Raw genomic sequence first — 56502 nt, 5'->3', positions numbered from 1 at the left:
GATGTACCTCGGGCGCGTGATGGAGTTCAGTACGAAAGAGGCGGTTTACGGCGCGCCGATGCACCCTTACACCCGCGCGCTGTTATCCGCGGTGCCGACGCCGGACCCCGCTGTCGAACGGACACGCGGCCAGGCGCTGTTGCGTGGCGAAATTCCGTCTCCGTTCGATCCGCCGTCCGGTTGCGTATTTCGCACTCGCTGTCCGCGGTCGACCGATGCGTGTGCCAGGGAAGTGCCCGCTGCGCGTGCGTGGCCGCCCCGGCCTGGCAAGGTCGCCTGCATTCGCGTGGACGAGGCCTAGCTTCGCATCGTTGCACGCCATTTGCGCCGATTTCGCTTGTCGGTGCCGTAAAGGAATATCCGCGTAGCAAGCCTGTTCTCCCTTATGAATTTCCTGGCGGCGACGTCCGCCTGATTCTGCGCGAGGAGCGATCAGTGGCCTACCCCGGATATCAGTACGTGCGCGACGACCCCCCGCGCGAGCGGCCCACGGCCGGCATTGCGCGCGTGAAGCCATTCGATGCACCCGCGTTCGAGAAGGCCGTGACGGCGTTGCTGACGGCAGCGGGCGTCGACATGGAAAGCGAGCACGTGCGTATGTCCGCGCAGACGGTGCGCGCGCTGTGGCAGCAGCGTTTGCTCGATGGCTACGATGTCGAGCCCGCCGACGCACTCGGCGCCGGTTTCGCCGATGCGCGCCGCGATGTCGTGATCATGCGCAGCATTGCCGTGCATGGCATGTGTCCGCATCATCTGCTGCCGTTTCGCGGCGTTGCGCATATCGCGTATCTGCCGGGCGGGCGCCTTTATGGCTTTGGCGGCCTGACGCGGCTCGTCGATGCTGTGTGTCATCGGCTCGTCTACCAGGAGTGGGCAACCGATGCGATCTCAAACGCGCTGGTCACGCATGGCCATGCGCGCGGCGCGGCCTGTGTCATCGAAGCTGAACAGCTGTGTCAATTAATCGGCGAAGTGCGGCGCGGAGAGGAGCGGGTCGTGACGCAGTCGTTTGCCGGCGAATTTGCTAGCGATAGCGCTGCGCGCGCTGAATTTCTGCGCACGATCGGCGCACGCGCGGCGTAGCGTGCCTGCCTGGTCGCGCGGCCTCGACGTGCTCAGCCCTTGAAAAACAGCTGAAAGGCCCCGCATGTGCGAACCCGTTTATCTGGAGCCATGCCATGGGAAGCCGTCCCCGTTTTATCGACGATCTGTCGGGCGCGCCCGAGGCCGGGCTTGAACCGGCCACCCATCAACCAGCCGGCCCCGAGCCGGCCTCAACGATTCTTTCCGCGTCGTCGGACGATGCGTTACTCGACGCCTACTCGCGCACTGTGATCGGCGCGCTCGACCGCGTGCGCCCGGCCGTGGTATTTATCGCCGTTGACCGGCGTCTGCCCGATGGACGCACGGCGCGCGCCGGCACCGGCTCGGGTTTTCTGTTTACGCCGGACGGTTATCTGCTCACGAACAGCCACGTCGTGCACGGCGCGGCGCGTATTCACGTGACGCTAGCCGATGGGTCGCAGTTCGACGCCGATCTCGTCGGCGACGATCCGCACACCGATCTCGCGGTGCTGCGTATCGGCTCCGCTGAACCGTTGCCGCACGTCGAACTCGGCGATTCCGGCAAGCTGCGCGTCGGTCAGATTGCGATTGCTGTCGGTAATCCGCTCGGGCTCGAGCAGACTGTCACGACCGGCGTGGTTTCCGCGCTCGGCCGCTCTTTGCGTGCGAATTCGGGCCGGATGATCTACGACGTCATTCAAACCGACGCCGCATTAAACCCCGGCAATTCAGGTGGTCCGCTGATCAATTCGGCGGGGCAGGTGATCGGCGTGAACACCGCGATCATTCCAGGCGCGCAGGCGATTTGCTTTTCGACCGCGATCGATACCGCGAAGTGGGTAATCATGCAGATCTTCGCGCACGGCCGCGTGCGACGCGCTTATATCGGCGTGGCCGGCACGACGGTCGCGCTGCCGCGCCGCATGCAGCGCTATTTCGGTTTGACGTCCGACAGCGCGGTGCATGTGATGGAAGTCGTCAAGGGCAGCCCCGCCGCGTTGGCGGGCCTTAGGACCGATGACAGGATTGTGTCGATCGATGCGTTGCCCGTGGATGGGGTCGACACGCTGCAGCGAGTACTCGACGCCTCGCGGATCGACCGCGCGGTAAGCATGACGGTATTGCGCGGCGCACAGCGGCTCGAGCTGACCGTGACGCCGGTCGAGCAAACGGGCTGACGCATTGCGGTGCGGATGGAGTGGCCATCACAGTACCGCTTCGCGGTCGAGCAGCGTATCGAGGCGGCCCGATGCGTCGAGCGCCTGCAAATCGTCGTAGCCGCCGACGTGATACGTGCCGATATAGATCTGCGGCACCGTGCGGTGCACGTCGCGTTGCCATAATGCAACCGTCGACCCGTGCGTGCCGGCCACGCTGATTTCGTGAAGGCGCACGCCTTTGCGTTTCAAAAGTGCTTTGGCGGCCGTGCAGTATTCGCAGTCTGGCCGCGTGTAAATCGTGATCGAGTTCATGGCGTTCATCATCCGGTCGAGCAAACGCGCGTTACCGCGAGTGAGTGGGTGCCGTCACGTGGGTGGCGGCTTGACTTCACTTTAGGCGCGCGCTGTATTCGCGTGAACCGCGTAACGGCTCATTTGCATGCTCGATCGGATCAATGCGCCCGGCGGCGTCGTATCGGCGCCGCGATCATGACCCCTCCATCACGACTCGGCGCTGTCCATCTCCGCTTCATCGTCCTGTTTCGCCTGCGCGTTGCCGCCCGATGTGCGCCAACGTGCTGGCGTAATGCCCGTGTGCCGCTTGAAGATACGCTGGAATGCGGCGTCCGATTGATAACCGACTGTCTCGCCGATTTCCGCCACGGGCCGGGTCGTCTGCATCAGCAGACGACCCGCGACCGTCATGCGGACTTCGGTCAGGACGTCGGTTGCCGAGCGGCCGATCGCTTCCTGAAACTGCCGCACGAAAGTCGCACGCGACATATTGCAGAGCGCGGCAAACTGATCGAGCGTCCATGGTTCGCCAGGTTTGTCAAACATCGCGATAATCGCCGGCTGCAGGCGCGGGCGGCCCGCGAGCGCGAGCAGTCCGTGCGGCGGCGCCGATGCTTCGGTGGCGAAACGCAGTGTGAGGCCGAATAGCGCGGCCGACAGATGGTTGACGAGCGTCTCGCTGCCCGGGCCCTGGTCCGTGGCTTCTTCGCGCATGAGCTCGATGAGCCTCGTCAGTCGCGTGCCGGCGGTCGGTGACGCGCCGTCAGGATTCGCATTGCCTTGCGCGCCTGCATGTTGCGGTGTGCTATGGACGATGAGCCGTCCAGGCAAGTGATCGCGCAGCAGACGGTCCGGCACTGCGCCGACCAGAAAACGTCCGCATAGCAGATCCGCGGTGACGTCCGGATCTCCGCTTTCGACGATCAGCAGCGATTCGTTTCGCCTTTCGATGGCCGGCTTCGGCGATTTGCCGCTACCGTCATGAATGCGATGCGCGCTGCCCGTGGGAAACAGCACGATATCGCCGGCGCTGATGCGCTCGGGCGGCCCGTTGCCGTCCTCGACGATCGCCGTACCCGAGAGCAGCACGTGATACGGAATCTCGCGCATGCCGGCGGTTTCTTCCTCGATGGCCCACGGTGCGCCGAAGTGGCAGCGTATTTCGAGGCGGCCGCTGACTGGCATCAGCGAAAGAAGACGGCTTAACAAATCCATAGGGGCCGCGTCTGTTCGGTTGTAGTGGTTCGGGAGTATGCACGCAATGCGGCGGACGCTGCGCCGGACGTGCTGTACGCGGGCGCCCGCTCAAAACGCGGCGTTGGGCGATGTGGTCCGATTCTACTGGAACGGATGACGGCGCGCAGCAAGGGGGCTGCGCGCAAGGCTGCGGACGAGGCGACTACTCGTCGCTATCCGACGGTTTGCCGCGGCGTGCAGCAGTGTGCCAATGTCGCCGCGCGTGGGATCGCGACGCGGGTACTGCCGTCCCGCTTGCTGCATTGGCTGTTTCATGCGCGATCGACGATGTTTCGGTGGCCCAACCGCCATTGACGATGGCTCGCTGCAGCAATGACTGAGCCTCCGTATTGCCTTCCTGGATTGCGAGCACGCCACTTGCGGCGTCAAGCACGCAACTCCAGTGCGATGAAGCCGCGCACGCGCGCGCACGAGCCAACGATGCATCGACGGTGGCGGCGGGCATCGCGGCGCTCCGCGTTGCGATCGGCATTGCGACGGCCGGTGCGCCGCTCGCCGCCGCGTCGTTGCTGCTGCCTGCATGCGGTTCGCGCATCTCCTGCGCGGCGGTTTGCTGCGCGGCATCGTCGCGATCCGCCTGTCTGGGGCCGGTATGCTGGAAACCGATGACAGCGCCAAGAATCGCGACGAAGCACACGATACTGAGTGCCGCGCTGCTGCCCGGTCCCCACGAAATCCAGCGTAAACCCGCTTTCTGCTGCGATGCCGGTGCGCTCGCGGCGGCGGCAGCCGTTGCCGCTTTGGGCCCGGCTTGCACGTTGCCTAGTGTCGGCGTGTCTGATGAAAGTCTGTCGGTACTCACGATGTTGCTCCGGCAGGCTAGCGCATCACGGCGGCAACGATGGCAGTTTGCCCCGGCTACGCCGGGACAACGCCGTTGCTTCTTCTTGTGGACGGATGCGCGTACGACCTGTAAACGAGAGGCGGAATTCCCTGTGCGACGACGGGGGCGCACAAACGACACCATCGGTGCACAGGGCGCGAATTACCACTTGATCTGCGTATCAAACGTTCCTGTTTCGACAATTTCGAACTTCATTTCACCATGATAGGTGCCTTCAATACGATAGCTTGCCGAAGGCACCGAGAACAGGCAGCGTGGCCCGCCCGCGACGAAATCCATCAGTACCCTGCCATGCCGTCGCAGACGAACCGCTACGTCCGAAAGCGGTGCGCCGTTCTGTTGCGCAACGAACGTGATACCAAGGTTGAATGGATGCCTTGGATCAGGCGAAGTAACGGTTTTTTCAAAGCCCGCCTGCCCGCACACGTAGTACAGCATTTCTTGTGCTTCGGAGTTCGAGCCCGATGCGCTACCCGCTTCCGGCGACGCCGCGGCGCTAGTGGATGCAGCCGGCATGGATGCAGCAGGCGTGGGCGCATCCTGCGCGACCGCAAAAGATGAGCTGCATAACGCAAAAGCAATGATGGCTAGCGAGTACACCCGTCTCGCCGCCGTTGAACCTTGGTCTTTACTTGTATTTATCACAACGCGCATGACGACCTCCTGGGATCGTGGAAAGGAAAGCATAACGAACAGGGACTACAGAATGCAATCGAAAAGCGCCGGAAAAACAGTTCTATCGATACTAAGTGATGCATATCATCTTTCTGAAACGGAAAGCTGCTCTTCCTGTTTCGTTGTAACGAAAGGTTTCTGCTTTGCGCGGATGAAACGATTTGCGCGCGCGCTTCGACATCGGAACGCAAACATGAATCAAAAATGAAACATCTTCGACACGTCTGAGAAAGCACGGGGAGCTTGCCGGCAGTGACGTGACCGGTGATGTTCAAGCGCGTCAAAGATAGTACGTTTGTGGGCCTTTGGCAGCGGAACGCTCGTCGTAGCGTGCGCTCCACCTCATAGGACGATGGTCAGTAACATGCTCGACATAGGCGAGTCTGTGCGCTACTTCCGAATCGTCCGTATCAACGCATTTTCATGCGGGACCATTCATCGCCAAGCCGGATCGCGTATCTCGGGGTTGTATCGCAAATGAAACGCAAGCATCGCGAAATGACTGCCAATCCCATTTCGTCTCGCGCATCGCGTGATGGTTACGCAATGGCACAGATGTCGCTTAACGTGCACGGTCTCAACTCCTTCAAGAAGCAGTCCTTTAGAACAATGTATTCAACGTTAAGGACATACTGTGAACGCTCAAAAAAAGCGTCTTTATGCAGTGCTTGCTCAGCCGAAGCGGTCTCATCCGGCAAACTGCATTTCGTTAGCGACGTGTGCGCCCGTTATGCTCTTGTTCCTGTCGTCGATGTGTTCCGCGGTGGAAGCGGAGAATGGAGGTGCACGCGAGCCTAACGACGTCGCGGAAGCGCAGGCCATTACGCACACGTCGACAATCGCGCAATCGGTTCAGCAAGCTCAGCAAGCACCTGAACAAATGTCCGAGCCGAAATCGCAACAACCGATGGAGCCAGCGTCCGCTCCCAGCACTTCGGTTCAACAGGAACCCGCTGCTCAAGCGCCTGCGCCGGCATCTCCGCCGGCGCCCGTAACGACGCCTCCTTCCGCCAATACAGGCGGGCCGCAATCGGCGAGCGCGTTGCGCACGGAAGTATTCGGACTTGCTACGGGAGGCGGTGCTATTCAAGCGCTTGAGGAAGCCAAAGCGCGGCCCGATATCTTCACGCCAGTAGATATTGCACAGCTTGAAGAACTTTCTATTCGTCAGCAGGTTCGAGGCGGCCGCGATAAGGCGCGCGCCATGACGAGCCCCGATCGATTCGATGGAATCGACACGGCGCTCAAGGCCGCGGACAACCTCGACGCCAGTCTGCCGAATACGCCTGAGTATCAGCAGATACGGTATGCACTCGCAGGTGATCGTACGGTAGCCTATGCAGGCCGAGGCGAGATGGAAAAAGCCATATCGTCATATGAGTCGATTCCGGCGAATCAACCTGTATCGGTCGAAACGCTTGCTTCGGCGGGCGAGGCGTATAGCTACCTGAACGAACCAGCCAAGGCGGAAGTCGCGTATCTCAAAGCCATTCAGCAGGAGACCGCGGCGAGCGCGGATCCGGCCACACGCGGCTATCAATACGGAACGCGCACACGCCCGATCGATTTGCGCGAGGGGCTGTTCTATGCGTACACAGATCAGAACAAATACGTCCAGGCCGGCAAGGTGCTCGACGATATCGCCGCTTCGTTGCCGCCGCCCGACCAGGTAAGACCTTGGGACCTTGCCAATGACGATTACCTGAGGCTCAATCGGTTGCGTGCGCAGTATCTGATTTATGTTGGTCAGACAGATGCAGGCCTCGCTGAACTGAATCGTCTCAAGCAGCAAGTGCCGTTTAGCGCGGAAGTGCGTAACGCCGAGGCCGACGCGGAACTCGGCAAGGGCCGCAACCGTCTTGCGAAGGATATGTACGTTGCCGCCCTCAACGATCATCCGGACAACATCGAGGCCTTGGCAGGCCTCGGCCGTACGTCGCTCAACACCGGCGACTATCGGAACGCAACGCAGATCAACGCTGCCTTCGACGACACGTTTCCTGAGAACGGCTCGGTCAGAAATTTCAAGCGCGATTACAACGCGTGGCGTGCACCGACGTTTTCGACAACGTTGAACGCCGAGCACGGTGCGGCTGCGATTGCCGATGAAGAATTCGGCGCAGATACGTACGTCTATTCACCGCCGATCTACGATTTCTGGCGTATCTTCGCTCACAACTACTATCTGTGGGCGCTAACGGACCTGGGCAGGCTGCAACGTATCCGCAATGGTGTCGGCGGCGATTTCCGTCAGGGACCGCTGACCGTGCAGGCCGAAGTGTCGCGCTCGACGGGCCCCGACGGCCGAACCGGGGGCAACGGAGAGGTCGAATATGCGTTCAACGACTTCTTCAAGGCCACGGCCAACTTCGATAGCGATTCGAACGAATTGCCGTCGAAGGCTTATGTCAGTCATATCTTTGGGCGCACGGGGCAGGTCGGATTCAGCTACACCGACGGCGACAGGCGTACCGCGGATATCGGCTATACGGTTGGCCGCTACAGCGACGAAAATTTTCACCAGGAGATAACGGCCGGTGGATCGCAACGCCTCTGGACGCTGCCGAATCAGCAGATCAATGGGACGCTGCGTATCGGCACGAGCAGCAACACGCTCACGAATACGCCGTACTTCAGCCCGTCGCGAGATTATTCGGGCGAGCTTGGAATCGTGCATCAATGGTCTGTGTGGAGAAGCGGGGAGCGTTCATTGCTGCAACGTTTTTACATCTCGGGAGGCGCTTATAACCAGAGGGGGTTCGGAACGAGCGGCTTTTGGGCCGCGCGCATCGAACATGCGTGGACGTTTAGCCACGACATCACCTTGACCTATGGCATCGGCGTTGGCCGCCATGCCTATGACGGAGAACAGGAACTATCAGAAACCGCATACGCATTGGTCACCGTACCGTTCTAATGTTTTTCTTGTGAGGGGTTCGACAATGCAGTCGCGCAGACGTTTTATCTGTGGTTGTCTCGGAGCGATAGCAGGCTGTTCAATATTTCCCAGGCTGGTACCAGCCAAACTGATTGACCTTCTTCCGCCCTCGGATCCGGCCGACGGCAAGACTTTTAGAGTGATCTGTTTTCATGATGTTCGCGACAACCTGCTGTCTTCGTTCAACTCGCAGAACATGATCGACCCGTTCGCGGTCGATACGGGAACATTGACGTCGATATTTTCGTGGCTTCAGAACAATGGCTACCATCCGATCACGGTAAAGGACGTCGAAGCGTCCCGTTCCGGCGGCAAGCCGTTGCCGACGCGTGCGGTGATGCTGACCTTCGACGACGGCTTCCGCAGCCATTACACGAAAGTGTTGCCGCTGCTGGAGCGTTTCGGCTTTCCCGCGGTGATGGGCATCGTGACATCGTGGACCGATACGCCGCCGAATACGAACATCCGCCTTTCCGCGAAGCTCGAAGTGCCACGAGACACGTTCATGTCATGGGACGAGGTCGAAAAGCTGTCGAAGTCGCCACTCGTTGAAATCGCTTCGCATACGCATGACCTGCATCACGGTGCGATCGCCAATCCGCAGGGCAACGAACTGCCCGCGGCGACGTCGCACCTGTATTTGCAGGATCAGAAGCGCTATGAAACCGATGAGGAATTCGAGGCGCGCGTGCAAAACGACCTGGCCGGATGCCTGCGTCGCCTGCACGATCATGCGGGCGTCTCGGTACGCTCGATGGTCTGGCCTTACGGCGCCGAGAATCAGTCGGTACGCAAGATTTCCGCGTCGCTCGGCATGCATACGCAATTCAGCCTCGAAGCAGGACCGAACACGCCCGACGTGCCCCTCGACCGTTTGCGCCGCATTCTGATGACGTATGACGTCGACGTCGGCGGGTTCGAGCGTTCGATGCGCGAGCCGGCAACCAATCGCGGTCAGATCAACCCTGTCGAACGTGTCGTGCGGGTGAATCTCGACGATATTTACGAGCCTGACGGCGGCGAGAACAAGTTGGGTCAGCTGATCGAACGGATCTACCGGATGCGGCCGAGCTCGATTTATCTGAAGGCCTATTCGGATCCGGACAACACCGGTGTCGCGCAAGCACTGTACTTCCCGAATCGCCATTTGCCGATGCGTGCCGATCTGTTCTCGCGCACCGCCTGGCAACTGATTACGCGCGCAAACGTGCAGGTGTACGCATGGATGCCGCTGATGGCGTTCCGTGTGCCGGCGCAACAGGCTGGCAAAATCGAACTCGTGACGGCCGCCGCCGGTGCACCCGCCGACCGGCGCGGCGCGAAGATCGAACGGATGAGCCCATTCGACCCGGCCGCTCGCGCCACGATTCGCGACATCTACGCGGACCTCGGCAAGTACACCGCGTTCACCGGTCTGCTGTTTGGCGCGGATGCGATGCTAGACGATTTCGAGGACGCAGGCCGCCACGCCGCACAGACGTTTCAACAATGGGGCCTGCCCGCCGATATCGCGACGATCCGCGCAAATCCGGACCTCATGAAACGCTGGACCCAGGCAAAGACGAAAGAACTCATCGACTTTTCCATGGAGCTCGAAAAGATCGTGCTCAACAGTCAGAACGGCGGCGACGTGCTGACCTCGCGCGATCTCTATGCGGACGTGCTGCTCGACCCGAACGGACAGGCGCGCTATTCGCAGAACTATGAAGCGTTCCTGCGCGCATACGACTTCGTCGCGTTGCTCGCAATGCCGGACGGCGAACGCTACGGCACCATCAACGGCCGGCTCGACGCGCTCACGAACGTCACTTTTGCAACACCGAACGCCCTGCGGCAGACCGTGTACCAGCTGCCCGTGATCGACCCGCAAACGGGCGCGGAGATTCCAACTCCGAAGCTGCTCGACGAAATGCGTTATTTGCGCCAGCGCGGCGTCGTGAACTTCGGCTATTACCCAGACCGTTTCGCGACGAATACGCCGCAGATGGAAACGATGATCGACGTCATGTCGCTGCGCGCGCGGCTCGATCCGACTTCGATCAATGCGCTCCTTCAGGCGCAACAGGCTAAAGGAGTGACCCGCTGATGACGCACGAAATGATCAGCCGTCTGCAGGATTTCATTTTTTTCTACCCGTTCTTCATGTCGTATTTCTGGATGATAGGAGGTTTGGTTCACTACCTGGCGCTGGAGAAAGGACGTGCGCGCTCGCATCGGGCGCTGGTCGCAGCCGGCATGCCGAAAGTGTCGGTGATTGTGCCGTGCTTCAACGAGGAGTCGAACGTCAGGCGCGTGATCTATCACCTCGCGAATCTCGGCTACGCGAACTACGACATCATCGCGGTGAACGACGGCAGCAACGATGGAACCGGCGCGATTCTCAACGAGCTCGCAAAGGAGATTCCACGCCTGACGGTGATTCATCATTCGAAAAACGAAGGGAAGGCGATCGGCCTGACGACGGCTGCGACGGTTAGCGATGCGCCATACCTGATGTGCATCGACGGCGATTCCTTGCTGGGCCGCGACGCAATCGAATGGATGCTCGAGCACTTCATCTCGGATCCGAACGTCGGCGCCGTAACCGGCAATCCGCGTATTCGTACGCGGACGTCTCTGCTCGGGCGCATGCAGGTCGGCGAGTTTTCGTCGATTGTCGGGTTGATCAAGCGCACGCAGCAGGTCTACGGCCGCATCTTTACGGTGTCCGGCGTGATCACGATGTTCCGCAAGAGCGCGCTTGCCGATGTCGGCTACTGGAGTTCGGACATGCTGACCGAGGACATCGACATCAGCTGGAAACTGCAGACGCGAGACTGGCGTGTCGCGTACGAGCCGCATGCATTGAGCTGGATTCTGATGCCGGAGACGCTTAGAGGTCTTTATCGTCAGCGCCTGCGCTGGGCCAAGGGCGGCATTCAGGTGCTGATCAAGTACGCGCCGCAAATCGCAAAGCCTTCGATGGTCATGATGTGGCCGCTCTTCCTCGAGTATCTGCTCGGTATCGCGTGGGCGTATTCGATGACGTTCGTCATGCTGCTCGGCATCGTCAACATGCTCGTGCCGTTGCCCGCCGACTGGCACATTTCGCTGCTGCCGCACTGGCATGGCATGTTGCTCGTCGCAACGTGCGTGCTGCAGTTGATCGTCGGCTGCATGATCGATCGCCGGTACGACGAAAAGCTTCTGTTCTATTTCATGGACACCGTGTGGTACCCGCTTGCTTTCTGGCTGATCAATATGATCACCACCGTCGTTGCTTTGCCTTCCATCGTCCTGCGCCGTCGCGGTAAGCGTGCGGTATGGACAAGCCCAGACCGAGGAATCCAGCATGAATAACGCCCCAGTCATCGACCTGTCGCTGCGCACGCCTCAACAGATCATCGCGGATAAAGGAGTCAAGCTAGGTCTGCTGCAGGTCATGTGGTTCCGCCTCATTCGTCCTGCAACGGTAGGTTCGTTGTGGGCTGCGATCGGCGTCTATACGTATCGTTATCTGATGCCGTTCAACGAGAACGAACTGCCGCTCGAGCAATTGCTGTCTTATATGGCCGCGATCGGGACGATCGCGGCGGCACTGGTGGTGTGGATGATCGTGTCGCGCGTCGCTCACCCGTTTGCATCGCGTTCCCGCATGCAGCGGCTGTTGCGGCGCACCGCGGGTCTGACCGTGGAGCCGGGGCCATTCGCGGCCGCTTCGCTCAAATGCCGCGGCGCAGTCGCGCGCGTCTTTATCGCTTCGCACGATGCTAACGGGTTTATCGCGGCGCTGCGCGCCATGTCGGAGCCTGAAGTGGAGGGGGACGACGAAGGACCGTCCGATGTACCGATCGGCGCGGACCCGTCCCAGTTGCGCTGGTACGACAGCGCGCACGATGGACCGCATATGCCGGTCAATATGCCGATCCGGGTGCGCTATGTGATGGGGAGTCGTCCGATGACCGATACAGAGCTTTGAGTACGCGATAGCACTCGCAAGAACGCTGCTCGAGTGCTGCGCGCTGCTGGATCAGCACGCCGTGACGATCGTGGCTTAGTACGCCGGCCATGCCCATTGCGTGCAGCGCGGAGCGCACCGAGCGCGCGGTCACGCCGAGTGCACGCGAAAGCGTCACGGCCGACGTCTCGATGCGTGGGGCGCTGCAGTTGTCCGCGAGCGTGAGCAGACGACATGCAACCTGCTGCTCGATCGAGTGCAGTCGGGTACAGGCGGCCATCTGCGACATTTCGGCGAACACCAGTTCCACATAGTGCAGCATGCGCGCTTCGACCCACGGCTCTTCTTTCAGGCACGCGAGCAGCGACGCCTCGCTGCAGCGAAACGCCGTGCCCGACGCCGTGACGATCGTGCGAAACGGCATCGACCCGGTGTGCGTGACGATGGGCCAGCCCGCAAAGCCGCTGCGGCCGATCGTGACGAGTTCGATCGAGCGGCCGTCGTCGAGGATGCATTCGTGCGCAAGGCGCGCCGTGAGCGGGAAATACACGTGATGAAAGACTTCGTTGCAGTCGCACACCACCTGGCCTGCGTGCAGGTCGATGCAGACGAAGTCGTCGACGCGTTCGAGCAGATGCAGGCGGCGCGACAGTTGCGTAAGCACGCTGTCGTAGTCGCCGAAGCGCATGCCGGACGTTGTCGACAGGCCGGACATGAGGGGTTCGGACGCATGCTTCATCTGGGCAGGGGCAAGCAGCTTGTCTCGATTCATGATGCTTTGCTCGTGAGGTAGTGAGCGCGCGCGGCCAGCACGCGGCGGCGGAACGAAATTGCATCGTACGTTTGGCCGCGCTGCGCATAGGCATGATTGTGCGCGCAGACAGCTCGATGCGAACCGAACGCGTTTTTTCGCCGATGTGCGAAGGAACGCATCCTTGAGGAGGATAACGTCGTGCCAAAAAGGAACCGTGTTGCGCCCTCGCTCGTGTATGCGTCGGCCGCACATGACCCGAGCCTGTGCGAGCGTCTGCGCGAAGCGGGATGGTCGGTCGGGCTTGTCGGCAGTGCGCACGAACTCGAGCGGACGCTGCGGCACGCGGCGGCGCCGAGTGTGGGGCTGCTCGAACTCGGCGACGAGCACGCGGGCGCGCAACCCGGCGCGCGTTCGGGGGCACAGTTCGGTTCCCTAAGCAGTATCGTCGAGCACTGCCTCTGCGCACCGCAGGTGCACTGGATCGCGGCCGTCACAACGAACCAGTTGCGGCGTGCCGCAACGCGTGAGTTGATCGGGTGCTACTGCCTCGATTACGTGTTTTTGCCATATGCGTTCGATGTCGTCGAGTCTGCATTGCGGCGCGCATTGCGCCTTTCGTCGCTCGTGCGGGGCGTTCCCCACACGCCTTTGCCATCGGGCGATCAAGCCATGATCGGGCGCAGCGAACCGATGCTGGCGATGCAACGTGAAATACAGAAAGTTGCCTACACGCAAGCCCCGCTCTTCATCGCCGGCGAATCGGGCAGCGGCAAGGAGCTGACTGCGCGCGCGGTACATGATGCGTCGTCCCGCGCGAATGGCCCGTTCATCGCGATCAACTGCTGCGCCATCCCGCCCACGCTCGTGCAAAGCGAACTGTTCGGCCACGAGCGCGGCGCGTTCACCGATGCCGAGCGGCGCAAGATCGGTCATATCGAGGCGGCCAACGGCGGCACGCTCTTCCTCGACGAGATCGGCGACCTGCCGCTCGAGTGTCAGGCGACGCTATTGCGCTTCGCTCAGGACGGCACGATTCAACGGCTCGGCAGCGATGTCTCGATCCCGCTCGACGTGCGCATCATCTCGGCCACGCATGTCGATCTCGAGTCCGCGGTTAGCAGCCAGTCCTTCCGCTTCGATCTCTATCACAGACTTTGCGTGTTACGTATCGATGTGCCGCCATTGCGCCAACGAAGCACCGATATACATTTGCTCGCGTTTCATTTACTGGGTCTGTACGCGGGCGAACGAAAGTCACGGATTCACGGCTTTACTCCATCCGCTTTGCGCGCGATGCTGCTGCACGATTGGCCGGGCAACGTGAGGGAACTCGCCAACCGGGTCAGGCGCGCGATCGTGATGGCGGAAGGCGCTTACATTCGCGCGGTCGATCTGGGCCTCGTGGAGCCTCCCGCGCGACGCGCGTCGACGCTTGCCGATGCGCGCGACGAAGCGGAACGAAACTGTTTGCTCGCCGCGCTGCTCGCCCACGGTAACCGGTCAAACGAGGTAGCAGAGGAACTCGACATATCACGCATCACGCTTTATCGACTCAGAATGCGGCATGGTCTACAGGACATTGCTGGCCTTATGCCGCCGGACCTTTTGGAGAGGCGCAAGTGAGACCTATCGAAAAGCATGTTTTTGTCGCACATGGTATGCGCGCGATGCTAAAAGCACTAACGGGCATTGGCTTTGTGACGGTGGCGTTGCATGTGGCTACGGCGGGAGGCGCTCAAGCGCGCGCGGCTGCCACCGCGGTTACGCCTGCTCCTGCTCCTGCTCCTGCTCGTGCTCCTGCTCCTGCGACTGCGACGCCCGACGCGAAGGCGACGGTGAAGCCGGTCGTTGCACCCGCATCGAATTCGTTTATCGCACCGGTCGGAGCGGTGATGGCGGTGCCCGCGCCCGGCGTGCGCGACGAGCGCAGCTTCATGCATGGTATCGGCCAGGCCGACGCGGGTGACGGCAAGACCTGGGTGTTCTTCAGCAGTTCGGGCTTGCCGCCGCGCGGCGCGAATCGCGAGGGCAACTGGCCGCACGACGTATATGTCGGGCAATGGGAGCCCGGCGATTCTCATTTGACTAATACACGCACTTTCATCAAGCGGCCGGAAGCGCAGGAGCCGGTCTCTGTTGCGCAGAACACGAAGGGCACGATTTTCATCACGTTCGAAGACGGCTGGAACGCGCCGCGCAACGTGAGCCAGCGCTATGGCGTCTATTCGAAAGATCTCAAGCCGATCAAGCCTTACCCTAAAGACGTCGAGTCGGGCGGACATTCGGGACATGTGGCCGCGGTTGGCGACCGGTTCGTCGTGTTCTATTCAGCCGACTGGGTGAACGGCGGCGGCGTCGACAATCTCGGCACCGGCGGCGGCGTCTACGCGAATGTCTACGACGGGCGCGGCCGCCTGTTGCGGCATGTCAACGTCGCGGCACATGTGCGCGAATGGTGGCCGGTGGTCGCGGGTTCGCCTACCCAGGCGCTGCTCGTCTGGCAGAAGTACATACCGGGCAGCACAATCGCGTCGCTGCAATACGCGGTGCTCGATCCACGCACCGGCAAGCTGACGCGCACAGAAGACAGCGTCGATCCGTTCCGCGTGCAGTACTACGTCTATGCGGCCGCCTACGTACCGGCGGTCGACCGGTTTGTGGTGCTCGCGACACTCGATAGCGGCCGCGCCGTGGCGTTTCTCGTCGACAGCAAAGGGCGCCGTACCGCCGAACTCGACTGTCTGCCCGCGCTCGTGCGTGAAAGCAGCGTGGCGGTGGAGGGCAGCGCGGTCTTCGTGCCTACGCAGGACGGCCGGTTGATGACGCTTGGAGTCGAAGACGATCGCATCACGCTGCGCGGCACGCAGCGCGCGCCGTTTGCATGGGGCAATACGGGTGTGACCGGCATTGCAAGCGGCGATTCGGTGCATTTCGTCTCGCTGTCCCCCGACGGCTTGCGCGAGGCGGGTTTCAGCACGCAGAAACAGATCGCGGCGGGACCGGCCGACCGATGTGTCGTGCGTGCCGCGCAATGACAGTTCGAATTCTTGTGGGTAAGGGAGTGAGCAATGCCATTCAGGCAGTCGCATCAGAGAGAACAGTTCCAGCGGAGGTGATTATGTGTGGAATCGTGGCAGGAGTGACCCAGCGCAATATCGTGCCGATGTTGCTGGACGGTTTGAAGCGCCTCGAATACCGCGGCTATGACTCGTGCGGCGTCGCGGTGCTTCAGCAAGGCGCGGCTCGGCGAGTACGCACGCTTTCGCGCGTACGGGCGCTCGAGACGGACATCACAGCCGAAGCGCTCGACGGCTCGACCGGCGTGGCGCATACGCGCTGGGCGACACACGGCGTGCCGGCGATCGACAATGCGCATCCGATTTTTTCGCGCGACCAGATCGCGGTCGTGCATAACGGCATCATCGAAAACTACGAGGAATTGCGCGAATCGTTGCGCGCGCAAGGGTATGAATTCAACAGCCAGACCGATACCGAGGTCATTGCTCACCTCGTGCATAGCCATTATTGCGGCGATCTGCTCGCAGCCGTCCACAATACGACCCGCCTGTTGCGCGGGGCATATGCGATTGCCGTGATCTGCCGCGACGAGCCGCGGCGCGTGATCGGTGCGCGGCAAGGCTCGCCGCTCGTCGTCGGATTAGGCGACGATAGCGCCTTTCTTGCGTCCGATACGTTCGCGCTCGCCAGTTGCGCGCGTCGTTTTATCTATCTGGAAGACGGCGACATTGCCGACATAGTGCACGGTGACGTACGCATCATCGATCCGGACGGGCATGAAGTGTCGCGCGAAGTCCGCGCAGTTGTTTCGAAGGAGGACGATGCGGAACTCGGCGGCTATCGCCACTACATGCAGAAGGAGATCTTCGAGCAGCCGCTCGCGGTCGCGCGAACGGCCGGACATGTCCATTCCCTCGATACCGAACCATTCGGTACTGTGGACCCCGAGATGTTGACGGGGGTCGAACGCGTGCTGATGCTCGGTTGCGGCACGAGCCACTATGCCGCGTTGACCGCACGCGGCTGGTTCGAGCGCCTCGCCGGCATCAGCGCGCATGCGGAGATATCGAGCGAGTTCCGCTATCGCGATCATGTGAAAGAGCGCGGCACGCTCGTCGTACCGATTTCGCAATCGGGGGAGACGGCCGATACGCTTGCCGCACTGCGTTATGCGCAGTCGATGGGCGAAGCGCTGACGCTGACCATCTGCAACGTCGCGGCGAGCGCGATGGTCCGGCAAAGCCGATGGGCGTTTGTAACGCAGGCGGGACCTGAAATCGGCGTGGCATCGACGAAGGCGTTCACGACCCAGCTTGCCGCGCTATTTCTGCTCGCGCTAACGATCGGCCGGCGCCGCGGACGCATCGGCGACGCCGAGGCGGTCGCCTGCTTGCGTCAGCTCGCGGGCCTGCCCGATGCGTTGCGCAGTGTGCTCGCGCGCGAGCCGCAGATCATGGCATGGGCTGAGGAACTGCATCGAAAGGAGAACGCACTCTTTCTCGGACGCGGACTCCATTTCCCGATTGCGCTAGAAGGTGCGCTAAAGCTCAAGGAAATTTCTTATATCCATGCTGAAGGCTACCCGGCCGGCGAACTCAAGCATGGGCCGCTTGCGCTCGTTACCGACGCAATGCCTGTAATCGTCACGGCGCCAAACGACATCCTGCTTGACAAGCTCAAATCGAATATCGAGGAAGTGCGTGCACGAGGTGGCCAGCTCTACGTGATCGCCGATGCCGATGCGCAATTCTCGAGTTCGCCTGGCGTACGCGTGATCCGGATGCCTGCGTATTACGGCCCGCTATCGCCGGTGCTACATGTGATTGCGTTCCAGTTGCTTGCTTATCACGTCGCTTGCCTGCGCGGCACCGATGTCGACAAGCCTCGCAATCTCGCGAAATCGGTCACCGTCGAATGACGGGTCAGTGGTGCTGGTAAACGTTCGAGGTTTGCGGCGCCCATGCGGCTGCGGTTTCGCTGTTCCACTGCATTGGCTGATCGAAGTCGCGTTGCACGCGCCGCGGTCCATTCGCGGCGCCGTGAAACGGGTCGATCGCCGGCGCTTTAGTTGCGTACCTGCGTACGCAGCCGCGCTGAGTGGTGCTCGTGCACACGTCGGCCGCGCGCAAAGTTGGCTCGCGGCGCGCGGCCAACTGCGCGGCGCGCACGCGTTGACGCGTCGGCGGAGCGGCTGTGGCAGGTGTATTCGCTGTGGGCGCCGGCTGCACGGAGGCTAGCGGTGCCACGTCCGACGAGGGTGGCGCTACCGCTAACGTCGTCGAGGCCGCGATCTCAGGATAGGCAGCGAGATCGCCGGGCAACCAGGTCATTCCTATTACACGAGGCGTGCGCACCTCTACGCGGCGCGTCCCTGAATTTCCCATTCCCGCAAGTGCTACGTACCCGCCGAACACGAGGGCAAATGCACTGAGCGCGACGCCCAGGCCCATCCACGCAGCCGCATTATTGTTCCGACCAATGAATTCCGAAGCGGGCTCTGAAAAGGAGTTGTCGCCAAATGTATGACTTGTACCACCGGGTATTGCGAAGCCGATTGGAATTGGTGTGACGATTATTTTTTCAGCGCGATCGTTTTTATTTGACCTGTGGCGTCGCGGTTCGCGGAGATCGAGGCTCGCGGAGTCAGCGACATCGGACCGTGCTCGATAAAGCAGGGTGCGATCGCGATGCCATAGCCGACGGGAAACAGAAGCGAGATAAGCACGGATGTGAACGGACATTTTCACCTCATGTGCCTGCGTTTTTGTCACGTTCACTCTAGCAGACAGACGGTTTTTTTCACGACAAACATGCGATGTTTTGCGCGGTGTCCCCCATAAGTAATAAATAGGGATGCTACGTAAATGTTTCTTTCCAGACTCTATGTGCCATGCGACGTGAGGTCGGAATTTCAGAATAGACAAGCGCATTTTTCATTCCTGAGCCTTTATTTTTACGATAACAGCGGGTATCCTCCAGGCTCATTTGTCTGTCATTAGGCTCGTTTCGCAGCCGTAGTGGTTGCTCGACGAAGCCTGCCAACGCGAAAGAAACGAACGTTCGACGTGCGATTTTTCCTCGGCACGAAGTCCTGAGTTTCTTTCATCCAGCTTCGCTACCTCAGCGAATTGGCTTTTTTTCCTCGGCCTCGACCCGAGGTGGCGGAGCTTTTGTCCTTGAAGAAGGAAGGCGGACAGATTTACCACGTCCGAGCCGCTTCGGTTAGAGCGGCCATTAATCATAGGAATCCTAAGTTTTGAGACTGCCAACCCTCTCCCATCGTCTCGCTGCTGCCGGTTTTGCTCTCACGGCCCTCGCAGGCCACGTTCAGGCAGCTTGTGTCAATAGCCCCGCCTCGCAATCGAATTCGACTTTCCCTGCCGCTCTCACGGGTAAGCTCGCATACCACAGCTATGTCAGCTACGGCGACGGCACGAGTCAGATCTACATCTACGACTTTGCGGCCCATACTTTGACGCAGGTGTCAAAGGCATCGTGGGGCATCAAGGACCCGATGAATGCCGTGTTCAGCCCGGACGGCAAATGGCTTGTGTTCATGGGTGAGACCAGCAACGCGTGGAACGTGTTCATGTGGCAGATCGGCTCGAACAGTGCACCGATCAACATGACGAACAGCACAGGCCAGACTCGTAACGAAGATCCGAAGTTCAGCAAGGACGGCAGCAAACTGTTTTTCAAGCAGAACGGCGACGTGATGGAAGCGACGTTGTCGTTTACGAGCGGCGGTCCGCAGTTCACGTCGGTGGTCAACATCACGAACACGGCGCCGGGTATCGAAAGCTCGATGCCGTTCCCGTCGCCCGATAACAGCGCGGTGTACTTTGCGACGGGTGTGGGCGCGGCCTCGGGCGTCTACAAGGAAACGATTGCGACGCATCAGAAGGTTGCATTCGATGCGCCGTTGGGTCTCGAGACCTACTACCCGATGGTGCGCGGCGATGGGACCGTGTTCTACGCGCGCTGGAACAGTGCGTCGGGCAAGGCCGATCAGATTTACACGAAAGTGAACCCGAGCGACGCGCCAAACCAGCTGTCGATCAACGACTGTGAGGGCAACAACTCGGATCCGGCCCCGGTCGACAACACGAACTATGTGTTTTTCTCGTCGACGACGCAAGGCGGCTACCAGCTGTACGTCGGCGACGTGAGCACCGGCAAGCGTTGGAACCTCGCTCAATTCGGCGTGAATTCGGACACGACGAAGGCCAAGCTCGGATCAAACTACTGGAGCGGCACGAGCACGTCGACGCCGGGCAAGACGCTGCTCTCGCAAGGTAAGCCGGCTACCGCGTCGTCGAGCTACAACTCGAGCCTGACCGCATCGAAGGCATTCGACGGTAATACGGCGAATACCTCGCGTTGGGATTCGATCGAGGGGAACGCCGCGGGCACACAGTGGATTACGGTCGATCTCGGCGGCGTGAAGACGATTACCAGCGTTGATATCTACTGGGATGCGGGTGCGAAGACGTATCAGATCCAGACATCGAACGACAACGCTAACTGGACGACGATCTACTCGACGTCGAGTGGCGTGGGTTCCGGGTACGTGTCGCTCGCGAACCTGAAGGGCAGCGGTCGCTTTGTGCGCATGTACGGCACGCAGCGCGCGACGACGTGGGGCTATTCGATCGACGAAATGCAGGTCTGGGGTTCGTAAGCTGCGCTGCTCCGCGCGCGTCCGGCTCGTGCACGCCTTAACCTGAAAAACGTGAGACGAACGCATTTTAAAAACGCACGTTCTCTTTTCATGGGCGTGCATACATCATTGCGCGCGCAACCGGTGTGCTGATCGCCGTCATGCCGAACGCGGCAACAGCATGGCGGCGTTTTTATTCCCAATTGAATGCGCCGTTCGCGATTTTTTCCGGATTGCAGGAGAACGTTTGTTGGTCTATCACGAAAGGACGTCCGGAACAGACAAAAAGCGTCGAACGGGACAACGCGGTGCACTGGCGCGCAAATAATTTCCGGACGCGGGAATAGTGATCGGGGTGGCGATGTTCATGCAGATGTCGACGCCGCTTATCCCACCTCTGATCACGAAAAGGAGTCTGAAAATGAAACTGCTCGCGATGCTGACGATGTCTGCTGCCGTCCTTGCTTCAACGACGATCTTCACCAGTGCTTTCGCGCAGGACAACATGCGCGCGGATGCCGATCCGACCAGCCAGCAACAGGTAGTGCGCACAGACAACGCGCAACACACGGTCAGCGGCGAGGGCCCGGGCATGGCGGGCATAAGCCAAAGTGGCCATCGGGCGATGACGCCGAACGATACGTCCAGCAATCAGAAGCCATGTGTCGGTCCGGTGAGTTACTGCAACATCTACTTCGGTAGCTGAGACGAAGCGCTCCATTCCGGTTTTCGAAGTCCTTTTGTCGAATCAGGGAATTCAGATCATGAAGACGCTTATCTATCTGACGTTGGCAGCCGGTGCGATTGCCATGCCTGCTTTGTCGTTCGCGCAATCGTCGGTGACCCGCGCGCAAGTGCAGCAGGAACTCGCGCAGCTCGAGCGCGCGGGTTACGATCCGTCGGCAGGTGAAAACGTGCACTACCCGGAGGATATCCTCGCTGCCGAGGCGAAGATCGCCCAGCAAGGCGGTATGCGCGCGCCACAGGTCGGTACGGTGAGCACAGGGACGACCGCAAGCCCGGGTGGCCAGGAGTGAAATGCGAAAAAAATGCCGTAAGCAGAGCGGGATCGGCGTCGTCCCCGCACCAGCGCGACTTCTGAATTGAGTGGTTCGTGTCCGTCGTCTTCTGCTTACCTGTCGATCGATTCGACAAATACCTTGGCCACTGCTTCGAGTCCCTGCCGGTCTTCCTCGTTGAAACGCGCGAGCACGGGGCTGTCGAGATCCAGTACGCCAAGCAGGTCACCGTTTCGTGCGACCAGCGGAATCACGATTTCCGATTGCGACGCCGCATCGCACGCAATGTGGTCCGCGAATGCGTGCACGTCCGCGACCACTTGCGTCTGCCGCGTCGCGGCGGCTGTGCCGCACACGCCGCGTCCGATTGCGATGCGCACGCAGGCCGGTTTGCCCTGAAACGGACCGACGATTAATTCCCCGTCGACGAGAAAGTAAAAGCCTGCCCAGTTCAGTTGCGGCATCGCGTGATAAAGCAATGCGGCGAAATTCGCGGCATTGGCGACCTGATTCGCTTCTCCGGCTAGCAGTGTACGCGCCTGTTGTTCGAGTTCGGCATAGAACGCCGGTTTCGGCAGGTTGGAGGAAATGGTTCCTTCGAACATGGGAATCGTCTCTTCTAAAATGATGTAACGAACAGAATCTCAGGATTTTAACGCCGCTCCACGGACGCAGGCGCCGGCGCCGGTACGCGTCACACGGGTTCGCCGAGCACGCGCAGTGCGTCGTCGATTTTCGCGTTCCATGGGTGGCCGAAATTGAGCCGTATGCAATTTTCGAATGTGCGCGCGACCGAAAACATCGGCCCGGGCGCGACGCCGATGCCGTGTTCGATTGCGAGCCGATGCAATTCCATCGCGTCGATCGGCTCGGGAAATTCGAGCCATACGAAGTAGCCGCCGTCGGGCCGCGTCCACTTTACGCCGGGCGGCATCCAGCGCCGGATCGCGGCATCCATGCTGGCGAGTTGTGCGAGCAGGGCCGAGCGCAGCTTGCGCAAATGCCGTTCATATCCGCCATGATGCAGATAATCGGCAAGGCGTGCCTGCACGGGAATGCTCGACGAAAGTGTGGTCATCAGTTTGCGCTTTTGTACTTTGTCGGCGAATCTGCCTGCCGCGACCCAGCCGATCCGGTAACCGGGTGCGAGTGTCTTCGAGAGCGAACTGTAGTGCATGGCCGTGCCGCGCTTGTCGAACCCACGCGCCGGCAACGGATAATCGGCCTGAAAATGTAATTCAGCGTACACGTCGTCTTCGATCAGCGGAACGTCATGGCGATCGATCAAGTCTACGAGCGCGCGCTTTTTCTCGACCGTCAAAGCGACGCCGGTTGGATTCTGGAAGTTCGTCATGAACCACCACGCAGCGCGTATCAGCCCCCGCTCTTCGATCAGATAGCACGCGCGAAAAACCGTCGACTGGCTGACGCCGTGCTGCGCGATAACCTGGCGCAACGAAGGCATGCGCGCGCCAACCTTGATGCTCCCCGAGCGAATCTCCGCCGCCATCGTACTGGCGAGTACTTTATATCCTGTCATCGCGATTGTCGTCGTGAGCGCGCGGATGCGCGCACGACATTATCGCGCGCCGCGTCGCATCGAGCAGAACACGATGACGGCGGCCGCGAGCGCGACCACCGCCGCGGCCGCAAACGCGTTGCCGAAGCCCGCGCCGTAGCCGGCGTGCGCGAGATGTGCGACGCTTTGCACGACTGATTGCGGATACAACTGCGTTGCGCGTTCGAAGTCGCCCGCGACGATACGGTCGACGAAACCGGGCGCGACCGGCACGTTCGCGTCGGCGAGATTGCGCAGCACCGCGTCGTGCACGCTAACGGCGAGCACGGCGCCGAGGCCCGAAAAGCCCAGCAGAATCCCGGAGAAGCGCGAGGTGGTGCTGATGCCCGATGCCATGCCTGCGCGGTCGCGCGGGACGGTGCCCATGATGGCCTTTTGCGTTTCGCCGTTCAGCAGCCCGCCGCCACTGCCGAGCAGCGCCATGCCCGCGAGCAGCACCGCGAAGCCTTCCGAGTGCGCGGCGATGCTCATCACCGCGTTGCCGATGCCTACCACGAAGAGGCCGAGCGTGAGGATCTGATACGACGCCAGAACTTTACCGAGCCGGCGGCCGACCATTGGCAGGAACAACATCGCGAGTGCGAACGGCAACATGCCGACACCCGCGTCGAGTGCGCTTTCGCCGCGCGCATTCTGCAGAAAGAGCGGCAACAGCGAAGCCATGACCTGCGCACAGGCCGCGTACGCGAACATCGCAACGATCGCACCGACGAACGGCCAGGCGCGAAACAGCGTCAGATCGAGCATCGGATGCGCGCGGCGGCGCTCGACAATCGCGAAAAGCGCAAACAGCCCCACGCCGGCGAGTCCGCGCAGCACGACCGCTTCGCTGGTCCAGCCGCGCTCGGGTCCGAGAATCAGTGCCCACGTGAAGCCGAACATCGCGGATGCGAACAGTCCGATGCCGGGAAAATCGAGCGTGCGCGGCGTCGGGTCGCGCGATTCCTCAACAATCCTCAACACCGCGATTGCAAGCGCGGCGCAGATGGGCACATTGATATCGAACGCCCAGCGCCAGCCCAGATATGCGTTGAGCGTGCCGCCGATCAGCGGCGAGACGACCATCGTCAGCCCCATGAGGCCGCCCCAGATAGCCCACGCCCGCGCGCGTTCGCTTTCGCCGTGGAATGCGTGGCCGATGATGGCAAGCGCCGGCGCAAGCTGAAATGCGGCTCCGACGCCTTGCAGCGCCCGCGCGACGTCAAGCGCCTGCGCCGTCGGCGCCATGCCGCATGCGAGCGACGAGAGCGCGAACAGCGTGATGCCGATGACGAACACGCGCTTGCGACCGAAACGGTCGGCGATCGAGCCAGCCGGCAACAGCAGCGACGCGAAGCACAACACGTAGGCGCTGATCACCCATTCGATATCGGCGAATGACGCGTTGAGGTCGCGTGCGACGGTCGGCAGCACAATGCCGACCACGTTCGTATCGAGCACGGTTATCGCGCAGCCCAACGAAGCGGTCAGCAGCAAAGCGGTGTTGCGCGACATCGTTTGCGCGGCGGAAATCGAGCTCATCGAAGGCCTTTTGCTTTTTCAGTGCGGCCGCGAGGCATGCGGCGCACAAGTCGAACAAGCCGCGCGCGTAGCGGCCAGATCGTCATTCAACCAGCCCTCGCTATTGAGCGCATTATCGGTGTTTGCAAATATAATTAGCTGGTACCTAATAGGACACGTCGAATGAAGCCATGGAGCTAAGACATCTTCGCTATTTCATTGCGGTCGCGGAGCAACTGCATTTCGGTCAGGCCGCCGAGATGCTCGGCATCGCGCCGCCCACGCTCACGGTGCAAATCCAGCAGATCGAGCGCACGCTCGACGCACAGCTTTTCGCGCGCACGAAGCGCTCGGTTGCGTTGACGCAGGCAGGCGAGGCGTTCCTTGTCGAAGCGCGCGCGGCGCTCGAGCAGTTCGAGCGTGCGGTCAACATCGGACGTCGAGCAGGGCGGGGTGAGCTTGGACGCGTCAATCTCGGTTTCGTCGGCTCGGCGGCGTTTAGCGGCGTGATGCAGCAACAGGTACGCTCGTTTCGTGAGGCGCGTCCGCATGTGTTCATCGACACGCATGAGTTTCCGATGGACGAATTGCCGGCGCTGCTCGAAGACGGTCGGGTGGACATCGCGTTCGTGCGCATGCCGGTCGAGCTGTCCACGTCGCTACGCGCGCATGTCTTGCTGCGCGACCGGTTTTGCGCGGCGCTGCCGGCTGAGCATCCGCTTGCGCGAGCGGATGCGCCGATCCGCTCGCGCATGCTTGCCGACGAACATTTCGTCGTGCCGGAGCAGCGCGAGGGCACGTTCGAGGTTGGGCGGCGAGGCCGGTTCAGCCCGCAAATCGTCAGCGCGCCCGGCGGGCTCGTTTCGGTGCTGGCCGACGTTTCCCTCGGCGTGGGCGTCGCGATCGTGCCGAACGTGCTGACGAAAGCGGTCGAGGTCCCGAATGTCGCTTACAGGGAGATTGCCGGCGGCCCCATCCCATCGGAAGTGGCCGCGGTGTTTCGCCGGTTCGAACGCGCACCTGCTGTGAAAAGCCTCATCGATCAGATCGCGCGGACGCCGGCACAAGCTGCATGATCCCGGGTCGCGCGCAACGGCCCGGCGCGATTGCGTAGGCGCGCGGTTTGTGTCCGCATTTTCGTCTGCTGCTATGTCAGCTGGTATCCGCGGTCGGCTGTCAGTTCCGGCGGCAATTCCTCACCGCATTGTTCGAGCAGCGACCGTTCGAAGCTGCGTGTCAGCGCGTTGAGCGGCAGACTGTTCGGCAACTTGCCAAACGGTTCGGCAACCTCACTTGCGATCGCTTCGAGCGCGATGAGCGTGTACGAAACGAAAACCGCGATGATCGGCGTGGCGATGCCGATCGAATCGACAAGACCGAACGGCAGCAGAAGACAGTATGCGTAGACCGTGCGATGTAGCAGCACACCGTATGGATAAGGGATCGGCGTCGAGGCGATACGTTCGCAGCCGGTCACGGCGGCGGCCAAACGATTGACTTGTGTGTCCAGCATCAGCAACTGCTGGCAGGAAATCGCGCCGCTCGCGCGCCGTTCGGCAAGCGCTTCGCGCAAGTCCGTGATCAGCGCGACGGGCCGGTAATGACGGTTCAGCAGCGCCGCGCTGCGTTCGGCCGACAAATAGCGCGTCATATCTTCGAACGGGTCCGTGCCGCGCAGCTGATGTTTCATCGCATAGGTGAACGCGATCAGCTTATGAATAAACGCGCGCCGTTCGAAATGAGCGTCGGCCGGAACGTATGCGGACACTTGGGACGCCAGTACACGGCCCGCAATGAGCACGTCGCCCCATAGCTGCCGTGCTTCCCAATAGCGGCTATACGACGCGTTGTTCCGGAACGCGAGGAAAATGGTCAGCGCGACGCCGACGAGCGTAAACGGCGTCGTGTTGAGCGGCACTTTCTGGCCGAACACGCTGCCGTCGGTAGCTACCGCGACCGTGTCGACGAGCGCGACGAAGATGAGTTGCGGAATGATCGATTGCAATACAGACCCGTTCCATACGAACAGCATCCGAAACCAGTTTTCCTGCGGTCTGACAATCACAATGCGAGTTGCGAGAGTGGCGCGCCGGCTCAAAACCGGCGCATGGATAGTCGGGCGCGCAACCCAATGTTGCGCGTGGTCGTTCCGGTCAAGCGCGTTGCCGGATGCTACGCCGCGTGTCGATGCAGTAGCACCGGAATCGACTTCGACGTCGGCGTATTGCTCACGTCGCCTACGCTATGCAGCGGCACGAGCGGATTCGTTTCCGGGTAGTACGCACCGATGCAGCCGCGCGGAATGTCGTATTCGACGAGCCGGAAGCCATCCGCGCGCCGCTCGATACCGTCTTCCCAGACGGTTTCCATATCGACCCATTCGCCATCCGCGAAGCCCAGCATTTTCAGGTCGTCCGCGTTTATAAACACCACGCGACGTTGGCCGTACACGCCGCGATAGCGGTCGTCGAGCGCGTAGATGGTGGTGTTGTACTGGTCGTGCGAGCGCGTCGTCATCAGCGTCATCACGCGTTCGCCATGCAGCGCGCGGGCGCGCTTGATCGGCGTGTCGCGCTCGACCGGATGAACGATGAACTGCGCCTTGCCCGATGGCGTGAGCCAGATCCGCTCGCTGGACGCGACAGGCAGGCGAAAACCGCCGGGGTGCTTGATCCGCTCGTTGTAGCCGTCGAAGCCCTCGATACTCTTTTCGACTGCGTCGCGAATGCGCGCGTAATCTTCGGCGTACCAGAGCCACGGCACTTTCTTGCTGCCGAGCGTCGCGTGCGCAATGCCGGCGACAATCGCGATTTCCGATTGCAGGTTCTTCGACGCCGGAATATTCATTCCGTACGACACGTGCACCATCGACATCGAATCTTCGACCGTGACGCCTTGCGAATAGCCGCCCTGCACATCGATTTCGGTGCGGCCAAGCGTCGGCAGAATCAGCGCATCCTTGCCATGCACGAGGTGGCTGCGGTTCAGCTTCGTCGTGATGTGCACGGTCAGATCGCACATACGCAGTGCTTCGAACGTGCGCGGCGTGTCCGGCGTTGCGATCGAGAAATTGCCGCCGAGGCCGATCAGCACTTTGACCTTGCCTTCGAGCATTTCGGCGATCGTTTCGACGACGTCGAGGCCGTGCTCGCGCGGCGGCTCGAAGTCGAACGCTTTGCCGAGCCTGTCGAGGAACGCCTGCGTCGGCTTGTCCTCGATGCCGACGGTGCGGTTGCCCTGCACGTTCGAATGGCCACGCACCGGGCAAAGTCCCGCGCCTTCGCGGCCGATATTGCCGCGCATCATCATCAGGTTCGACAGCATGTGAATCGTCGCGACCGAGTTCTTATGCTGCGTGAGTCCCATGCCCCAGCAGGAAATCACGCGGCGGCCCTTTGCGTAGATTTGCGTGAGCGATTCGATTTCGTCGAACGGCAGCCCGGCTTCCTCGACGAGCAGGTCCCACGATTCGGCACGCAGATCGTCGGCGAACGCGGCGAAATTGCTGGTGTGCGCATCGATGAATGCGACGTCGAGCACGCGCTCGGCGCCGGCCGCTTGCGCCGCATCGTCCATTTCGACGAGCCGTTTCGCAACGCCTTTCAACAGCGCGAAGTCGCCGCCGAGCTTGGGGCGGATAAACGTCGACGCGATCTTCGTACTGCCGCCGGTCAGCATTTCGATCGGGTGTTGCGGGCTCGCGAAGCGTTCGAGGCCGCGCTCGCGCAGCGGGTTGATCGATACGATCGTCGCGCCGCGCCTGGCGCACTCGCGCAGTTCGCCGAGCATGCGCGGGTGATTCGTTGCCGGGTTCTGACCGAACACGAGAATCGTGTCTGCGTGCTCGAAGTCGTCGAGCACGACGGTGCCTTTGCCGACGCCGACCGTGCCCGGCAGGCCGCGGCTCGTCGCTTCGTGGCACATGTTCGAGCAGTCGGGGAAATTGTTCGTGCCGTACATGCGCACGAACAGCTGATACAGAAACGCAGCTTCGTTGCTCGCGCGGCCCGACGTATAGAACGCGGCCTGATGCGGGCTGTCGAGTCGATTCAGATGGCGCGCGATCAACTGATACGCGTCGTCCCAGCCGATTGGTTTGTATTTGTCGCTGACGGAGTCGTAGATCATCGGATCGGTGAGGCGGCCGTGCTGCTCGAGCTCGTAGTCGCTTTGTTCCATCAGATCGGCGACCGTGTGCGCTTCGAAAAACGCAGGCGTGACGCGCTTGCCTGTCGCTTCCGCGGCAACCGCTTTAACGCCGTTCTCACAGAACTCGAAAGTCGATGCCTTCTCGCGATCGGGCCATGCGCATCCCGGGCAATCGAATCCGTCCGGCTGGTTCTGGCGGAACAGGGTCCGGTAGTTGGTGCCGGATACCTTTTCCTTGATCAGATTCAGGGCGACGTACTTCAGCGCACCCCATCCCGCTGCTGCGTGTTTATAAGGCTCGATACGTCCTTGCTGCTTCGGTTCTTTGACTTCTTCCACGACGTTCACTCCACGATGCATTCGACTGCGACCGCTGCTGCGTCGATGTGCGCCTTGTATTCACGCGGCCTTCGACGTAATGCGGTCCATGCGATGCATGGTAGGGCTGCGCAAGCGCCGCGGGCAGACACACAACGCGCGACCGCGGAAGAGTACAGTTGGATTTATGCTGCACGCGAAAAGCGCACAGTGTTTGTGCAGACCAACGCGCGAGCGATGGCAAAATGCGGCTCGTTGTCCCGCGCCGCGCGGTAAGCGCGGCGGGCGGGGCGCGTCCGCGACCGGGGAGAAAGGGCGTTGAAACTGTATGAGAAGCTTGCCGACGACATCGAGGCTCTCGTTACGCAGGGCGTTTACCGACCCGGCGAGAAGATTCCTTCGGTGCGCCGTACGAGCCAGCATCATCGATTGAGTATCACCACCGTGCTGCGCGCGTATGCGCTGCTCGAGAGCCGCGGGGTGATCGAAAGCCGTCCGCAATCCGGTTACATCGTGCGGCCGCAGGGGCCGGCCGTTGCGGCCGAGCTTGCGCCTTCGAAGCCTTTGGCCATTTCCGCGTCGGTCGACGTGAGCCGGCTCGTGCTGTCGACGCTGCGCTCGATCCGCAGCGACGAAGCAGTGCCGCTCGGCTCCCCGTATCCGGATCCGTCGGCGTTTCCGTATCAGCGGATCAACCAGTACGCGAACGCGATCGCGCGGCGCCCCGGCTTGTGGCATGGCTCCGAAGAACTGCCGCCAGGCGCGCGGCCGCTGATCGGGCAGATCGCGAAACGCTATCTGGAGAACGGACTTACGATCGACCCCAACGAGATCGTGATTACCGTCGGCGCGACCGAGGCAATCAATCTGTGCCTGCAGGCGGTGGCGAAGCCCGGCGACGTGATCGCGGTCGAATCGCCGACCTTTTACGCGATGCTGCACGCGATCGAACGCATGGGCATGCGTGCGATCGAGGTCGCTACGCATCCGCGCGAAGGCATCGATCTCGGCGCGCTCGCGGAGATTCTGAAATCGCAGAAGATCGGCGCGTGCATGGTGATGCCGAATTTCCAGAATCCGCTCGGTTTTCAGATGCCCGACGACAAGAAACGCGAACTCGTCGGACTGCTCGCACGCTACGACGTGCCGGCGATCGAAAACGACGTCTATCACGAGCTGTATTACGGGCACGCGCACCCGACGGCGCTCAAGTCCTTCGACGAAAAAGGCCTCGTGCTGCATTGCGCGTCGTTTTCGAAGAGCCTGTCGGCGATGTACCGGATCGGCTGGGCGATCACCGGGCGCTATCGGGAGCAGGTCGAAAAGCTCAAGTTCCTCAATACGCTGACGACGCCGTCGATTCCGCAGCTCGCCATTGCCGAGTATCTGAAGAACGACGGCTACGACCATCATCTGCGCAAGCTGCGTAAAGCGTATGCGCAGCAGGCGAATCTCATGAAGGCAATGGTCAAGCGCTTCTTTCCGGAAGGCACGAAGATGTCGGAGCCGGTCGGCGGCTATGTGCTGTGGGTCGAGTTGCCGGCCGAGGTCGATTCGATGCAGCTTTATCAGCTCGCGCTCGCGAACGGAATCACGGTCGGACCCGGATATATGTTTTCGACGACGCCGAGCTATCGGAACTTTATCCGGCTCAATTACAGCTATCCGTGGAATGAGCACGTCGAAAAGGCGGTGATTACGCTGGGCAAGCTTGTTGTGTCGTGTATGCGGTCGGCGGCTTAGGCGTCGCGATTCCACCAGGCAAGGGAGAGCAACGATGAATGGGACTGGAGACGACTCGCCACACGAGCCGCGAGAAACCGACGGCGCACCCGATATGAACGATCACCAGGTACAGCTCGTCGTGGTGCTCGGCGAATTGTGGGGCGCGCGCAACGAGTCGCCGGGCAAGCCGTGGTCGCTCGCGAAGCTCAGCAAGCGTGCACAGTTGCCGATGAGTACGTTGCGGCGTTTGTTGACCGAGTTGACGGCGGCGGAGCTTGTCGACGTTGAAATGCGGCCTGATGGGACGGGGTCGGTTGCGTTGACGGAGCAAGGTGCACAGGTATGTGCCGATCTGTTTAGCGACTCGTGATGCTTGGACGTGCCGCTTGCCGCTTGCATCGCGCGCATTTCGCACGCTTGATCGCCTGCCCGCCGACGAGGGACATCCGCACCGTCGGATAACGCTTCTTCGCGCGTGCGCGCTTAGATGTCCTTTGCGGGTAGTACCACATGGCCGGTCTCCAGCAGCGACTTGAGATTCGACAGGATGCGCGGCCAGCCGCCCGATACCGCGCGAATAAAGTTCGAATCGTCTTTTTCGATCGAATGGGTGATCGTCAGTTTTGCTGCCTCGCCCGCCGTTTCGATTTCCATCACGCACAGCGAATAGCCTTCGGCCTTCAATTCCGGCCTGAATTCGTTGCGCCAGCGGATCGCGAGCCGTTTCGGCGGCGTGCTTTCGACGATCTCTCCCATATCGGCAACCCGCCCGTCAGGGAACACCATTCGCCACGATGAACCGGTTTGCCAGTCGGATTCGCAATGCATGCCGAACCAGTACTGCCGCATGAAATCGACGCTGGTCAGCGCCGACCAGAGCTTGTCCGCCGACGTGCGGATATACGTGACATAGACGAACGTGCTGCTTTCCATGTTAGGCCTCCAGAGTTCGCGTTGCACCGCGGTTGATGTGCGAGGCTGCGGCGCGCATGGTTGTGCCGCAGCGTGTCAGCCGGCGGGTTCGCCTTCGCCCGGCTGCTCGAGTTCCTGCTTCAGTTCCGATAGCGCCGCGAGACGCGGTCGCTCGAACTTGCCGATCCAGCGCTCGGCGATCTCGTTGATCGGCACAGGGTTCAGAAAGTGCAGCTTTTCGCGGCCCTGGCGGCGGGTCGATACGAGGTTCGCGTGTTCGAGCTGCGCGAGGTGCTTCGCGACGGCCTGGCGCGTCATGGCGAGCCCTTCGCAGAGCTGCACCAGCGTCTGGCCGTTGCGTTGATGAAGCCGGTCGAGCAGCAGGCGGCGGCTCGCGTCAGCAAGGGCACGAAAAACGGCGTCGTCGTCCATGTCGATAATATGCAACTGTTTGGTTGCGTGTCAAGGACGATTATAGTCCGTGAAACGGTGCTCAAACGCGCGCGGTTCATTGATTTCCGGTTTGCGGCATTGGGTCTTCGCAGACCGAGCGCCTGGTTGGGCCGATGATAGGCCTGAATGCACCGGTTACGGCTATCTGCGGCTTGCCAGTTTCTTGCACGAAACCGGCCTGTGCGAATGCGCGACGTACCGGGCGAAACGCCGGTGCAGCGAGGCAACGGCGCTAGTGCGCAACCAGCGTACGAGTTCCGTGCCGACCTACCGGTAGTGTTCGCCGAGGCATGTTTTGCAGGCAGATGCGAGTGCCATAATCGCGTGACGCCGCCATGCGGGCATTTGCAGGTGACCACCATGTCTTTCGAAGCGATCTTGCGCGGTACGCCTGTGTGGGTCTGGGTTCTGCTGGTGTTTCTGCTGTCGCGCGGCATCAAGGCGTTCAAAGGCGGGACGGCGCCGCTCGGCAAGCTCGCGATCGTGCCGGTGGTATTCGCGGTCTGGGGCATCGCGCATCTGGCCACCGAGCGCGCAGCCGGCTGGCAGGCCGCGGTCGCGTGGATCCTCGGTGCGGTGGCCGGACTGCTCGTCGGCGCGTTTGTCGCGCGCAAGACGAGCTTCACGGTCGACCGCGTGCAGAAGACGGTTACTCTGCCGGGCTCCGCAGTGCCGCTCATTCTGATTCTCGTGACGTTTGCGTCGAAATTCTGGCTCGGCGTCGAACTCGCCATATCGGCACCGGTGCCGGTCGATTCGGGCTACGTGGTGCTCGACGGACTGATCTCGGGAATCGTTGCGGGGATTTTCGCCGGTCGGTTTCTTTGTTTATTGCATGCGGTTTCGCGCGCGTGAGGCGGTGCCGGCTAACGACAGCCTATAGGCGTTTCATTTTCAGATCTCTGCCTGTGCGTCTGCGCTGATGCGAGGCTGCCGTTTCCCTCACGCCCAGTGCGCCGGAATCCATACACGCCCGACCCAGTGGCCCGGGACCCACACCGCGGGCCGCGGTTTCGGCGCCACATACACAACCGGCGCCGGCGCAACGTAGACAACAGCCTTCGGCGGGGGCGGCGGCACGTAGATGGCCGGCGCCGGGGCAACCACCACAGCCGGCGGCGGGGGCGGCGTCACCACCACGGCTGGCGGCGGGGGCGGTACGTAGACCGCCGGCGGTGGAACATACAGAGCAGGCGGCGGCGCAACGACCACCGGCGCGGCACCGATTGCGACCGTCGTGACCGAGCCGCTCGTGGTAACCGTCGTACCATGCGTGCCCGTAACGGTGCCCGTCGTGACCACAGCGCCCGTCGATACGCGCGTAGCGCTGCCCGAATGATAGACCGTGCCGCCGTCGTTACCGGTTACCGTGCCCGAGCGGTAGCACGAATTGCCCGCGCAATTCGTCGATGCCGAGTGGCTGACCGTGTTGCCGTTCGATCCGGTCACCGTGCCCGACGACGAATACTGTCCCGGCGCGGTGCGCGTCACGCTGCCCGAGGTCGTCGCGGTGTTGCCGTTGGAGCCGGTCATCGAGCCCGTATGCGAACATGTGCCGCCCGCGCAGTTCGTGGTGCCCGAATGGTTGACCGTGTTGCCCCACGGGCCGACAGCGGTGCCCGAGTTCGAGAATTGGCCCGGCGCGTTGCGCGTGACCGTGCCGCTGTTCGTACCGAGGCCGCCCCACGGACCGACCACGCCACCCGCGTGCGAGCAGCTGCCGCCGCCACAAGACGTATAGCGGCCGCCGCTGTACGCACCGTGCGATGTGTAGGCCGTGCCGCCGTGAGCCCAGCCGGCCCATGCCGACGCGCTGCCGAGCGCCAGGACGGCCGCCGCGGCTGTCACGGCCAGGTGGCGCACCATCTTGCGCAAGCGCGAAGCCGGTGCGGGGGAAACCGGCATCACGCTGCCGGCGGGAGCGACGTACGTTTCGATGTTCACGGCAGGTCCTTCAGGGTTCGGTTCGGGCCACTTCGTGCTGCGCTGCGTGGCGACGGAACGAACTATAGGAGGACCCGTTTGCGAAGTCTGTTAGAAAACTATGTCGAGCCATTTCACGGCGGCAAAGCCATGGCTGGCGCTGCTTAGGCGAGATCGTCCGATCAATTGCACTCGTCGGACGCGCCGCATGCTGCGTGGTCGTCCGCATTCGGGCGGCGCGCTTTCAGGCGTGTATCGACGCGCGAATCAATGCGCAAACCGGATGTCGAGCGAACGCAGATAGGTCTGCAGACCGGCATCCTGGATCGGAATCACATAGCCGTTTTCACCGGATTCGTTGAAGTGCGCATGCCAGTATCCGGGCGGCGTGACGAACGCCATGCCGGGTTCCCAGTCGACGCGCTCCGGTTTCACGATCTCGCCGCGTTCGTCGAGTTCGGTGCCGACGAGCGTGTAGCAGCCCGGTTTGCAATCGGAGATGAAGTCGAGCGCAATCGATTGGTGGCGATGCGGCTTTTGCATCGTATCTGGCGCGATGACGCCGAACATCGCCCACAGGGAATGCGTGACCGTGCGCGTTTGCGGAAAGCGCGCATTGCCGAGCAGAATGCTTACGCGATTGCGTTGGCTCGCGCCCGGCGCGTTGGACACTTTGCGCAGTTCTTCTTCGGCGCGCTCGGCAGGGTACAACGTCGGCGTGAAGCGCGCGCTGCTTGCACTCGCACCGAGATAGGTGAGCAAAGGTGCGTCGTTCACGGAATAAAGACGCGTGGTCGATTCCGCCTCGATCTGCACCTGCGCGCCGCCCGGCATCGTGAAGAAATCGCCTTTCGCAAACGCGAAGCGCGTATTGCCTTGCGATGCGATGCCCGAACCGTCGATCGCATAGAACAGCAGCGAGGTCGCGTTGGGCGCGAACGCGACACGCTCACCGGCGACGATGCGCACGAAATGCGCGGCCAGCCCTGGTCCGGTCGCGGGGCCCGGGCAACCGAGTTCCGCGGAAAGATCGAGCGGCACGGTGCGCGTCGGTCCGCTGTCATGCAGCGATGCATGAAACGTTCGATACGGCACGCGCGAAATCAGCTTCGCCCCGATCGGGTTGGCCGAAGACGTGTACTCGAAATATTGCGCGTCTGCGGTGATCGCGTTGCTGACTGCGTCGTTCAATCTCAATGTCGAATCGTCGGTCTTGTCCAGCATGATTTTCTCCGTAAAGTGATGGCGGGTCGCCTTGCACACATGCGATGCTGCTGCGTGCCAAAACCATGACGTCACTTTAGGACGGGTACGCTCGCGGCAGAACGGCCCCATCGGCGAATCTGCTTTGCAGAAATGGGATAGCCAACTGCAACGCGCGCCGTTATGTTCCAATGCATGGTTCCAGCCACTCATGGACCGATATGGACTATTTCGCGGCGGTGCGCGCCTTCCTTCATGCGGCGGAACTCGGCAGCTTCAGCAAGGCGGCCGCTCAGATGGAGATCAAGACTTCGACAGTGTCGCGCCATATCAACGAACTCGAGGCAGATCTCGGCATTGCGCTTTTCAACCGCTCGACGCGCGGGCTCGTGTTGACCGAAGGCGGGCAGGTGTTTCGCACGCATGCGTTGACCGCGGTAGAAAGCCTCGACGAAGCGAGACAGTTGGCGTCGTCGTTGAACGCGTCGCCGAAGAGCGTGCTGCGCGTGACGATGCCCGCGTCATTTGGCCGGCGGCATGTCGTTCCGCATTTGCCCGAATTCCTCACGCGGTATCCGCATATCGATGTCGATGCGGTCGTAACCGATGAACCATTGAATATCATCGAAGCGCGTATCGATCTCGCGATTCGCATCGGCGCATTGCCCGATTCTCAACTCGTTGCGCGGCGGCTGGCCGAGCATCGGCGCATTGTTTGCGCGAGCCCCGCTTATACGAAGCAGCATGGCATGCCGGCCTCGCCTGATGACCTCGCCGCGCACATCGCATTGCGCTTTGCGCTAGCGCTCGACGACAAATGGATACTCGTGAGGCGCGGCGATGCAACGGCCCCAGCGCGTGCCTCGACGCAACGGTCTACACTGCAAGACTCACGCAAGACCACGCGGCAAAAGCCGCGCGAGCATGCACGGCAGCACGAAGCGATGGTGCAGCTGCAAGGCCGCGTCCGCGCGAACGATACCGACGCGCTGCTCGAACTTGCGATCGCCGGTTGCGGCATCGCGCTGCTGCCGGCGTGGAGCGTGGGCGACGCATTGCGGCAAGGACAGCTGGTGCAGCTATTGCCGGACTGGGAGGCACAGACCACACGCACGGCGCCGGCAGTCTGGGCCGTCTATCCGCCCAAGAAGACGGTCTCGTCGAAAGTGCGCGCGTTTCTCGACTTCTATGCGGCGCTGTTCGCTGACGATACATACTGGCAAGTCTGATTGCCCAAGGCTGGCATACGTTGCACACGCGCCGCCCATGTGCCTACTTGCCGATATGCTGGATAACCTCGAAGCCTTCGAACTCCGGGTGTCCCAGATAGAGAGGCCGGTTATTTCCCGCGCTGCGGTGCGCGGCGCGAAACGCTTCGGATTGCGTCCATGCTTCGAACGCTTGCTGACTTGCCCACACCGTGTGGCTCGCGTACAGCACGTGGTCTTCCTTTTGCGGACCCCTCAGCAAGTGGAATTCGACAAAGCCGGGCACTTGCTGCAAGTGCGTATCGCGGCTTTTCCAGACCTGCTCGAATTCGTCCTCGGATCCGGGGACGACCTTGAAGCGATTCATCGCGATATACATGGGTATCGATCCTCTGGAGGGCATCGAACTTCGAAGCCAAAGTCCAATTATAGAGCGGCTATTGTGCGTCTTCAGTGAAGGGCATAGGCTGTCCCCTGTCGCACCGCGCGGCGCCCGGTGCCGTGCCTGAGCACGATTCGCAATCGGGCGGGAGCGATCCTTGCTGCGCGACAGATTCATCGTGCAACGGTTTCAGCACACGAGGAAAAGAAAATGACGATCGAATTTACTGGCCGCCGCCATGTCGTGGCGGCATCGCGCGTCGCATTCGAAGCGAAGGTCAGCGGTAAGGAAGTCTGGTGCAGCGTTTCAATGGATGCGTTGAACGATCATTTCGGCAATACGGGGACGTCCTCCCACGAGTTGATTCAGTCTTTCGAAGCGAATCGGCCGCGCATCGAAGCGGCCGCGCAACGCGTGCTCGAGCGCAACGGCGGCCAGTCGGTCGAACTGGAAACGCGCGATCTCGATTAGCGGGCGCCGCGCGCGCCGCGCCGACCGCTCCTGCGCCCTTTCGAGAACAAACGCGCCCGGGGTAAGTCCGATCACAGATGCATGCAGAGGCGGCAGGCCGCGGCGCGTTCCGTGTGTGGTCCGCGCTGCGGCGCTGTTGCGCGCTTTGAGGCAGACCTGGCCGCTTCGACAGTAGAATCGTCCTGACGAGCAGAACTGACGGGGAGCAGTTCTCGCCGAATGCCCGCTGCCGCGGCAGGATGGGCAAGACGTTGTGCGCAGGAATTTCATCGTAACCGGCAGCAGAGGACGGTTGCTGCACTTGGCGTGCCCTTCGGTCGCGAGGAGTTTGCATGAAAGTACTTGCGGTTCACCCCAGTGGCTTGATGTACACCCGCGTGTTCCTGCGCCTGGAACCCTTGGGCCTTGAAACCGTAGCGGCTGTAATCCGCGAAGCGGGCCACGACGTTCGCCTGATCGATCTGCAGGTCGAGACGCATCGTGATCTGCATCGCTGGATACGCGACTGGCGGCCGGATGTAGTTTGTTTCTCCGGCAACTATCTCGCCAATATTCCCGAGATTATCGACCTCTCCAAAGCGATCAAGCAGACGTTGCCGGGCTGCTTCGTGTTTGTCGGCGGCCATAGCGTGTCATTTACGGCAAACGATTTGCTGCGCCATGCCGACGGCGCGATCGATTGCATCCTGAAGGGCGAGGGCGAAGCGTCGGTCGTGTTGCTGCTCGAGACGGTGCAGCAACGCGGCAACCTGCTCAGTGTGCCCGGCGTCGTGACGCGCGAAGGTTCGGGACCGCCGCCGGGCTTCGTCGAGTCGCTCGATCATATTCGCCCTGCACGCGACCTGCTCAGGCATCGGCGCAAATACTTTATCGGCGTGCTCGACCCTTGTGCGTCGATCGAATTCGCACGCGGATGCCCGTGGGATTGCACGTTCTGCAGCGCGTGGACGTTTTATGGGCGAACCTATCGTTCGCGCAGCCCCGAAGTGATTGCCGACGAACTCGAATCGATTCGCGAGCCTGGCGTTTTTATCGTCGACGATGTCGCATTCGTGCATGCGGATCACGGCATGGAGATCGCGCGTGCGATCGAGCGCCGCAATATCCGCAAGCAGTACTACCTCGAAACGCGCGGCGATGTCCTGCTGCGTAACAAGCATGTGTTCGAGTATTGGCGCAAGCTTGGATTGCAATACATGTTCATCGGCATGGAAGCGATCGATTCGGCCGGGCTCGAAGCGTTCCGCAAGCGGATCGATATCGACAAGAACTTCGAAGCGCTCGAGTTTGCACGCTCGCTCGGCATCACGGTTGCAATCAATCTGATCGCGGATCCCGATTGGGATCACGACCGCTTCGAAGCAGTGCGTCAGTGGTGCCTCGAAATTCCGGAGATCGTGAACATCAGTGTCAACACGCCTTATCCGGGCACCGAAATCTGGCTGCGCGAGCGGCGGCGTCTCACGAGCCTCGACTATCGTCTGTACGACATCCAGCATGCGGTGCTGCCGACGCGTTTGCCATTGCCTGAGTTCTACAGGGAGTTGGTCAACACGCAACAGGTGCTCAACCGCAAACACCTGGGCTGGGCCGCGCTGCGCGGTGCCGTATCCGAGGCAGCCGGACTGCTGATGCGCGGGCAGACGAATTTCGTGCGCATGCTGTGGCGTTTCAATTCCGTGTTCGATCCGCGTCTGCAACTGGCCGATCATGCGCGCGAGGTGCGCTATGAGATGACGCCGCCGCCCGACGCCGCAGGTGCCGAAGCGCCCGCGAGTGCGAAGACGCTTTATATCCACGGTCCTGTCGGCCGCAAGGGCCGCAAGATCGACGACGCGACCGAGCGCTTCGTCGATCAGACACGTATGGGTACGGGCTGAAGCGCGGCTTCGCGGTGCCGTAGATTGCGCTATTACAGTGTCGGGAAGGGCCGCCATGCAGACGCGTGGCGGCCCTTCGTCGATCTGCGCCTCGTATCGGATCGACTGACGCCTAGTGCTTGTCGCCTGCCGTGAGCATCGGGTTTGCGTCCTCAGGCGGCGCGCCGTCCGCAGTGTCCGTTTCATTCAATGAGTAACCGTGCTTCTGTGCCGTGGACAACGTCAGCGTGCTGATGCCGCGCTGCGATACCGGCGCGCCGACGCCCGGCTCGTAGTAAGGCGAAGGTCCGTAGCCGCTCGCGAACGCGGGCGCGGCGAGCGCGCACAGTGCGCATGCGCCGGCGAGCGAGCGGGCGATCGAGATGAGAGGGTTGCGAGTCATGATAGTGCTCCTGAAGAATCGAACGGTCGAAGGTCGGAGTGCTGCGCTGCCTGATATCGATCAACCCTCCGAAACGTGAAAAAACGTACGTGTTGATCGTTCAACTTCAAAACACGGATGACCGTTTCCGCGTGCATCGTTTGTGTCCGATGCATGCTGTTGCAGCTGTACGTGGGAGTAGTATCTTGACAAATGCCTTACCGATGAATGATCTGGCGTCCAGAGTTTTTGCGCGAAACGCCGGAACCCGGAGTCAACGCGTTTTCCAGGTTCGCTGAATATGGATGCGGTGTCCGATGTGCTGCGTTTCGTGCGTCTGTCCGGCGCGCTCTATCTGAACGGTGAATTCACCGCGCCATGGTGCGTGAGCGGTGAACCGGACGCCGCACTGTGCGCCAGTTTTCTGCCGCGCGCGGAACGTGTGGTGTCCTATCATCTGATCACCGAAGGGCACTGCTGGGCACAACTGCCCGGCGACGCGAGTTCGGCGCTGCGTGTCGAAGCAGGCGAACTGCTCGTGGTGCCGCAAGGCGAGGCGCACCTGATGGGCAGCGCGCTCGATCTCGCGCCAGTGGCCGCGGCGCCGTTGCTGACAAGCCAGCTACAGAGTTCTCCGGGTGAAGTCTTGCGGCTCGCACACGGCGGTGGCGGTGAGCGAACGCATCTTCTATGCGGCTTTCTCGCGTGTGACGAAACGCTGAATAACCCCGTGTTGTCCGCGCTGCCACGGATCTTCAAGATCGACATGCGCAACGATCCGCGTTCGGCGTGGCTCGAAGCGTCGCTCGAATTCGCCGCAGCCGAGGCCGCGCAATGGCGTGCGGGCAGCGCGACCGTACTCGCACGGCTTTCGGAGCTGCTGTTTGTGGAGGCCGTGCGCCGCTGCATCGACGCGCTCCCCGACGATCGGAAAGGCTGGCTGGCAGGCGTGCGCGATCGCTTTGTCGGCCGTGCACTCGCAAGCCTGCATGCGCAACCGGCCTATGGATGGACCGTCGACGAGCTGGCGCGCAAGGTCGGCTTGTCGCGTTCCGCATTGGCGCAACGCTTTTCCGATCTGCTCGGGCAACCGCCGATGCAATATCTGGCGAGCTGGCGTCTCAGAATGGCCGCACATGAACTCGCGTCCGGCAGCAAGACGCTCGCCGCGGTTGCGGAGCTGGTCGGCTACGAGTCCGAAGCGGCGTTCAACCGTGCGTTCAAGCGCGAGTTCGGCATGCCACCCGCGGGTTGGCGCAAGAGCCGCATGAAAATGGATGGCTTCGACCACACCTTGTAACGGCCACGGCACGCATACGCGTTTTTTCATGCATCTCGCGCAAAAAAAATGCGCTGCCCGCATCAATCGGCGAGCAGCGCAAAGGGGACCACGGCACGGTCCCTGGGAGACTGTACGATTCAAGCCGAGCCGCTGTTGCCGACTCAACCCGCGTTGATTCGCCGCATCCGTTCCTCTCGATCTATTCGATCACAGAGGTCGCAATGCGTGTTGCGATGTAATGGCCGGTAATGCGATGCAGCTATGCATTGCCGCATCGCTCCGGCACCTGTATCGGCATGTTCGGTCTACCTGTGATGCTTGCATGGGTTATCCACCCATGAGTAAACCTCGACGACCGGGCGTTTATTCCATGGACACGTCTTCATCGATCGTCGACGATGTATCGCGATGCGTGACGCGTATCCTTGAGCCGGGATTAACCGATACATGATCGACTTCATACTTACATATGATTTACGCTAAAAGCCCCTGCAGATAGATTGAATTCGCAGTTTCGAGTGGGCGCGACATCGTGCGCGCCTTGTCAATTTGCGTGAAGGACGTCCAGCTTGCATAACGCTTCCATCGTTTCGATCGTCGAGGACGACGAGTCGGTCAGGCTTGCAACCGCCAGCCTGATTCGCTCGTTGGGTTGGTGCGTGAAACTCTACGCATCGGCCGAGGCGTTTCTTGGCTCGCCCGAATTCGAACAGACCGCTTGCCTGGTCTGCGATATCCAGATGCCGGGGATGACTGGGCTCGAGTTGCAAGCCGAGCTCGTCGCGAACGGAAACCGCGTCCCTATCATTTTCGTCACCGCGTTTCCGTCCGACGCAGCAAGGCGCCGCGCAAGCGAGAACGGCGCGTACTTCTTTCTTCACAAGCCCGTCGACGCCGCGGAGTTTACGCGCTGCCTGCAATCGATTCTTGGCTCCGAACAGACTCAATGAGCGTCGCCACCGATGCATATCGCTCCGCGCCCGTGCGGATTTGAAATTGCGCCCCGAAAGTTAGCTTCAGGTTTCTTCTTTTTTGGCTAAGTTTGAAGCGACGGGTGCGCTTGCCTCGACTCGTCGATTTGCTTTGGCAAGGAGGGAGTAATGAGAAAGCTTCTGTTGCTCACGACGTCAGTAGCCGCGCTCGCGCTGACCGGCGTTTTCACGAGCGCATCTGCCCAGTCGACCAACGCGCAGCCGTCCAGCGCGCAACCTTCGAGCGCTGGAATGGCATCGTCTCCGGGCACGTCCGGCGAGGGCCCCGGCATGCCGGGAGGGACAGCGAGCGGCAAATACAGGTCCGGCTCGCCGTGGCATGGCGCCGGCGCACACAACAATAATTGCGTCGGGCCGATCAGCTTTTGCAATGTCTACTTCGGCGGAGGTTGAGGCGACCGTGTCGGAGGCCGCGTTTGCCGCGCGCGTACAACGTACGCGCGCCTGCGCGGTGCTGCGGCGCGCAAAGTAACGTCATTGCGGGGTTTGCTGACGCTGATACTCGTCGTGCTTCATCTCGAGGTAATCGACTTTGTTCACCTCATGCAACTGGCGCGGATACTGTTCCGTCGCATCGAACCAGCGGTTCAGCCGGTCGTCGAGACGCTGGTCGGCCGGCAAGGAAAGCGATGCCAGATAGGCGTCGATCGCAAGGTAGTAGCGCATCGTATTGCGCTCGACGAGACCGCGCACGCCGCCGATATAGTCGCCGCTATCGGCCGATTTCGAAAAGCCCACCTTGTCGCTGCCGATCGTTGCCAGATAGGTTTTCATCGCGAATCGACCCGCGGTGCCGTAGCCGTACGAATAGGTCAGGTGAATGAACGTATGCGTGGCGTCGATCGCCATTGCCTCGAGCACGATGTGATAGTCCTTCGTGCTCATCGGGCCCTGGTCCGCGCTTAGATCGACCCTGAAGTAGTCGGAGCGTGTGACGTCAGGGCGATAGTCGAACGTCACGCGAAATGTCGACGACAGTTTCTCTTCCACTTTCTTGCCGAGATTTACGTCGAGCGTGCTGCCTTTGGCACCCGTGGTCGCATGGCAATACTTGATGTTCAGATGCAGGATCAGCACGTCGCACCAGTTCGCCGGTCCCTTCTCCGGATTGTTCAATGCGCCGTTGACGGTGGCGAACGGATAGTCGAGAACTGCATAGATGTCGCCTTTCAGCGAATCGTGCGCTTCGGTCGAATCGAGATATAGCGGGCGATGGAACGCATTGCTGGCAAGCTGAGCCGAGAGGCTCTGGTATTTGTCGCGCAGCGCGGCCTCGTTGCCGGCGCCGAACGACGGCGCGAATGGAACGAGGCACGCAAGCATGAGCGCAGCCAGCGCGGTAAGCGCTCGCAGCATGTCGAGCGCGCGAGAGAACGCAACGCGTGCAATAGTCCGTTGGGCAAATGAGTCCATTTGCTCGAGCCTCCCCCAAAGGTTGTTCGTGATGTCGTTACGCGGCCTGCCGCGGCATGCGGCTATGTGCAATGCACCAGAGCAAAGCATACGCCACCCACTGCCGTCATATGGAGGACATCGGTAGATGCGAGGCGGGAACTATCGAAACCTTGTCTGAATGTCGCCGCTTTGTTCTGGTGCATGCAACCCGAAATGATCAGGACTCGGAATATTCACATATAGCCGGGCGTTCTGATGTTGTTGCCGCGTTGCACGCTGCGTTCCTGTGAACGGCATTCGTTGCGCGCGGGCGTGCCGGGCTCGGATCGGGCTCGGACAGATCAGAAAGGAGGCAGAATGCAACACTTGGCGCAGCACGTCCATGCGAGCGTGCGACTTCCGAAAATCACCTATCACTTCGCAGTCGAGCCGGGCAAGGTGTTCTACTGGGATTGCTCGCCGGGCTCCGAAATCCGCACGCTCGGCGAACGCGTGTGGCTAACCCGCGCCGACTGCGATTACGACTACTGGCTAGAACCCGGGGGCGTACTCCGCTTGCCCAGACATGAACGCATCAGCATGAGCACCGACGCCGATTGCGCCGCGGAAATTTCGGTGACGTGCGACTATTTCGAGTCGCCGCATGCGATGCGCTGCTGGTTCGATCGGGTCGTGTCCGTATTTCGCGGCAGCCGACCCGGGCCGATATTGCGTCATATGTGATTGCGCCGCTGTAACAGCTGTCGCTGCCGCGGCACGATTGCGCGGCTTCGCGGCTTTCTGCCATCCGTGGCGGACGGGCACCGCATCAATGTCAAAGATGTTTATAGAAATAGGTCGTCGAGCAGAATTCGCCGTCTGGCATCAGCGCGTACTTTGGCACGTCGCCGACACGCTGCCAGCCCGACTGTTCGTATAACCGCGACGCGGGCGATCCGGTGACGGTGTCGAGCACCAGCACGGTTTTGCCTTCTTCGCGCGCGACGGTGTCGACCGCTGCCATCAGGCGTCGCGCAATACCTTGTCTGCGCACCGCGCGGGAGACGAGCATCTTCGCGACGTCCGCGCGATGCGGCTGATTGTCGGGCTGCGCGAGGACCATCTGGACGGTGCCGACGATGTGTCCGGCATCGTCTTCGGCGACAAGCAACGCACGCTCGCCGCGCACGACGCCCGCCGCGACATCGCGCCAGAACTCAAGCGCCCGCTCGCGCGGCAGCGGCAGCATGAAGCTGACCGACGCGCCGCCTTCCACGCAATCGACGAGTATGCCGGCCAGCGCTTCCACGAGGCGGGCCGCTTCGCTGGCGCCGACGCGGCGCACCGTGATCTGTCCGTTTCTGTCGCTCATGCTGTTGTCCGTTGCTGTTGTTGTCGGTGGATAGCGGGTGGTGTCAGTGTATCGTCTTCGCACGCGCTAGCCGGCACGCATCGACCGTGCGTTTCGGATAGGTCTTGTGCGAATTGAAAGAGGACGGCGGCGATGCAAGCCCATCATGCCGTACCTGGTCGGCTCGCGCTGCGATCTGTCACGCAGACGTAGCAACGCATTGATAGCATTGACCGTTTCGATGCCGCCCAAGGTTGCCGGTGCAACGGCCGGAGTTGGGTGGCCGGGGTGCCGGCCACGGGCGATACGCCGTTGGCAGAACTTGCAGTGCGATTGGCATGGATCGATGCATCGATTCGGTTGAATGAAGGCCGTGTGCGAACGACACTTATTGCGTAGTCCAGACAAGGTGCGCCGCCCGCTTCAGAAGGCGATCGGCAGCCAGTGACCTTCAATTTTGGAGAACGCTATGAGCAAGATCATCGCCGGCATCAAGATCCCCGACAGCAAACTGGCGCGGGAAGCAACCGAACTGGTGCGCGACACCGAATCGGACCTGCTGTTTCACCACTCGACGCGCGTCTTTCTGTTCGGTGCGCTGACCGGGGAACGCAGGCAGCTCAAATACGACCCCGAGTTGCTTTATATCGGCGGCATGTTCCACGACATGGGTCTCACGCAGCGATACGGCAATTCGCAGAACCGTTTCGAAGTCGACAGCGCGAATGCGGCCGCCGATTTCCTGCGTCAGCACGGCATCGCCGAAACGGATGTCGAGCTGGTCTGGGATGCAATTGCGCTGCACACGACGCCTGGCATCCCGCCGTTCAAGAAGCCGGTTGTGCAACTGGTGACGGCCGGCGTCGAAATGGACGTGCTCGGTTTTGCCTATAACGAGTTCACCGAGGAGCAACGCCGCCAGGTAGTGGCTGCGCATCCGCGTGCGGCGAACTTCAAGGAACAGATTATCGATGCGTTCAACGAAGGCATGAAGCATCGCCCGGATTCGACATTCGGCACCGTCAACGACGATGTGCTTGCATTGAAGGATCCGAAATTCAAGCGTTTGAATTTTTGCAGCATCATTCTGGGTAATGCATGGGTTGACGATGCGCATGGCTGTGCGCATTGCGACGATCCATCGCATCAGCACGGTTGAGAAAAGCGCCGGTCAATCGCGCCGGCGCTCGAACTGTTGTTGGACCAATTGGCTTTGATCGACCATTTGAAAGGAAACCCCATGAGCAAGCTCACCACGGCATTCGGCGCTCCCGTCGTCGACAATCAGAACACGCAAACTGCGGGCCCGCGCGGCCCGGCGTTGCTGCAGGACGTCTGGCTGATCGAGAAGCTCGCGCACTTCGCGCGCGAAGTGATTCCGGAGCGACGCATGCATGCGAAGGGGGCGGGCGCTCATGGCACCTTCACGGTGACGCACGACATTACGAAGTACACGCGCGCGAAAATCTTCTCGCAGATCGGCAAGAAGACGCCGATGTTCGCGCGCTTCTCTACCGTGGCCGGCGAACGCGGTGCGGCCGACGCCGAACGCGATATTCGCGGCTTCGCGCTGAAGTTCTATACGGAAGAAGGCAACTGGGACATGGTCGGCAACAACACGCCGGTGTTCTTCTTCCGCGATCCGCTGAAGTTCCCCGATCTGAATCACGCCATCAAGCGCGACCCGCGTACCGGCCTGCGCAGCGCGCAGAACCAGTGGGACTTCTGGACGCAGCTGCCCGAGGCGTTGCACCAGGTGACGATCGTCATGAGCGATCGCGGCATTCCGAAGAGCTTCCGTCATATGCACGGCTTCGGCAGCCATACGTACAGCTTTATCAATGCGCAGAACGAGCGATTCTGGGTGAAGTTCCACTTCCGCACGCAGCAGGGCATCGAGAATCTCACCGATGAAGAAGCGGCGGCAGTCTGTGCAACCGATCGCGAGAGCAACCAGCGCGACCTGTACGAAAGCATCGAACGCGGCGATTTCCCGCGCTGGACGCTTTATGTGCAGATCATGCCGGAAAAGGAGGCGGGCTCGTATCGCTACCACCCGTTCGACCTGACCAAGGTCTGGTCGAAGAAGGACTACCCGCTGATCGAAGTCGGCGTGGTGGAACTGAACCGCAATCCGGACAACTTCTTCGCGGAAACGGAGCAGGCCGGCTTCGCGCCGTCGAGTGTCGTGCCCGGCATCAGCTTCTCGCCGGACAAGATGCTGCAAGGGCGTCTGTTCTCGTACGCCGATGCGCAGCGCTATCGCCTCGGCTCGAACTACTTCCAGATTCCGGTCAACGCGCCGCAAAGCCCGGTGCACAGCTATCACCGCGACGGCCAGATGCGCGTGGACGGCAACCTCGGCGGCACGGCTTCCTATGAGCCGAATACGGTCAACGAATGGCAGGAACAGCCGGACTTCCGCGAGCCGCCGCTGTCGATCGAAGGCGCGGCCGATCATTGGAATCACCGCGTCGACGACGACTACTTCTCTCAGCCCGGCGATCTGTTCCGTCTGATGTCGGCGGCGCAACAGCAGGTGCTGTTCGACAATACGGCGCGTGCATTGCAAGGCACGACGAAAGCGGTGCAGGACCTGCATGTCGGGCATTGCACGAAGGCTGACCCGGCTTATGGCGCGGGCGTGGCGAAGGCGCTGGCGGCGATCGCGCAGAGCAAAAACGTACGTTGAGCCACGCCGCGGCTTACTTCATCCAGTAGGGGGTGTTGAACCCGCTATCGCGATCGCGCGTTAGCGGGGTTTTTTTATTGCACGTCGTTCGCATGGCCGCGCTGCACGGCCGCAGTCGAAGCAGGACGGCCGGAATCAGCCATGCGGATTCGCTTCTTTTTGCGGCGCGGCGAGCGGCCGCTTGCTGGCGCCCGGCCAGAAACCGATGTAACGGAACCGCTCGCGCTTGTGCTCTTCTTCGAAGTGGCCGAGCGACGGCTTGATCAGGTCGCTGCGCGACACGATGCCGATCAGACGCATCGATTTACGATCGGCGACCACCGGCAACCGCTCGAGCCCGTGCACGGCGAGCCGCGTCGCGATCAGGCGGCAGGTTTCGTGCGGCATCGCGACAGCCGGCGTGTCCTGCATCAGGTCGCCGACGCGCATGTCGAGCGCGTCCGGCAACCTGTCGGCCGCTGCCGGGCCGCCCGTTCCGTCTATGACGGCGGCGGCCGCCGCCATGCTCGTCTGCGCCGATTCGCGAATGCGTTCGAGCGTTGCGCGGTCGAGTATGCCGAGCACCGCTTCGTTGCGAATCACCGGGTACGCGCGCCGTTTCTGGTTCGCGCCGAAGTACGTGGCGAGTGCATCGCGCACGGTGACGTTCGCGTCGATCGCTTCGACGGTGCGCGACATTACTTCGTCGACATAGTGACGCTCGAGCGGATCGACGCCGTACTCGCGGTAAATGTGATAACCGCGCCGCGCGATCTTTTCGGTCATGATCGAGCGTTTCATGACGACGGTGGCGAAGCCGTGCGCGACGAGCGTGGCGGCGAGCAGCGGCAGCAGCGCATTCGCGTCGTGCGTAAGGCCGAACGCAAAAACGATGGCCGTGAGCGGCGCGCCGAGCGTCGCACCGAGCGTGGCCGCCATGCAGACGAGCGGCCAGAGCGCCGGTTCGCCGCCGGGCAGCACGTGACCGAGCACCGTGCCAAGGCCCGCGCCAAGCATCAGAAGCGGGGCGAGCACGCCGCCCGATGTGCCCGAGCCAAGCGCAACGACCCAGATCGCCGCCTTCGCGACGAGCAGCGCGATGGCGATCTGCAGCGCAATATGCTGATGAAGCAGATCGCCGATCACGTCGTAGCCGACGCCCAGCGCGCGCGGCTCGACAAAGCCGCCGATACCGACCACGAGCCCGCCTAGTGCCGGCCACCACATCCAGTGCAGCGGCAGACGCCCGAACAGGTCTTCGACCTTGTAGAGCGCCGAAGAAAGTCCCGACGCCAGCGCGCCCGACAGCAGCCCCGCAATCGCGCAGGACACGAGCGACAGCGCGCCTGGCTCCGCGGTTTGCAGCGGGAAAAGCGGCGCCGTGCCGAAGAATACGGCGCGGCCGAAGCCGGCCACCGCGCATGCGAGCGCGACCGGCAGGAAGCTGCGCGGGCGCCATTCGAACAGCAGCAGTTCGACGGCGAGCAGCACGGCCGCGACCGGCGTGCCGAACACTGCGGTCATGCCGGCGGCCGCGCCTGCGACGAGCAGCGTCTTACGTTCGGCCGAGGAGACCTTGAAGCATTGCGCGAGCAGCGAGCCCAACGCGCCGCCCGTCATGATGATCGGGCCTTCCGCGCCGAACGGTCCGCCGCTGCCGATCACGATGCCCGACGACAGCGGCTTCAGAATGGCGACCTTCGGCGACATGCGGCTCTTGCCGAACAGGATCGCCTCGATGGCCTCGGGAATGCCGTGACCGCGAATTTTCTCCGAGCCGTAGCGTGCCATCAGTCCGACGATCAGGCTACCGACGACCGGGATCAACACGACCCATGCGCCGAGCGTGTTTAGCGCCGGCGAATGGTCCGCGAACGAAAAGCGGCCGTAGAAGAACAGGTTTGTGAACAGATGGATCAGGCTTAGCAGCACGAAGGCGGCGAGCGTGGCGAGCGCGCCGATCACGACGGCAAGCGCGGAGATGCCGGGAAGACGGGCGTTGCGGGAAAAATCGCGCTTGTGGGCGTCGTGATTCATGATGTTTATAGATCGATTTGCGGAATGGTGAAGGCGCCCTTGAGCGATTTCAGTTCGGCGCGATGCAGTTCGGCGAGGCGCGAAAGCACACGCTCGCCCGCCTTCAGAAGGTGAACTTCCACTTGCCGGCGATCGGTTTCGCTGACGCGCCGCTCGACGAGCCCCAACGCTTCACAGCGCGACACCAGTGCGACCGCGCCGTGATGCTGCGCTTGCAGCCGCTCGGCGAGTTCGCCGATCGTCGCCCATTCGCGGTCCGGATAGCCTTTGATATGCAGCAGCAACAGATATTGCAGCGGCGTGATGCCTTCGCCTTGTGCGGCCTGCTCGGAGAATCGTTCGAAACGCCGCATCTGATAGCGGAATTCCGATAGCTGCTCGAAGTCGGCCTTGACCAACTCGCGTGTGAGGGTCTTCATATGAAGGGTCGCGGGAAGAAATGCGGTGGGGAAACGCCAAATATATCACGCGATGATATAAATCACGCTAACCGGTATGCCGGTGCACGCGTCCGGCGGTAGAGGCCGGAAATCAGATCGGCCTGCGTGATGATGCCGGCAAGCCGGCGATGCGCATCGAGCACCGGAATGTGATGGTGCCCGTGCGTGGCGAAGATCGGCACCAGTTCGACGATCGGCGTGTCGACGGTAACCGTATGCACCTGCGTGGTCATCAGCGACTGGACGATCGAGCGCCGCGCGGGCCGTGCGACGCCGAGGCTCGGGCGCGGGGTGAACCAGCGCCGCGACCACTTCTCGATGAAGCCCGGCCGCGCTTCGGCGGTGCCGCTCGCGAGGTTCGCGCGCGTGACGATGCCGATCACGCGCCGGTCTTCGGTAATCACCGGCAAGGCTTTGATGCCGTGCAGGTTCAGCAGATAAGACGCGGTGCCCGCTGTTGCCCCGGGCGCTACGGCGATGACCGGATTCGACATGATGTCGCGGCAGGTTAGCTCGCCGAAATTGCGTGCATACGCCTGCATCTCCGTTTCACGCAGCAGCGTTTCGAGGTCGTCGGGGTTCACGTCGAGCAGTTCGCTGCGACGGCGCAGCACGGCTTCGAGATCGGCGCGCAACGACGGCTGATGCGCGGACGCATCGGCCGTGGCGTCGCGCGAGACGAGCGCGACGTGCGGATAGCGATGCCCCGTAATCGCGTGGTAGATCAGCGCCGATCCGAGCAGGAATAGCGATTGCACGAATACCGGTTCAAGAATGAAGCGGAAACCGAGTGCGTGAATCGCGGGTCCGCCAAGCACCGCGGTCAATGCGACCGCGCCCGATGGCGGGTGGATGCAGCGCAACACGAACATCGCGGCGATCGCGCCGGCTGCCGCCAGTGCGGCGGCGATGAACGGATCCGGCACGAGCATCCCGCAGATGACCCCCACGGTTGCCGAGACGAGATTGCCGCCGATCAGCGACCACGGTTGCGCGAGCGGACTCGCCGGCACCGCGAACAGCAGCACGGCCGATGCGCCCATCGGCGCGATCAGCATTGGCATCGCGGCTTCCGGACCGAACGACACCTGCATCAGCGTCGCGGTGAGCGCGAGGCCAATAAAGGCTCCCGCGGACGAGCGGATCCGCTCCGGCCACTTGAGGAGGATAGGGCCGGGCACAAAGCTGGCCAGCCAGCGAATCACGTTGGTTCGGGACACGATGAGCGGGTACGGAGCAATGAATGGCGAGGGCGCTGGCGTCTCCCTCTTGTATTTACCGGCACCGACGATCGGGAAGACAGTCCCGGTGGCATTGCGGCGACGGCTATGGCAGTTTTACCAGCAGACGTAACAATATTTGAATGTGATATAAACGGACCAATTCCCTGGAAAAACCGGGTGATTGGAAAAGATACCTGTCAAGGCTGTGCAAGTGCGGAGCAAGCATGCCGTGCTCGCTGAAACGGCTCACACCGTGACATAAAATGAATGGAAGAGATACCGGATACGAGTCCGGAGAGCCGGGGCAGGAGCGCCTTCGCGGGAAGGCGCAAGCTCAGGGAAGGAGGCATCGTGATGATCACTTTTCGGTCCCGCGTCACGCCCGATGTGGTGATGCTCCGGGACCTCGCTCAATATCTGCTCGGCCTTGTCGGGAAACGGCTCGACACACGGGGTGTCATCCTGCGCGACGAGTTGCCGGGCGCGATCAACCGTCTCGAAGCGGCGATTTCGGACGACGACAAGGCGCAGGCCGCGCTCGAAGCGCTGCACTATACGCGCGATCGCAATGAGGACGCGGGCGGCGGACTCGCGAAGCGCGCCTGGCCGTTTCTCGACATGATGCGCGAGGCTTATCGGCAGAACGCCGATATCATCTGGGGGCTGTAGCGCCGACGCGGATACGCCGGCGCCCGAAGCGTCGGGCGGTATCGAGCGATATCAGGCACTTCGATTAAGCGCAGGATCCGAGCGCAGCTGTTCGATCGCGAGATCGAGAAACGCGCGCACCTTCTGCGTGGCGTGCCGGCCTTCGCGATGCACGACATGAATCGGCAGCGGCGGCGGCTCATATTGCTCGAGCAGCACTTGCAGCGTGCCGGCGCGCAGATGGCTCGCGATCTGATACGACAGTGGCCGCACGATGCCGAAGCCCTTGACGGCCGCGGCGATGGCCGCATCGTTCGTCGTGCTCGTCAAGCGCGGCTGAACCCGCAGCGTCTGGAGGCGGCGCTCGACCGTGAAGCGCCACTCCGACGACGCGTTCGATGCCGCGTTCGTTGAAATGATGGTGTGCGAGTTCAGATCGTCGGGCGTGCGCGGTGTGCCGCAGCGCTCGATATATTCCGGCGACGCGCAGACCACGCGTCGCACGGTGCCGACGCGAATTGCCTGCAGAGACGAGTTCGGCAGTTCGCCGATGCGCACGGCGACGTCGATGCCTTCGTCGACGAGATTGACGACGCGGTCGAGAAACCAGCAGTTCATTTCCACTTCTGCATAACGCGCGAGATACTCGACGACGATCGGCGTGACATACAAGGCGCCGAACAGCACAGGCGCGGTGATCGTCATTGCACCGCGCGGCGCCTCATGTTCGCCGCTTGCCGATTGTTCGGCTTCGTCGATTTCGCCGAGAATGCGCCGGCAGTCTTCGAAGTAGCTGGCGCCGGTCTCGGTTAGCCGGACGATGCGCGTGGTGCGTGTAAGCAGCCGCGCCCCGAGATGTTCCTCGAGTTCGGTGACGATGCGGCTGACTACCGACGGCGATACGTCGAGCTTGCGCGCGGCCGCCGAAAACCCGCCGGTTTCGGCAACCGTGACGAACGTGGTCATTGCCTGCAGTCGGTCCATGCTGTTGTCGTGGGCTCTAATTGACCGCGCTGTGTGCGCGGTCTGGCTTATTCCGCTCGTGGACGGATGGTCAGATTGATCGGCATCTTGCTCGGCTTCATGATGAAGTCGTTGATCTCCTCGATTTCCGATGCGTCGACGGCGAGTTTCGCCTCGAAGTTCGCGGCGAGCATCGACAGCGCGGCGCGCATTTCGACGCCGGCCAGATGCCGCCCCGGGCACACGCGCGGTCCTGCGCCAAATTGCAGATACGCACGCTGTTCGTGCGCCCCGCGTGCGGGGTCGCGGGCCTGCAGCCAGCGGTCCGGATCGAAGCGCTCGGGGTTCACGAAGTTCGCCGGATTGTGCATGGCCGGGCGATTCAGGAAGAACATGAAGGTGCCGACGGGCACGAGCACATCGCCCATCGTCACGTCTTCGAGCGGCTCGAACGAACTGAGCGCGGCGACCGGCTTGAAGCGGCCGGTTTCGGTGCAGACCGCTTCGAACACGTCGAGCTCTTTGAGCTTCGCATAGTCGGTGCAGACAGGCGCGCTGCCGAGCACTGCGCGCGCATCTTTCGCGAGGCGCGCCTGCAAGGGCTCGTCGGTCGCGATGAACATCGTCGACCACGCGAGCGAATTCGCGGTCGTGTCCTCGCCGGCAAGCAACATGGTCAGCACGTTCGCGGAGACCTGGTCGTCCGTGATGCCGGAATCGGGCATATCGCGCATCGCGAGCATCGCTTCGAGCAGATTGCGCGGCATCTCCGACGGATCGTCGCGCATGCGTTCGCGCGCACGCTCCATCATCCGGCGCACATAACGGTGAATTTCGATCAGCGCGCGATCGAGGCGCCTGTCGCGCGGCAGCTTCACATAATGCCAGTAGGGAAACGGCGCGCTCGTGCGCGACATCAGCGCCGGCATGATCAGCTTCAGATGCTCCTGAATGACATTGGTATCGCGCTCGAGCGTGCGGGGATCTTCGCCGAAGGCGAGCGCGCTCGTGACGTCGACGGAATAGCGCTTCATTTCCTCGACCATATCGACGGTGCGCTGCTCTTGCGCCGCGCGCATCCAGCGCGTGTACAGCCGGCCCGTGATGTCGGCGAGCGTCGGGTAAACCGCGCGAATATGCGGGATGGACAGCGCTTGCATGACGAGCCGGCGCTGCGGCTCCCATGCCGCGCCTTCCGCAGAAAAAAGGCCGTTCGCGCCGAACTCGGCGAGCACCGTTTCAACGGGCTTGAAACGGCGATAGCGATGCGGACGCTCGCGCGAGATGCCCTGCACGTGATCGGTATCGCCGAGCACGACAATCTGCTGCCCGGGCATGCGGAACGTGTAGGGCGTGCCCAGTTCGCGGCCCCAGCGTTCGAGATTCAGGTGAAATGTTCGTAGCGAAACCTGATGCATGTTGCCGATGATCGGCAAGCCTTTCGGCGATGGCAGGTCGGTCAGCTGCCGCAGCCGCGTGCCGTCGGTTCGGTTCGTATTGCCGCTTGCAGTCGTGCTCATGAAGGATCTCCGTTAGGGCGCAGTGCGCGCCCGCGCGCAAGCCGCTTTACGACTTGCTTGCCGCACGCGTGAATTGCTCCGATCAATGCCTGGGCGCCATTGTATGCGGTTCGCAAGTCTTTGCGCATCGGCGCGAAGCGGTGTGTCGCGCAGCGACAGCCATACCCTCAAGCATGCATCGTGTGCGCGGATCGAGGCAATCGGGCGGCGGCGCTGGCATATCGGGAACAGAACGTGCATGATCGATCCACGTGCGGATAACCGGCCGCAACTCGCCGCCGGCCGTCCGGCCGTACCGCCATTTCGACGCATCGTTCCCGGAGAATCGAGCATGGAATCGAAAGACGCAGCCAATCCGTTTGCCGAATTCAACAAAATGCTGGAACAGTTCAGGTTGCCCGGCTTCGACGTTCCGGCCGTGATGGAAGCCCGGCGCAAGGATATCGAGGCGCTGGTCGCCGCGAACCAGATGGCGCTGCAAGGCATGCAGTCGATCGCACAGCAGCAGGCCGACATGCTGCGTTCGACGCTCGCCGAGCTGCAAACGCTTGCGGCGAAGCACGCGGCCGGCGGCGGCATGCCGTCCGCGCAAACGGCCGAACTCGTTCAGCAGACGCTGCATAAGGCGCTCGCCGACATGCAGCAGCTTGCGCAAGCCGCTTACCGGTCGCAAGCCGACTCGTATGCGGTAATCGCGAAGCGAGTCGAAGAAAACGTGCAGGAACTGAAGACGCTGCTGCAAAAGCAGTAACCGGACGAAGGGCGCCACCTGCAGTGCAGCGACCGCCGCCATCGGCGGGATCCGGCGCCCTCGATATTTTCTGCATGTAAGGCTTGACGCTGTGCGTACGCACATATATGCTGCGAAGCATGAACAAGCCACTGTCCCATGACGAATGCAACTGCTTCGCACTGCGCCAGGCCGCGCGCTTTGTGACGCAGATCTATGAACGTCATTTGAGCCGGGTCGGCCTGACGGCGGCGCAGTACACCATCATGGCAAAGCTGTCGCGCAAGCCGCAGCTGACAATGGTGGACCTGGCCGAATCGATGGTCATGGAGCGCACCACGCTGGTTCGCGCGTTGAAGCCGCTGCAACGCGACGGGCTGATCGTCAGCGAGGCTTCCGAGCACGACGGCCGCACGTATCTGTTCAGTTTGTCCGACGCGGGCAGGCATCTGTTCGAGCAGGCGGCTGCCGCCTGGCGCGAAGCGCAGGACGAGTTCGAAGCGAAGTTCGGCAAGACGCGCGCCAAATCGTTACGTAGCGAGCTCTTTAGCATCACCGCCTGATTTTTTCCGTACTGTTCGAAGAAAGTTTTGATCAACCTGACTCGATATTTGTGTATATGCACCCAGAAGATGAACCGTTAGCCGCGCCGTTGCTGCCAGACGATTGCTTTGCCATCCGGCAAGCCGCGCGCTTCGTATCGCAGATCTACGACCGGCATGTCGGCAAGGCCGGTCTGAAGATCACGCAGTTCTCGATCCTGAACCGGATTCGCCGCCGGCCCGGCATCACGATGAAGGAACTGGCCGAGTGGATGGTGATGGAGCGCACGACGCTGGTTCGTGCGATCCAGCCGCTGCAGCGCGATGGCCTCGTGCGCAGCGACGCATCGGAGGCGGATCGCCGGGCGTTCCAGATGCGCCTCACGGCGGCTGGCCTCGAGAAGCTCGAAGCCGCGGCGAGCCATTGGCACGACGCGCAGCAGGAGTTTGAAAGGCATTTCGGCACGCAGCGCGCCGCGTCGTTGCGGCAGGAACTGTTCGATTTGACGAAAAAGCCAATCTGAGCAACGAAAGGCAAAGGAAAGCGCCTGCTGGCGCATTTTTTTAACCATTTTAAGTGCATACGCACTCAAATACATGAGCTCAACTCCATCGACAATCGCGCCGCCGAACGTGGCGGGAACCGCGCAGAAAACACGCCATATTCCCTGGATGTCGCTTGCGGTGCTTTCCGTCGTCGTCGTGCTGATTGGCGCGGGTTCCTACTGGTACTTCGTCGGCCGCTTTATCGAAACGACCGACGATGCGTATGTCGGCGGCGACGTCACCGTGATGGCGCCGCGCGTGAGCGGCTTCGTGACCGATGTGCTCGTGAAGGACAACCAGTACGTGCATGCGAATCAGGTGCTGATCCGCATCGATTCGCGCGACTACGATGCGCGGCTCGCACAGGCGAACGCCGAAGTGCAGAGCGCGCAAGCCGCCGTGACCGAACTCGAGGCGAAGCGCACGCTGCAGCTCGCGCTGATCAACGAGCAGGCGGCGGGCGTGCACGCGTCGAGCGCCGAGCTCACGCGCAGCGCG

General features: G+C 61.8%; 55 protein-coding genes (2 of these 55 running past the window's edge). 31 read left to right on the top strand and 24 right to left on the bottom strand.

The genetic code is table 11. The features are described from left to right. The 3 genes from QYH69_RS14090 to QYH69_RS14080 all read left to right on the top strand — a co-directional run. Positions 1-301 carry the 3' end of an oligopeptide/dipeptide ABC transporter ATP-binding protein gene (locus QYH69_RS14090; protein WP_308832559.1) on the top strand. Its footprint begins 728 nt before the window's first position, so only the last 301 of its 1029 coding nucleotides appear in the window; the start codon falls outside the window, past its left edge; it ends in the stop codon at positions 299-301. A gap of 134 nt (positions 302-435) precedes the next feature. Next, positions 436-1083, top strand: a complete 648-nt coding sequence (gene folE / locus QYH69_RS14085) for a GTP cyclohydrolase I FolE (RefSeq protein WP_374992409.1) — start codon at positions 436-438, stop codon at positions 1081-1083. Positions 1084-1178: 95 nt separating this feature from the next. Further along, positions 1179-2243, top strand: coding sequence for a trypsin-like peptidase domain-containing protein (locus QYH69_RS14080; RefSeq protein ID WP_308832477.1), 1065 nt, complete (start codon positions 1179-1181; stop codon positions 2241-2243). Between the two features lie 27 nt (positions 2244-2270). Here the strand turns inward: QYH69_RS14080 and grxC are convergent, their stop codons facing one another. The 4 genes from grxC to QYH69_RS14060 form a co-directional block, all read right to left on the bottom strand. Continuing rightward, positions 2271-2537: a glutaredoxin 3 gene (gene grxC, locus QYH69_RS14075; RefSeq protein WP_308832476.1), complete on the bottom strand. Its 267-nt coding sequence runs from the start codon at positions 2535-2537 to the stop codon at positions 2271-2273. 189 nt (positions 2538-2726) lie between these two features. Further along, positions 2727-3734, bottom strand: coding sequence for an AraC family transcriptional regulator (locus QYH69_RS14070; protein WP_308832475.1), 1008 nt, complete (start codon positions 3732-3734; stop codon positions 2727-2729). Between the two features lie 184 nt (positions 3735-3918). Next, on the bottom strand, positions 3919-4578 hold the full coding sequence (locus QYH69_RS14065; RefSeq protein ID WP_308832474.1) for a hypothetical protein: 660 nt from the start codon (positions 4576-4578) through the stop codon (positions 3919-3921). Positions 4579-4761: 183 nt separating this feature from the next. Beyond that, on the bottom strand, positions 4762-5274 hold the full coding sequence (locus QYH69_RS14060; RefSeq protein ID WP_308832473.1) for a hypothetical protein: 513 nt from the start codon (positions 5272-5274) through the stop codon (positions 4762-4764). Positions 5275-6175: 901 nt separating this feature from the next. Here QYH69_RS14060 and pgaA point away from each other — a divergent pair. Genes pgaA through QYH69_RS14040 form a run of 4 tightly spaced genes read left to right on the top strand, consistent with a single transcriptional unit; the run spans position 6176 to position 12191 of the window. Further along, a complete protein-coding gene (pgaA, locus tag QYH69_RS14055) occupies positions 6176-8212 on the top strand; it encodes a poly-beta-1,6 N-acetyl-D-glucosamine export porin PgaA (protein WP_374992408.1) in 2037 nt (678 codons plus the stop codon). Positions 8213-8237: 25 nt separating this feature from the next. Continuing rightward, positions 8238-10319 (top strand): poly-beta-1,6-N-acetyl-D-glucosamine N-deacetylase PgaB, encoded by a 2082-nt coding sequence (gene pgaB / locus QYH69_RS14050; protein ID WP_308832472.1) that lies wholly within the window; start codon positions 8238-8240, stop codon positions 10317-10319. After that, a complete protein-coding gene (pgaC, locus tag QYH69_RS14045; protein ID WP_308832556.1) occupies positions 10316-11572 on the top strand; it encodes a poly-beta-1,6-N-acetyl-D-glucosamine synthase in 1257 nt (418 codons plus the stop codon). The genes pgaB and pgaC overlap by 4 nt, the downstream gene beginning before the upstream one ends. Next, on the top strand, positions 11565-12191 hold the full coding sequence (locus QYH69_RS14040) for a Biofilm PGA synthesis auxiliary protein PgaD (protein ID WP_308832471.1): 627 nt from the start codon (positions 11565-11567) through the stop codon (positions 12189-12191). Before pgaC ends, QYH69_RS14040 begins: the two co-directional genes overlap by 8 nt. On the opposite strand, the gene QYH69_RS14035 is transcribed toward QYH69_RS14040, so the two are convergent. Continuing rightward, a complete protein-coding gene (locus QYH69_RS14035) occupies positions 12127-12942 on the bottom strand; it encodes a hypothetical protein (protein ID WP_308832470.1) in 816 nt (271 codons plus the stop codon). The two genes, QYH69_RS14040 and QYH69_RS14035, sit on opposite strands and share 65 nt — an antisense overlap. A 180-nt stretch (positions 12943-13122) precedes the next feature. Between QYH69_RS14035 and QYH69_RS14030 the strand changes: the two genes are divergently transcribed. The 3 genes from QYH69_RS14030 to glmS all read left to right on the top strand — a co-directional run bounded on the left by QYH69_RS14030 (position 13123) and on the right by glmS (position 17860). Next, a complete protein-coding gene (locus tag QYH69_RS14030) occupies positions 13123-14547 on the top strand; it encodes a sigma-54 dependent transcriptional regulator (protein WP_308832469.1) in 1425 nt (474 codons plus the stop codon). A 44-nt stretch (positions 14548-14591) separates the two neighbouring features. Then, complete coding sequence (locus QYH69_RS14025) at positions 14592-15959, top strand: hypothetical protein (protein ID WP_308832468.1); 1368 nt, start codon at positions 14592-14594, stop codon at positions 15957-15959. 83 nt (positions 15960-16042) lie between these two features. After that, positions 16043-17860 (top strand): glutamine--fructose-6-phosphate transaminase (isomerizing), encoded by a 1818-nt coding sequence (gene glmS / locus QYH69_RS14020; RefSeq protein WP_308832467.1) that lies wholly within the window; start codon positions 16043-16045, stop codon positions 17858-17860. A gap of 4 nt (positions 17861-17864) precedes the next feature. Here glmS and QYH69_RS14015 read toward each other — a convergent pair whose 3' ends face one another. Further along, positions 17865-18872 (bottom strand): hypothetical protein, encoded by a 1008-nt coding sequence (locus QYH69_RS14015; RefSeq protein WP_308832466.1) that lies wholly within the window; start codon positions 18870-18872, stop codon positions 17865-17867. A gap of 326 nt (positions 18873-19198) precedes the next feature. On the opposite strand from QYH69_RS14015, the gene QYH69_RS14010 reads away from it, so the two are divergent. The 3 genes from QYH69_RS14010 to QYH69_RS14000 all read left to right on the top strand — a co-directional run bounded on the left by QYH69_RS14010 (position 19199) and on the right by QYH69_RS14000 (position 21639). Further along, positions 19199-20623: a discoidin domain-containing protein gene (locus tag QYH69_RS14010; protein WP_308832465.1), complete on the top strand. Its 1425-nt coding sequence runs from the start codon at positions 19199-19201 to the stop codon at positions 20621-20623. 400 nt (positions 20624-21023) lie between these two features. Further along, positions 21024-21308, top strand: coding sequence for a hypothetical protein (locus QYH69_RS14005; protein ID WP_308832464.1), 285 nt, complete (start codon positions 21024-21026; stop codon positions 21306-21308). A gap of 58 nt (positions 21309-21366) precedes the next feature. After that, the gene (locus QYH69_RS14000) at positions 21367-21639 is read left to right on the top strand and encodes a DUF4148 domain-containing protein (RefSeq protein WP_308832463.1); all 273 of its coding nucleotides are present in this window, start codon (positions 21367-21369) and stop codon (positions 21637-21639) included. Positions 21640-21734: 95 nt separating this feature from the next. Here QYH69_RS14000 and QYH69_RS13995 read toward each other — a convergent pair whose 3' ends face one another. From QYH69_RS13995 to QYH69_RS13985, 3 genes are all read right to left on the bottom strand, one after another. After that, positions 21735-22226: a GAF domain-containing protein gene (locus QYH69_RS13995; RefSeq protein ID WP_308832462.1), complete on the bottom strand. Its 492-nt coding sequence runs from the start codon at positions 22224-22226 to the stop codon at positions 21735-21737. 89 nt (positions 22227-22315) lie between these two features. Beyond that, complete coding sequence (locus tag QYH69_RS13990) at positions 22316-23161, bottom strand: aminotransferase class I/II-fold pyridoxal phosphate-dependent enzyme (RefSeq protein WP_308832461.1); 846 nt, start codon at positions 23159-23161, stop codon at positions 22316-22318. A 39-nt stretch (positions 23162-23200) separates the two neighbouring features. After that, the gene (locus QYH69_RS13985) at positions 23201-24721 is read right to left on the bottom strand and encodes an MFS transporter (RefSeq protein ID WP_308832460.1); all 1521 of its coding nucleotides are present in this window, start codon (positions 24719-24721) and stop codon (positions 23201-23203) included. A 170-nt stretch (positions 24722-24891) separates the two neighbouring features. On the opposite strand from QYH69_RS13985, the gene QYH69_RS13980 reads away from it, so the two are divergent. Continuing rightward, a complete protein-coding gene (locus QYH69_RS13980) occupies positions 24892-25776 on the top strand; it encodes a LysR substrate-binding domain-containing protein (protein WP_308832459.1) in 885 nt (294 codons plus the stop codon). Between the two features lie 71 nt (positions 25777-25847). Here QYH69_RS13980 and QYH69_RS13975 read toward each other — a convergent pair whose 3' ends face one another. Beyond that, the gene (locus QYH69_RS13975; protein ID WP_308832458.1) at positions 25848-26765 is read right to left on the bottom strand and encodes a bestrophin family ion channel; all 918 of its coding nucleotides are present in this window, start codon (positions 26763-26765) and stop codon (positions 25848-25850) included. A 107-nt stretch (positions 26766-26872) separates the two neighbouring features. Continuing rightward, positions 26873-29188, bottom strand: coding sequence for an FdhF/YdeP family oxidoreductase (locus QYH69_RS13970; RefSeq protein WP_308832457.1), 2316 nt, complete (start codon positions 29186-29188; stop codon positions 26873-26875). A gap of 297 nt (positions 29189-29485) precedes the next feature. On the opposite strand from QYH69_RS13970, the gene QYH69_RS13965 reads away from it, so the two are divergent. Together QYH69_RS13965 and QYH69_RS13960 are read left to right on the top strand one after the other, a co-directional pair. Continuing rightward, positions 29486-30910: a PLP-dependent aminotransferase family protein gene (locus QYH69_RS13965; RefSeq protein WP_308832456.1), complete on the top strand. Its 1425-nt coding sequence runs from the start codon at positions 29486-29488 to the stop codon at positions 30908-30910. Between the two features lie 34 nt (positions 30911-30944). Further along, positions 30945-31262 carry an ArsR family transcriptional regulator gene (locus QYH69_RS13960; RefSeq protein WP_308832455.1) on the top strand — a complete coding sequence of 106 codons (318 nt, stop codon included), beginning with the start codon at positions 30945-30947 and terminating at the stop codon, positions 31260-31262. Between the two features lie 113 nt (positions 31263-31375). Here QYH69_RS13960 and QYH69_RS13955 read toward each other — a convergent pair whose 3' ends face one another. Continuing rightward, complete coding sequence (locus tag QYH69_RS13955) at positions 31376-31825, bottom strand: SRPBCC family protein (RefSeq protein WP_308832454.1); 450 nt, start codon at positions 31823-31825, stop codon at positions 31376-31378. A 75-nt stretch (positions 31826-31900) separates the two neighbouring features. Continuing rightward, complete coding sequence (locus QYH69_RS13950; RefSeq protein ID WP_308832453.1) at positions 31901-32236, bottom strand: metalloregulator ArsR/SmtB family transcription factor; 336 nt, start codon at positions 32234-32236, stop codon at positions 31901-31903. Positions 32237-32617: 381 nt separating this feature from the next. On the opposite strand from QYH69_RS13950, the gene QYH69_RS13945 reads away from it, so the two are divergent. Further along, positions 32618-33112, top strand: coding sequence for a DUF6622 family protein (locus tag QYH69_RS13945; RefSeq protein WP_308832452.1), 495 nt, complete (start codon positions 32618-32620; stop codon positions 33110-33112). 87 nt (positions 33113-33199) lie between these two features. On the opposite strand, the gene QYH69_RS13940 is transcribed toward QYH69_RS13945, so the two are convergent. Both QYH69_RS13940 and QYH69_RS13935 read right to left on the bottom strand, forming a co-directional pair. Further along, on the bottom strand, positions 33200-34201 hold the full coding sequence (locus QYH69_RS13940) for a hypothetical protein (protein ID WP_374992407.1): 1002 nt from the start codon (positions 34199-34201) through the stop codon (positions 33200-33202). Between the two features lie 246 nt (positions 34202-34447). Next, positions 34448-35404 carry a cupin gene (locus QYH69_RS13935; RefSeq protein WP_308832451.1) on the bottom strand — a complete coding sequence of 319 codons (957 nt, stop codon included), beginning with the start codon at positions 35402-35404 and terminating at the stop codon, positions 34448-34450. A 200-nt stretch (positions 35405-35604) separates the two neighbouring features. Between QYH69_RS13935 and QYH69_RS13930 the strand changes: the two genes are divergently transcribed. After that, a complete protein-coding gene (locus tag QYH69_RS13930) occupies positions 35605-36612 on the top strand; it encodes a LysR family transcriptional regulator (protein WP_308832450.1) in 1008 nt (335 codons plus the stop codon). A 43-nt stretch (positions 36613-36655) separates the two neighbouring features. On the opposite strand, the gene QYH69_RS13925 is transcribed toward QYH69_RS13930, so the two are convergent. Beyond that, positions 36656-36970 carry an antibiotic biosynthesis monooxygenase gene (locus tag QYH69_RS13925; protein WP_308832449.1) on the bottom strand — a complete coding sequence of 105 codons (315 nt, stop codon included), beginning with the start codon at positions 36968-36970 and terminating at the stop codon, positions 36656-36658. A 213-nt stretch (positions 36971-37183) separates the two neighbouring features. On the opposite strand from QYH69_RS13925, the gene QYH69_RS13920 reads away from it, so the two are divergent. Together QYH69_RS13920 and hpnR are read left to right on the top strand one after the other, a co-directional pair. Then, positions 37184-37444: a DUF1488 domain-containing protein gene (locus QYH69_RS13920; protein WP_075159795.1), complete on the top strand. Its 261-nt coding sequence runs from the start codon at positions 37184-37186 to the stop codon at positions 37442-37444. Positions 37445-37776: 332 nt separating this feature from the next. Next, entirely contained in the window at positions 37777-39324 is a 1548-nt protein-coding gene (gene hpnR / locus QYH69_RS13915; RefSeq protein ID WP_308832448.1) for a hopanoid C-3 methylase HpnR, read from the top strand. A 112-nt stretch (positions 39325-39436) separates the two neighbouring features. Here hpnR and QYH69_RS13910 read toward each other — a convergent pair whose 3' ends face one another. Continuing rightward, complete coding sequence (locus QYH69_RS13910; RefSeq protein ID WP_308832447.1) at positions 39437-39706, bottom strand: hypothetical protein; 270 nt, start codon at positions 39704-39706, stop codon at positions 39437-39439. Between the two features lie 280 nt (positions 39707-39986). Here QYH69_RS13910 and QYH69_RS13905 point away from each other — a divergent pair, with 280 nt between their 5' ends. From QYH69_RS13905 to QYH69_RS13895, 3 genes are all read left to right on the top strand, one after another. Further along, entirely contained in the window at positions 39987-40985 is a 999-nt protein-coding gene (locus QYH69_RS13905; protein WP_308832446.1) for an AraC family transcriptional regulator, read from the top strand. 551 nt (positions 40986-41536) lie between these two features. After that, complete coding sequence (locus QYH69_RS13900; protein WP_308832445.1) at positions 41537-41917, top strand: response regulator; 381 nt, start codon at positions 41537-41539, stop codon at positions 41915-41917. 150 nt (positions 41918-42067) lie between these two features. After that, positions 42068-42352, top strand: a complete 285-nt coding sequence (locus QYH69_RS13895) for a hypothetical protein (protein WP_308832444.1) — start codon at positions 42068-42070, stop codon at positions 42350-42352. A gap of 81 nt (positions 42353-42433) precedes the next feature. Here QYH69_RS13895 and QYH69_RS13890 read toward each other — a convergent pair whose 3' ends face one another. Continuing rightward, positions 42434-43282 carry a hypothetical protein gene (locus QYH69_RS13890; RefSeq protein WP_308832554.1) on the bottom strand — a complete coding sequence of 283 codons (849 nt, stop codon included), beginning with the start codon at positions 43280-43282 and terminating at the stop codon, positions 42434-42436. A gap of 429 nt (positions 43283-43711) precedes the next feature. Between QYH69_RS13890 and QYH69_RS13885 the strand changes: the two genes are divergently transcribed. Continuing rightward, a complete protein-coding gene (locus QYH69_RS13885; RefSeq protein ID WP_308832443.1) occupies positions 43712-44077 on the top strand; it encodes a DUF2917 domain-containing protein in 366 nt (121 codons plus the stop codon). A 91-nt stretch (positions 44078-44168) separates the two neighbouring features. Here QYH69_RS13885 and QYH69_RS13880 read toward each other — a convergent pair whose 3' ends face one another. Beyond that, the gene (locus tag QYH69_RS13880; RefSeq protein ID WP_308832442.1) at positions 44169-44705 is read right to left on the bottom strand and encodes a GNAT family N-acetyltransferase; all 537 of its coding nucleotides are present in this window, start codon (positions 44703-44705) and stop codon (positions 44169-44171) included. A 448-nt stretch (positions 44706-45153) separates the two neighbouring features. Between QYH69_RS13880 and QYH69_RS13875 the strand changes: the two genes are divergently transcribed. After that, complete coding sequence (locus tag QYH69_RS13875) at positions 45154-45843, top strand: HD domain-containing protein (RefSeq protein ID WP_308832441.1); 690 nt, start codon at positions 45154-45156, stop codon at positions 45841-45843. 81 nt (positions 45844-45924) lie between these two features. Next, positions 45925-47376 carry a catalase gene (locus QYH69_RS13870; RefSeq protein WP_308832440.1) on the top strand — a complete coding sequence of 484 codons (1452 nt, stop codon included), beginning with the start codon at positions 45925-45927 and terminating at the stop codon, positions 47374-47376. 135 nt (positions 47377-47511) lie between these two features. Here the strand turns inward: QYH69_RS13870 and QYH69_RS13865 are convergent, their stop codons facing one another. The 3 genes from QYH69_RS13865 to QYH69_RS13855 all read right to left on the bottom strand — a co-directional run bounded on the left by QYH69_RS13865 (position 47512) and on the right by QYH69_RS13855 (position 51034). Beyond that, a complete protein-coding gene (locus QYH69_RS13865) occupies positions 47512-49392 on the bottom strand; it encodes a chloride channel protein (protein WP_308832439.1) in 1881 nt (626 codons plus the stop codon). 5 nt (positions 49393-49397) lie between these two features. After that, entirely contained in the window at positions 49398-49811 is a 414-nt protein-coding gene (locus QYH69_RS13860) for a MarR family winged helix-turn-helix transcriptional regulator (protein ID WP_075159804.1), read from the bottom strand. 62 nt (positions 49812-49873) lie between these two features. Beyond that, the gene (locus QYH69_RS13855; RefSeq protein WP_308832553.1) at positions 49874-51034 is read right to left on the bottom strand and encodes an HPP family protein; all 1161 of its coding nucleotides are present in this window, start codon (positions 51032-51034) and stop codon (positions 49874-49876) included. A gap of 372 nt (positions 51035-51406) precedes the next feature. Here QYH69_RS13855 and QYH69_RS13850 point away from each other — a divergent pair, with 372 nt between their 5' ends. Next, a complete protein-coding gene (locus QYH69_RS13850) occupies positions 51407-51724 on the top strand; it encodes a DUF1840 domain-containing protein (protein WP_308832438.1) in 318 nt (105 codons plus the stop codon). A gap of 51 nt (positions 51725-51775) precedes the next feature. Here QYH69_RS13850 and QYH69_RS13845 read toward each other — a convergent pair whose 3' ends face one another. Together QYH69_RS13845 and QYH69_RS13840 are read right to left on the bottom strand one after the other, a co-directional pair. Beyond that, positions 51776-52687: a LysR family transcriptional regulator gene (locus QYH69_RS13845; protein ID WP_308832437.1), complete on the bottom strand. Its 912-nt coding sequence runs from the start codon at positions 52685-52687 to the stop codon at positions 51776-51778. 47 nt (positions 52688-52734) lie between these two features. After that, complete coding sequence (locus QYH69_RS13840) at positions 52735-54186, bottom strand: cytochrome P450 (protein WP_308832436.1); 1452 nt, start codon at positions 54184-54186, stop codon at positions 52735-52737. A gap of 331 nt (positions 54187-54517) precedes the next feature. On the opposite strand from QYH69_RS13840, the gene QYH69_RS13835 reads away from it, so the two are divergent. From QYH69_RS13835 to QYH69_RS13820, 4 genes are all read left to right on the top strand, one after another. Further along, positions 54518-54937, top strand: coding sequence for a phasin family protein (locus tag QYH69_RS13835; protein WP_308832435.1), 420 nt, complete (start codon positions 54518-54520; stop codon positions 54935-54937). A 119-nt stretch (positions 54938-55056) separates the two neighbouring features. Then, positions 55057-55479: a MarR family transcriptional regulator gene (locus QYH69_RS13830; RefSeq protein WP_308832434.1), complete on the top strand. Its 423-nt coding sequence runs from the start codon at positions 55057-55059 to the stop codon at positions 55477-55479. Positions 55480-55535: 56 nt separating this feature from the next. Further along, positions 55536-55982 (top strand): MarR family winged helix-turn-helix transcriptional regulator, encoded by a 447-nt coding sequence (locus QYH69_RS13825; protein ID WP_308832433.1) that lies wholly within the window; start codon positions 55536-55538, stop codon positions 55980-55982. A gap of 73 nt (positions 55983-56055) precedes the next feature. Then, positions 56056-56502, top strand: the start of a protein-coding gene (locus QYH69_RS13820; protein WP_308832432.1) for an HlyD family secretion protein. It continues 648 nt past the right edge of the window; the window shows 447 of its 1095 coding nt (coding positions 1-447); the start codon lies at positions 56056-56058; its stop codon lies off the right edge, out of view.

Origin of the sequence: Paraburkholderia sp. SARCC-3016 (assembly GCF_031119615.1) — a bacterium.
Lineage (GTDB): Bacteria > Pseudomonadota > Gammaproteobacteria > Burkholderiales > Burkholderiaceae > Paraburkholderia.
The sequence above is the reverse complement of the archived record's forward strand: the minus strand, read 5'-3'. Positions and strand labels throughout refer to the sequence as shown.

Bases quoted from the DNA above. Each gene is read 5' to 3' on its own strand.
- QYH69_RS14080 (WP_308832477.1), top strand. From the start codon at position 1,179: ATGGGAAGCCGTCCCCGTTTTATCGACGATCTGTCGGGCGCGCCCGAG.
- grxC (WP_308832476.1), bottom strand. From the start codon at position 2,537: ATGAACTCGATCACGATTTACACGCGGCCAGACTGCGAATACTGCACG.
- QYH69_RS14070 (WP_308832475.1), bottom strand. From the start codon at position 3,734: ATGGATTTGTTAAGCCGTCTTCTTTCGCTGATGCCAGTCAGCGGCCGC.
- QYH69_RS14060 (WP_308832473.1), bottom strand. From the start codon at position 5,274: ATGCGCGTTGTGATAAATACAAGTAAAGACCAAGGTTCAACGGCGGCG.
- pgaA (WP_374992408.1), top strand. From the start codon at position 6,176: ATGTCCGAGCCGAAATCGCAACAACCGATGGAGCCAGCGTCCGCTCCC.
- pgaB (WP_308832472.1), top strand. From the start codon at position 8,238: ATGCAGTCGCGCAGACGTTTTATCTGTGGTTGTCTCGGAGCGATAGCA.
- QYH69_RS14040 (WP_308832471.1), top strand. From the start codon at position 11,565: ATGAATAACGCCCCAGTCATCGACCTGTCGCTGCGCACGCCTCAACAG.
- QYH69_RS14035 (WP_308832470.1), bottom strand. From the start codon at position 12,942: ATGAATCGAGACAAGCTGCTTGCCCCTGCCCAGATGAAGCATGCGTCC.
- QYH69_RS14025 (WP_308832468.1), top strand. From the start codon at position 14,592: ATGCTAAAAGCACTAACGGGCATTGGCTTTGTGACGGTGGCGTTGCAT.
- glmS (WP_308832467.1), top strand. From the start codon at position 16,043: ATGTGTGGAATCGTGGCAGGAGTGACCCAGCGCAATATCGTGCCGATG.
- QYH69_RS14015 (WP_308832466.1), bottom strand. From the start codon at position 18,872: ATGCGCTTGTCTATTCTGAAATTCCGACCTCACGTCGCATGGCACATA.
- QYH69_RS14005 (WP_308832464.1), top strand. From the start codon at position 21,024: ATGAAACTGCTCGCGATGCTGACGATGTCTGCTGCCGTCCTTGCTTCA.
- QYH69_RS14000 (WP_308832463.1), top strand. From the start codon at position 21,367: ATGAAGACGCTTATCTATCTGACGTTGGCAGCCGGTGCGATTGCCATG.
- QYH69_RS13995 (WP_308832462.1), bottom strand. From the start codon at position 22,226: ATGTTCGAAGGAACCATTTCCTCCAACCTGCCGAAACCGGCGTTCTAT.
- QYH69_RS13990 (WP_308832461.1), bottom strand. From the start codon at position 23,161: ATGACAGGATATAAAGTACTCGCCAGTACGATGGCGGCGGAGATTCGC.
- QYH69_RS13985 (WP_308832460.1), bottom strand. From the start codon at position 24,721: ATGAGCTCGATTTCCGCCGCGCAAACGATGTCGCGCAACACCGCTTTG.
- QYH69_RS13980 (WP_308832459.1), top strand. From the start codon at position 24,892: ATGGAGCTAAGACATCTTCGCTATTTCATTGCGGTCGCGGAGCAACTG.
- QYH69_RS13960 (WP_308832455.1), top strand. From the start codon at position 30,945: ATGAATGGGACTGGAGACGACTCGCCACACGAGCCGCGAGAAACCGAC.
- QYH69_RS13955 (WP_308832454.1), bottom strand. From the start codon at position 31,825: ATGGAAAGCAGCACGTTCGTCTATGTCACGTATATCCGCACGTCGGCG.
- QYH69_RS13950 (WP_308832453.1), bottom strand. From the start codon at position 32,236: ATGGACGACGACGCCGTTTTTCGTGCCCTTGCTGACGCGAGCCGCCGC.
- QYH69_RS13945 (WP_308832452.1), top strand. From the start codon at position 32,618: ATGTCTTTCGAAGCGATCTTGCGCGGTACGCCTGTGTGGGTCTGGGTT.
- QYH69_RS13935 (WP_308832451.1), bottom strand. From the start codon at position 35,404: ATGCTGGACAAGACCGACGATTCGACATTGAGATTGAACGACGCAGTC.
- QYH69_RS13930 (WP_308832450.1), top strand. From the start codon at position 35,605: ATGGACTATTTCGCGGCGGTGCGCGCCTTCCTTCATGCGGCGGAACTC.
- QYH69_RS13925 (WP_308832449.1), bottom strand. From the start codon at position 36,970: ATGTATATCGCGATGAATCGCTTCAAGGTCGTCCCCGGATCCGAGGAC.
- QYH69_RS13920 (WP_075159795.1), top strand. From the start codon at position 37,184: ATGACGATCGAATTTACTGGCCGCCGCCATGTCGTGGCGGCATCGCGC.
- hpnR (WP_308832448.1), top strand. From the start codon at position 37,777: ATGAAAGTACTTGCGGTTCACCCCAGTGGCTTGATGTACACCCGCGTG.
- QYH69_RS13910 (WP_308832447.1), bottom strand. From the start codon at position 39,706: ATGACTCGCAACCCTCTCATCTCGATCGCCCGCTCGCTCGCCGGCGCA.
- QYH69_RS13905 (WP_308832446.1), top strand. From the start codon at position 39,987: ATGGATGCGGTGTCCGATGTGCTGCGTTTCGTGCGTCTGTCCGGCGCG.
- QYH69_RS13895 (WP_308832444.1), top strand. From the start codon at position 42,068: ATGAGAAAGCTTCTGTTGCTCACGACGTCAGTAGCCGCGCTCGCGCTG.
- QYH69_RS13890 (WP_308832554.1), bottom strand. From the start codon at position 43,282: ATGCTTGCGTGCCTCGTTCCATTCGCGCCGTCGTTCGGCGCCGGCAAC.
- QYH69_RS13885 (WP_308832443.1), top strand. From the start codon at position 43,712: ATGCAACACTTGGCGCAGCACGTCCATGCGAGCGTGCGACTTCCGAAA.
- QYH69_RS13880 (WP_308832442.1), bottom strand. From the start codon at position 44,705: ATGAGCGACAGAAACGGACAGATCACGGTGCGCCGCGTCGGCGCCAGC.
- QYH69_RS13875 (WP_308832441.1), top strand. From the start codon at position 45,154: ATGAGCAAGATCATCGCCGGCATCAAGATCCCCGACAGCAAACTGGCG.
- QYH69_RS13870 (WP_308832440.1), top strand. From the start codon at position 45,925: ATGAGCAAGCTCACCACGGCATTCGGCGCTCCCGTCGTCGACAATCAG.
- QYH69_RS13865 (WP_308832439.1), bottom strand. From the start codon at position 49,392: ATGAATCACGACGCCCACAAGCGCGATTTTTCCCGCAACGCCCGTCTT.
- QYH69_RS13860 (WP_075159804.1), bottom strand. From the start codon at position 49,811: ATGAAGACCCTCACACGCGAGTTGGTCAAGGCCGACTTCGAGCAGCTA.
- QYH69_RS13845 (WP_308832437.1), bottom strand. From the start codon at position 52,687: ATGGACCGACTGCAGGCAATGACCACGTTCGTCACGGTTGCCGAAACC.
- QYH69_RS13840 (WP_308832436.1), bottom strand. From the start codon at position 54,186: ATGAGCACGACTGCAAGCGGCAATACGAACCGAACCGACGGCACGCGG.
- QYH69_RS13835 (WP_308832435.1), top strand. From the start codon at position 54,518: ATGGAATCGAAAGACGCAGCCAATCCGTTTGCCGAATTCAACAAAATG.
- QYH69_RS13830 (WP_308832434.1), top strand. From the start codon at position 55,057: ATGAACAAGCCACTGTCCCATGACGAATGCAACTGCTTCGCACTGCGC.
- QYH69_RS13825 (WP_308832433.1), top strand. From the start codon at position 55,536: ATGCACCCAGAAGATGAACCGTTAGCCGCGCCGTTGCTGCCAGACGAT.